The organism is Devosia geojensis (genome assembly GCF_000969415.1).
GTDB classification, from domain to species: Bacteria; Pseudomonadota; Alphaproteobacteria; order Rhizobiales; family Devosiaceae; genus Devosia; species Devosia geojensis.
The window spans coordinates 1-56803 of the sequence record NZ_JZEX01000185.1 but is presented as its reverse complement, the minus strand read 5'-3'; the positions used below and the strand labels follow the sequence as shown (position 1 = coordinate 56803).

Genomic DNA, 56803 nt, shown 5'->3' with positions numbered 1-56803 from the left:
GCGCCCGATCCGACCAACATCTTCACCCTCTTCGGACTGATTCCCTGGGATCCGACGCTCGTTCCCATCTTCGGGGCATTCCTGCACCTGGGCGTGTGGCCGATCATCATGGGCATCACCATGTGGGTGCAGATGAAGCTCAACCCGCCGCCGACCGACCCGACGCAGGCGATGATCTTCGGGCTGATGCCGATCATCTTCACCTTCATGCTCGGCACGTTCCCGGCCGGCCTCGTCATCTACTGGGCCTGGAACAACTTCCTGTCGATCGTCCAGCAATGGTACATCATGAAGCGGCACGGGGTGGAGGTCGACCTTTTCGGCAACATCCTGGCCAGCTTCCGCCGCAAGCCCAAGGAAGTCGAGCCGCCAAAGGCTTGAGGAAGGGTGTGTCGGTAGCCCTCATGGGTGACGCGCTCGGCGCAGCCGAGCCTCGAACCGCGAGGGCCGTGCCGCCGGTGCCACGGCCTCGTCCGTCGAGGCTCGCTTCGCCCGCACCTCAGGATGAGGCCTACTGGGAAATCGAGCCATGAGTGAGCCGACCTACAGCCCCGAGACCCTGGAAGCCGGCCGGCTGCTGTTTGCGCGCCCGTTCGTCTTCGTCAAAGGGTGCGTCGCGATATCCGACCTGCCGCCGGCCGACCGGGTGGAGATCGCCTTTGCCGGGCGCTCCAACGTCGGCAAATCGTCGCTGATCAACGCACTCTGCGGCACATCCGGGCTGGCGCGCACCTCCAACACGCCGGGGCGCACGCAGGAACTCAACATCTTCGAGAGCCAGTCGGCGCCGCTCCGCATCGTTGATATGCCCGGCTACGGCTTCGCCCAGGCCCCCGAGGACAAGGTGAAGGCATGGACGCGGCTGATCCACAAATACCTGACCGGCCGCCCGACCCTGCGGCGCGTCTACGTGCTCGTCGATGCGCGCCACGGCATCAAGGCCAACGACCAGTCGGTGATGAACGAGCTCGACCGGGCGGCCGTCAGCTACCAGGTGGTGTTGACCAAGGCCGACAAGCCTTCGGCCGGAGAGCTGCAGAAGGTCGTGGCGGCGACACAGGCCGGCATCGCCAAGCGCCCGGCCGCGCACCCGACCGCAATGCTGACCTCGAGCGAAAAGGGCTCGGGGATCGCGGAGCTGCGCGCCGAGATCGCAATGCTGCTCGAGGGCTAGGAAGCTGTTGATTCCAGCAGAAGCACGAGCCCAAGGCTCCCCTCCCCCTTGAGGGAGGGGTCGGGGGTCCATCGGCGGATCACTGAACCACCCCCACCCTCATTCCCTCCCCTCAAGTGGGAGGGAGGCGCAGGAACCGCCGATTCCAATCACGCCTGAAACGTCTAACCTCTGAAGAACCGCCCGATATAGCCGGCGACAGCCTGGCTGTCGGAGGGCGTCGCGACCGAGGCGACGGCCGCGTCGACGACGTCGTCAGGCGCCTTGCCGCGGCGCAGTTCGGCAAGGGCGACGGTGTAGTCGTCAAGGAACTCGGGATGCGGCTGGAAGCTCAGCGCCGCGCCGTTCTTGTAGGCGAGCCCGGCATTGGGGGTGAAGTCGGAGGAAAGGATCACCTCGGCCTCGCCGGGCGGCACGATCACCTGGTCCTGGTGCGAGCAGGCGACGGCGAGCGCTGCGGGAGCGGCCCGCATGAAGGCCGGGCGGTCCTTGACGGAATAGGTGTGGCGCCCGAGCCCCCAGCCCTTCTCGGATTTCCGCACGTCCCCGCCCAGCGCATCGGCCATGATCTGGTGGCCGAAGCAGACGCCCAGCATTGGGGTCCTCGCCCCGTAAGCCGAGCGGATGAAGGCGCGCAGCGGCTTCAGCCACGCATGGTCCTCATAGACACCCGCCGCCGAGCCGGTGATGACGATGCCCTCGAGCGTCTCGGCCTGCGGGAACGGCTCGCCCTCGGCGATCTTCACCGTCCGGTAGGAAAAGCCGTTGCCGGTCGCATCGAACATGCGCTCGAACATCGTTGCGTAGGGGCCGTACTTGCCGCGCAGCGGTTCGGGCACGTCGCCGGTCTGGATGATTGTCAGTTTCATGGGGGACTGCAGAAAAAACCTGTCCCCTCGCATATCGGTATTCGGCCTCGCCTTTCAACGGCAAACCTTGGAAGGGCCGCCATGCGCGTCCGGCGCGCCGCTTACGCCGCCGGCTCCGGCACGAACTTCAACGAGACGCCGTTGATGCAGTAGCGCAGGCCCGTGGGCGCGGGGCCGTCTTCGAAGACGTGTCCCTGGTGCCCGCCGCAGCGGGCGCAATGCACTTCGGTACGCACCATGAAGAGCGAAGTATCCTCGGAGGTGCCGATAGCGCCGGGCAGGTGGTCATAGAAGCTCGGCCAGCCGGTGCCGCTGTCGTACTTCGTCTGCGAGGCAAAGAGCGGCAGGTCGCACCCGGCGCAGGCGAACGTGCCGGCGCGCTTCTCGTCGTTGAGCGGCGAGGTGAAGGGGCGCTCCGTTCCTTCGTGGCGCAGCACATCATAGGCCTCGGGCGATAGCCGCGCCTGCCACTCGGCATCGGTCAGAGTGAACTCGAAGCTGCCTTCGGCGGCCGCGGCGGGTGGCGACATCGGGCGCATGGCGGCGGCAATCGCGGCAAGGCCGGCAGCGGCGCTGCCGCCCAAAAGCAGGAACCTTCGCGAAATGGTCATGGTGTCCTCCCGGGCTTTGCGCCCACGCGCCGACTCTAGCGCGCAGGCGACGGGGCGGCATCTCAATCCTGGGTGAAAAGGGGGGACGGAGCGCATGGCACCCCGCCCCCAATGCCGGTCAATCGGCTCATCACATGGCGGTGGCCCTGGGGGTCAGCACCGCGTCGATGACGTGGATGACACCGTTCGACTGGCGCACGTCCGCGATGGTGACGTTGGCGGTCGCGCCGTTCTCGTCGGTCACCGTCACCATGCCGTCAGCGGCCTTGAGGGTGAGCATGCAGCCGCCGACCGTTTCGACCACGTGCTCGCCCCCGTCGTCCTCGACCATGGATGCGATGTCGGTGGACAGGGCGAGCGTCGGGATGACGTGGCAGCCGAGAACCGTCTGCAGCATCGCCTTGTTCTCGGGCTTGAGGAGCGTTTCGACCGTGCCGGCGGGAAGCGCCTCGAACGCGGCGTTGACCGGAGCGAGCACGGTGAACGGGCCCTCGCCCGAGAGCGTGTCGACGAGGTCGGCGGCCTGGACGGCGGCAACGAGGGTCGTGTGGTCGGCCGAGTTGACGGCGTTCTCGACGATGGTCTTGTCGGCGAACATCGCCGCGCCGCCGACCATGGGATTATCCTGGGCGAAGGCTGCGCCCGCGAGGACGAGGACGGTCGAGAGGGCGAGCGCGTGGAGCATGGCTTTCATGAGACTGGTTCCTTCCTTGGTGTCGTGCCGCCCGCAATCGGGGGACGCGCCTAGCTACGGAACCTCGCGCAGAAAGTTTCAGCTTTCAGAATTCACGTCAGATGGGGGTTGCGACGCCGCGCGCCATAAGCGGCCCCGTCGGCTGGCCGGTCGGCGAACCGCCCTCGGGCTCGAGCGTGATGGCGAGCACCGAGCCCTCGCCCCACTCGGCGCTCGCGGCGGGGGGCATGCGGACCATGTTGTGGCTGCCCGCCTCGACGATGCCGAGCGAGACGGGCTGGCCGTCCTCCTCGATCGCCCAGAGCTCGAAATCCTCGTCGGTCCCCGGCGTGCCGGAAAGGCCGGTCAAGCGCAGCATGCCATCCTCCGGGTCGTAGAGCGCCAGGAACCGCACGTCGCTGCCTTCCTCCTCGAGGGCGGCAACGAGCGCGACAGCGAGCTCGGTGGGCGTGCTTGGCGTCATGCGGGTGAGGCTGATGCCGGCCGCGACGACCGCGACGGCCAGCGCCCCCGCGGCGAGCCCGCGCCAGAGCGGCAGGCTGTTCCACAGGGTCGGCCAGAAGCCCGCCGGACGATCCTCGCCGAAGAGGCGTGCCTCGACGCCCGAGCCGACATGGGCGGGCGGCGTCTCTTCGGCAAACTCATTGTCGAGGGCGGAAAAACGGGCGCGCCAGAACGCCTCCTCGCGCTGCAGGCGCGGATCGTCCTCGATCGCACGGCGCACCCGCTCGTTGGTCGGCGTGTCGAGAAGGCCGAGCACGTACTCGGCCACCAGCGTCCTGCCGCCCGGTTCCTCGCCGATGTCCTCGTCGCTCGTCATCGCGTCAGGCACTCTCTCAGTCTCAAAAGGCTGCGCCGCAGCCAGGTGCGCATGGTATTCAACGGCACGCCGTGCCGGTTGGCCAGTTCTTCGTAGCTGAAGCCGTCGAGATAGGCGCCGCGCACGGCTTCCGCCCGCGCGGCGTCGAGCTCGGCAAGGCACGCCTCGATCCGGGCGCGCTCACCGCCGGCCAGCGCGCTGGCCTCCGGATCGGGCGCGGCGTCGGGGATCTCGAGGGCGACGTCGATGTCGTCGGCGACCGGCCGGCGGGCGCGCAGGATATCGAGACAATGGTTGCGCGCCACGGCCACCAGCCAGCTGATCGGGCTCGTCGTGCCCGGCACATAGCGGTCGGCGCGGCGCCACACCTTGACGTAGATCTCCTGCAGCGCCTCTTCGGCTTCCGCCCGGTTCTTGAGGATACGCAGCGTCACGCCAAAGAGTTTCGCGCTCGTGCGCTCGTAGAGCACGCGGAAAGCCGCGCGTTCGCCGAGCGCGATGCGCCCGATGAGATCGGCGATATCCCCGCTCGGCGTCTCCACTCGTCCTCCCGGCGTATGGCAAGAGTGAGCCTATAGATCGCGCCGGCCCGCGCAAGCCGGCCGACGGGGGATGGGCGAGATTTTATCGTTCCTGCCGATTTCGCTTCGCGCAAGAATCCATTAGATCGTCTCAACGACCTGCCCGCTCCGGAGGGACTGCACCGTCATGACCGACAAGCCTGCCGCCACCGCCGACCGGTTCTCCCACGACGCGGGCATCCTCGCCCAGGCGCTGCCCTACATGCAGCGCTACGAGGGCAAGACCGTCGTCGTCAAATATGGCGGCCACGCCATGGGCGATCCCTCGCTCGGCCAGGCCTTCGCCCGCGACATCGCGCTATTGAAGCAGTCCAAGGTCAACCCGATCGTCGTGCATGGCGGCGGCCCGCAGATCGGCAGGATGCTCGACAGCATGGGCATCGAGAGCAAGTTCGAAGGGGGCCTGCGCGTCACCGACCAGCGCACCGTCGAGATCGTCGAAATGGTGCTGGCCGGTTCGATCAACAAGGAGATCGTCGCGCTCATCAACGCCGAGGGCGAATGGGCGATCGGGCTTTGCGGCAAGGACGGCAACATGGTCTTCGCCAAGAAGGCCGAGAAGAAGTACAAGGACCCGACCTCCAATATCGAGCGGGTGCTCGACCTCGGGTTCGTCGGCGAGCCGGTCGAGGTCGACCGCACGCTCCTCGACCTGCTCGCCCGCTCGGAGATGATCCCGGTCATCGCCCCCGTTGCGCCGGGCCGGGACGGGGCGACCTACAACATCAATGCCGACACCTTCGCGGGCGCCATCGCCGGCTCGCTCGGTGCCAAGCGCCTCCTGTTCCTCACCGACGTGCCCGGCGTCCTCGACAAGAACGGCAAGCTCATCCCCGAGCTTTCGGTGCGCGACGCCAGGGACCTCATCGCCGACGGCACCATCTCGGGCGGCATGATCCCCAAGGTCGAGACCTGCTTCGAGGCGCTCGACGCGGGCGTCGAAGGCGTCGTCATCCTCAACGGCAAGATGCCGCACGTGGTGCTGGTCGAGCTCTTCACCGAACACGGCGCCGGCACGCTGATCGTGCGCTAGAGCCGTTCACCGTTTCCCTGAAACGCCGAACGTCCCTCTAACTCTTTGTTTTGCGCGTTACCGAACCGGAAAAGTGGCTGGATACGCTTTAGTCGTTGAGCCAGGTCGTCTCGACACTCCAGAAGATGGCGTCGACCCCGAGATAGTCGGTGGCGAATGCGATGAACTCCTCGCGCGTGAACGGCTTGCCGGTTTCCTCGTTGGTGTAGGTCAGGGTCGGCTCCTGCACGGCCATGCCGACGAAGGAGAGCTCTCCCTTGTACTGGTTGAAGAACGGATAGGCGTTCTTCATCTGCCCGCGCCGCCATGGCACGATATCGGGGCCACCGAGACCGATCCCCCGCTCTTGGGCGAGCGCGAAGAGGCGGCCCATGTAGTTGTGGTCGTTGGCCCATTCGCAGGGCCAGAAATTGACGTACTGGACGACATGCGCCTCTTCGAACGCTTCGCGCGCGAAGGCGAGGTTTTCGAGCTCGGCTTCGAAATAGGCCTCGCACGTGAAGCCCGTACCCTCGGCCTCCATGTCGATGTCGATGGCGGTTTCGGGCAGGTTGAGCCCGAAGATGCGCCCATCGAAGCGCTCGGCGAGGGCTGCAAGCAGGGCCTGGTAGCGCTGGCGCAGCGGCGCGTTCCACTGCATGGCGGCCCAGCCATAGCCGACTGCATCGGTCTCGCCCGGCTTGTCGACCTGCGGCACGAGGCCCCCGCCATACTGCGGATCGGTCAGGAGATACTCGGGAATGTTGCGCGCCTGGCGAGAAAAGAACCGGTCCTGCACCTGGATGAAGAGCTTCTTGCCCAGCCGCTCGGCGAGGGCGAGGTCCGCCTCGATGGCCGAGAAGTCGTAGCTGCCCTCGCCCGGCTCCAGCATCCGCCAGTTGTAGACGACCTGCGCGCCGGCGATGTCCGGGCGCGCGAGGATCGCCTCGTGCGAGGGCAGCTCGCCTGCGCTGGTGTAGAGGAAGTGGTGGGGATCCCCGGCGAGGGCCGGGGCGGCCGCCGGTACCGTCAGGACCATCGCGGCGAGGAAGATCGCAAGCTTCATGGAAAATGCCTTTCGTCGATGCCGCGCACATGGATGGGCACGACTGCGACGCCGGTGTGGCATTTGATGCAAATTGCATCGATTGGTTAGCCGATTGCTAGCGTTGCGGCCGGACTTGCCACATATGTGTCGCGCTGGCCTGATAGCGGCCGGGGCAGGATTCGAGACTGGAGGCACTCATGCGCATGATCGGCATCGGCACGACCCTCGCGGCGTTCCTCGTGGCGGCGCCGGCCGCGGCGGTGGAGCCGGAGGCGTTTCTCGAACGGGTGCAGGCGGCCTATGGCCTGATGGGCTACGATTTCACCTTCGGGCCGGCGCGCGCGGAAGGCGATGCAATCGTCGTCGACGGCATGAGCGCTTCCATCGTGCAGGCCGAAGGGATGCTGGGGCCCGTCGACCTCGACGTCGAACTGCGCTTTACCGGCGTCAGCGAAACCGAGGACGGGACCTATAGGGCCGAAGCCCTGACCATCGACCGGCTGGTGTTCGAGGCGGATGCGGGTGCCCAGCCCCTCGCCGTGACGGTCGAGGGCCTGCGCATGACCGATTTCTATCTGCCGCCGCAGGTCGGCGCCGAAGTCACCGTGATGCTGTTCTCCGACCTCGAGACGGGCCCGCTGAGCTTTACCCATGACGGGGTGGAGGTGCTGTCCGTCGCCGCGATCAGGGCGGACTCGACGTTCAACCCGCCGCCGGGGGAGGGCGAGCTCGTCGACGTCACCTCGCATCTCCTCTTCGAGGGCATGACCATCCGCACCGGCCCGGGCAAGTCGGACGCCAAGGCCGGCTACGCGATCTTGGGCGCCTCGGACGTCACCGGCGCCGTCGAGGCGACGATCGACTGGTCGATGGAGAACGGGCGCGTTTCCCTCGCGCCCTTGCGCATCGCCTTCGACGGGCAGGGGGCGCTCGAGCTGGCCTTCGCCTTCGACGGCATGACGCCCGAAGTCCTGCAGATGATCTACGAGACCGACCGGCAGATGGCCGAGTTCGCAAGCAAGGGCAAGTCGCAGAGCGCCGCCGAGCTGCAGATGCGGGTCGGGTTCGAGCTTCTCGAGAAGCTGCATCTCGTTTCGGCGCATGTGCGTTATGACGATGCGGGGCTCGCGCCCCGGTTCTTCGCCTATGCCGCCCAGCACGAGGGCCAGGAGCCAAATGCCTATGTCGAGGGCCTTATCGAGCGTATCGAGTTGAATCTCGCCAATGCGCGGGCGCCCGCGCTGGCGCAGAGCATCGTCGGGCAGGTGCGTCGGTTCCTCGCCGATCCGCAAAGCCTCGAGGTCGCCGTCGCGCCCGCCTCGCCGCTCAAGCTCATCACCGCCGTTTCGGCGGCGGTCAACCCGGCAGGACTTGCCAACATGCTCAAGCTCTCGGTCACCGCGGAGGGAGAGGATGGGGATGATAATAACGAATCCGGCACCTAGATGAAGCGTTCACCGATTTCTGCCAGAATGGCAAAATGAACGACCTGTCTCCAACTGCTGCCGCGTCTCTCGCCCGCTCGTTCGGCCATGTCGTCGACTGGGTGTTCGACCTCGACAACACGCTCTACCCGCGCACCTGCAACCTCTTCGCCCAGATCGACCTCAACATGACGCACTACGTCATGGAGTTGACCGCGCTGAGCTTCGAGGACGCGCGCGTGCTGCAGAAAGCCTACTACCGGGACTACGGCACGACTCTCAACGGCCTGATGACCTGCCACAAGATCGACCCGGATCATTTCCTGTCGACGGTGCACGCCATCGACTATTCCTCGGTCGACCCGCACCCGGAGCTGATCGCCGCGATCGCCGCTCTGCCCGGCCGCAAGTTCATCCTGACCAATGGCGATCTCGGCCACGCCCGCGCCGTGCTGGCGCGGATCGGGGGCGACCATCTCTTCGAGCACGTCTTCGACATCCGCGACATGGAGTTCGTGCCCAAGCCCCACCGGCGGGCCTATGACGGGTTCCTCACCCGCCACGGCATCGATCCGGGCAAGGCCGCCATGTTCGACGATCTGGAAAAGAACCTGCTCGTACCCCACGAGGTCGGGATGGTCACGGTGCAGGTGACGGCGGGCGAGGACTTCGTCCACGAGCAGGTCGACGCCTGGGAACTCGGCCGCGCCAGCGGGCCGCACGTCCATCACGTGACCGAGAACCTGGCGGGATTCCTCAGGGCATTGCCGTAAGGCGCCTACATGCTGTTGAGATGCAAGATATTGCCGTCCGGGTCCTTGAACCAGACGAGCTTGGCCTCGCCCGCCATGTGGACGTCGCCGTCGCGCTGCATCCATTCGTCGTCCGGATAGTGCTCGAAGGTCACGCCTTTGGCCTTCAGGTCGGCAACGATCGCGTCGATGTCCTCGCCCACGCCCCACACGACCGCATTGGCGCGGTTGGTGCCGGCAAAGCGAGAGGGGTAGACGATGAGCTCGCTGTCGCCCGTGCGGAAGGACATGACACCGCCCATGCCCTCGCCATTGAGCTCGAGGCCGAGAATGTTCTGGTAGAAATTGCGCGCCCGTTCGACGTCTGTGACGGCGACGATGGCCGAGGACGTCTTGGTGTTGAGCATGGCGAACCTCCCTTGCTGCCCTGCCGCTCACAACGCGGCACGGCGGGCAAGGTTCAGTTCGCCAGGCTCGGGTTTTACGCGTCAGGCCGCGTTGAGCGCGCTCACTTCCGGCGGCAGGCGGCGCGCGAAGCGCAGGTCCGCCTGGTAGAGGGCGCGGATGTCCGCGCCGTCGAGCAGCTTGCCGTCGGCGCGCAGCATCGCCCCGCGCAGGCTGACCGGCGCCGCCTGCTCCATGGCAAAGCGGATCGCCGAGAAGGCGTGGCGGAAATGCCGGTGGCCCTGGGCCCGGGCGGTGATGTGGTCGCTGCCGAGATAGAGGTCGGCAGGGGTCGTCAGATCGATAGTCTTCTTCATGTTGTCGTCTTCTTCATTGGGCGCGCAAGGGCGCCCGATGCAGCCCGCCCGGCCGGGGTCGCGGGTTCCGATACGGAACGGCCGGCGACACGCCAGGGCGGCAGGCTTGCAAAATTACGGAATGGTCCGGCCTCTGAAAGGCCATGGTGACCAACTGAAGCGGCGTCATCTGCCTCGCAATGATCGTGGCTCCGCTTGCCGGAGCAAATCACCATCAGGGTAGGGAGGGTTCGTGACAGCCGCGCAACGGAGGGAGCAAACACCCTCGACGTCGCTGTGATCTATCTGGTGTTCGATTGCGTTGATTTCAAGGCGCGGGTTCGGCGATCCCGGCTGCGCGAGGGCTTGGCGGGACGCGGGCGTCTGTCTAACATCGCCGATGTGCGATGCTTCGCACGCGACGAGCGCACGCCGCCCTGGCCCGCGCCTCGCCCCCAAACCACCGGATGCATGGGACCCGCCGGCTCCTTCAACGCATCCGCCCAATCGCAGCGCCGCGGCACCCGCCCCGCAGCCGCCGGAGGCAGCCGCTTCCGGTCCGCACGTCACGCCGCGCAAGGCAAAAGGAACGACAGATGGAATACCGTCGCCTCGGAAAATCGGGCCTCAAGGTCAGCGAATTCTCGCTCGGCTCCTGGGTCACCTTCGGCAAACAGGTCGATGAGAAGGACGCCATGGACATCATGGCGCTGGCCTATGACGAGGGCATCAATTTCTTCGACAACGCCGAAGGCTACGAGGCAGGCGTTTCGGAAGCGCTGATGGGCGAGGCCTTAAAGAAGCTCGCCTGGGGGCGCGACACCTATTCGGTCTCCTCCAAGGTCTTCTGGGGCGGTCAAAAGCCGACGCAGAAGGGCCTGTCGCGCAAGCACGTGACCGACGCCTGCCACGCGGCCCTGAAGCGCCTGCAGGTCGACTACCTCGACCTCTATTTCTGCCACCGGCCGGACGTCGACACCCCGATCGAGGAGACGGTCTGGGCGATGCACAACCTCGTCACGCAGGGCAAGGTCCTCTACTGGGGCACCTCCGAATGGAACGCGCAGCAGCTGACCGAAGCCTATGCGGTCGCCCGTTCTCTGGGCATCAGCCCGCCGGTGATGGAGCAGCCGCAATACAACCTCTTCGTGCGCCAGAAAGTCGAGGCGGACTACCTGCCGCTCTACGACCTCATGGGGCTCGGCACCACCATCTGGTCGCCGCTGGCCTCGGGCATCCTCACCGGCAAGTACAATGACGGCATCCCCGCCGACAGCCGCCTCAACCTGCCCGGCTACGAGTGGCTGAAGCAGCGCTGGGAGAGCGAGGAGGGCAAGCAGCAGCTGGAAAAGATCAAGCAGCTCGCCGGCCTCGGCAAGGAGATCGGCCTGCCGATCCACCACCTGGCGCTGCTCTGGTGCCTCGCCAACCCGCACGTCTCGACCGTCATCCTCGGCGCCTCGAAGAAGAGCCAGCTCGAGGACAACCTCTCGGCGCTGAAGGCCAAGGAGAAGCTGACGCCGGACGTGCTGGCGCGGATCGACGAGATCGTCGCGAACAAGCCCGAGGGTCCGCAGCGGTTCTGATTGGTCTTGCACCCATCAGCGGGAGTGGGGACATCAGTGCCCCCTCCCTGAAGGGGGAGGGATGCGGATCGTGCTCGTGGCACCGTTCATCCACACCCACCGGCTGTCATCCCGGCGGAAGCCGGGACCCAGTACGCACCAGGCAAGCGGCGTGCGCACTGGTAGTACAACGAGCAATATGACAATGGTGAGAGGGATGGGCCGGTGACCAAGGGCGCTGGTCATGCCTGGCGTGACGAAGTTTCCGCCTCGCTGTAGTTTGGCCCGATGACCCCGCCCGATCCTTCCCTCCGCAGCCCCGACTCTCCCGCTCCCCTCGCCGAGCGGCTGAAGACGCTGCGGCACCTCGGGCGGCTCTTTGCGCAGATCTGGCGGACCAGCAAGTTCCTCACTCTCGCCAGCATCGGGCTGCGGCTCGTGCGCGCCCTGCAGCCGGTCGCCATGCTCTACGTCGGCAAGCTCATCATAGACGAGGTGGTGCGCCTGACCGGTGGCGCGGTGCCGGCGGGCGACTTCCGGACATGGTGGGAAAGCGGGGCGCTCACCTATGTGGCGACGCTCCTCGCCATCGAGTTCGCCCTCGTCGTCGTTTCCGATTACCTGACCCGCGCCGTCTCGCTCGTCGACCAGATCCTTGGCGAGCTGCACTCCAACACGGTCAGCATCGAACTGATGCAGCACGCGGCGGCGCTTGATCTCATCCATTTCGAATCGGCCGACTACCAGGACCGGCTGGAGCGCGCGCGACGGCAGGCGGGCAGCCGCTCGACGGTGCTTTCCCAGCTCTTCGGGCAGGCGCAGGACATCATCACCGTTGCAACCCTCGCCATCGGCCTCTTCGTCTACGCGCCGTGGCTGATCCTGCTGCTTTTCCTGTCGCTCATCCCCGCGGTCTGGGGCGAGCAGCGGTTCAACACCATGGGCTACTACATGAGCCGGGGCCGCACGCCCGAGCGGCGCCAGCTCGAATACCTGCGCCGGATCGGGGCGACGCCGGAGACGGCCAAGGAGGTCAAGCTCTTTGACCTCGGCGATTTCCTCGTCGAGCGGTTCCGCAGCCTTGCCACCACCATCTTCCTCGACAACCGCAAGCTCGCCATCGACCGGGCGGTATGGGGCGGGCTGCTGGCCGCCATCTCGACGCTGACCTATTACGGCGCTTACGCCTATATCGTCTGGCGCACGATCGCCGGCGATTTCACCATCGGCGACCTCACCTTCCTGTCGGGCTCGTTCCTGCGGTTGAACGGGCTCTTCCAGAAGATCCTCCTCGGCTTCACCCAGGTCGCCGGGCAGACGCTCTATCTCGACGACCTTTTCTCGTTCTTCGAGATCAAGCCGACCATCGTGCAGCCGATAAACCCGAAGCCCTTCCCGGAGCCCATCCGGCAGGGCATCCGCTTCGAGAACGTCGGCTTCCGCTATCCCGAAGCCGAGACCTGGGCGATCCGCAACCTGTCGTTCGAGATCCACGCCGGCGAGACCATGGCGCTGGTGGGCGAGAACGGGGCGGGCAAGTCCACCATCGTCAAGCTGATGACCCGGCTCTACGATCCGGACGAGGGGCGGATCAGCATCGACGGGATCGATTTGAAGGACATCGACATCGCGGACCTGCGCCGGCACGTCGGCGTCATCTTCCAGGATTTCATCCGCTATTCGTTCACGGCGGCCGAGAACATCGCCGTCGGCAGCCTCGATGAGGCGCCGAGCCGCGAGCGGATCGAAGAGGCCGCCGAGAGGAGCCTTGCCGCCGACGTGATCGAGAAGCTTCCGCTCAAATACGACCAGCCGCTGGGGCGCCTCTTCAACAAGGGGCGGGATCTTTCCGGGGGCGAATGGCAGAAGATCGCCATCGCGCGCGCCTATATGCGCGACGCGCAGATGATGATCCTCGACGAGCCGACCGCCGCGCTCGACGCCAAGGCGGAGGCCGAGGTGTTCGCCCGCTTCATCGGCCTTGCGCAAGGCAAGACGACGCTCCTCATCTCGCACCGTTTCTCGACGGTGCGGATGGCCGACCGCATCCTGGTGCTCGAGGGCGGGCGCATCATCGAGGACGGCAGCCATGCCGAGCTCGTCGCCAAGGGCGGCGTCTATGCAGACCTCTTCGAGCTGCAGGCGGCGGGATACAGGTAGGGTTGCCGTCTTGCGGTCTGTTGCGGAGCTTCCTGCCCACCGGGTCATCCGCGCGAAAGCGGGGACCTCCGTTGCGATACCGGGTGAAGGGAACAGAGTTTCCCGCTTTCGCGGGAATGACCCGGTGGGCAGGTGGAGGGGTGCCGAGCCTGTGGAAGGCTTGTCGTGGATTTATTCGGCCATTGGAACCTAACCAGCCCCTCGCGAATTATCAGCCAGCAGTCTCCGGGACCTCCAAAGGCTGCGGGCGACCCAAGGTCTGAGCCCCCAAACCTGCCTTGGGTCGCTCCCCCCTAGAGTCGTCCACCGTTTCCTTGAAACGCTGAACGACCTCTAACTCTTTGTTTTATCGCGTTTCCGAACCGGAAAAGTGGTGTCCACTTTTCCTGGAAACGCTCTATTGCGGGAGCGGGAAGCGCTCCACCTCCTCCAGCAGTTCCAGCATGCCCCTGACCTGGCTCTCGGCGAGGAGCCGACCCTTTTCGGCGGTCGCCAGCGAGGCGTTGCCGGCGGCGCCCGCCGGGTTCACGTCGGAGGCGACCCAGGCGTAGGCGTGGTTGGAGCCGGTGGGCCGCAAATATTTGTACTCGGCCTCGTCGCGCGCATGGACGGCGACGAAATCGACGGCGCGCTCCATCTCGACGAGGTCGGGGCGGAAGTGCAGCATCAGCGAGGTTTCCGCGTCCCCGCCATGGATGCCGTGGCGCCGCTCGGTGTCGGAGAGCAATCCCTCCGGCTGCGGGAAGCGCCAGCCGGAGCGCACCACCAGCATGCCGGCGCGCACCCGCAATTCGCGCGCGACGATGCTCATCACGTCCTCGTTGCCGCCATGCGAATTGACGATGACGAGCTTCTTGAGCCCCGCGCGCGCCACCTCCAACCCGATCTGCGTCCAGGCGTCGATGAGGTTGGTGGCGACGTGGCTGATGGTGCCCCGCGCCCAGATGTGCTCGTTGGATTTTCCCACCGCCTGCACCGGCAGAATGCGTACGTCCATCGCCTCGGGGATGCGGGGGACGAGCATCTCCAGCATTCCCTGGTTGATGTAGGTGTCGACCCCGACCGGCAGGTGCGGCCCGTGCTGCTCGACTGCGGCGATCGGCAGGATGGCGATGGCCTTCATCGGATCGATCCTGTCGAACTCGCGCGCGGCGAACTCCATCCACCAGATCTTGCGGGTCATGGTCGCACCTCTCAATGTTCGGAATTTGGGCTCGATATCAAGTCCACCACCGATGTCATTCCGGCGAAAGCCGGAACCCAGTACACGCTGAAGATTGCGTCCGCCCCCGACGGTTCGACCTTCTCAGCAAACCCGTAACTGCGTTGTTTACTGGGCCCCGGCTTTCGCCGGGGTGACAGGCGGAGGAAATCACGTCCCGGCCGCCACCGCCTCGATCTCCACCACGAATTCCGGCCGGGCGAAGCCCGAGACGATCATCAGCGTCGAGGCGGGATAAGGCTGCGCAAACAGTGCGTTGCGGACGGCCATGTAGTCGGGCAGGTGCTCGCGCCCGGTCACGTAGGCGTTGATGCGCACGACGTCGGCCAGCGTCATTCCCGCCTCGGCGAGGATCGCGGCGATATTGGCAAAACAAAGCCGCGTCTGCCCGGCGCAATCGGGCGGGATCGTACCGTCCGCGCCTATGCCGAGCTGGCCCGAGCAGAAGACGATCCGCTGCCCCTCGGGCACGACCATGCCGTGGCTGTAGGGCGCGAAGGGCGGGTGGATCGAGGCGGGAACGAGCGGCTGGGCCATGGCGTCCATGGTGAGGCGGGAAATCCGGAGCGGGGATGCTAGCGGCGGGTAAAGCGCTTGCCTAGCCCATTTTCGCATTTTTGCACGCATGGCAGGCATTTTATGGCTGTGACGTATTTTTGATCTTCACAAGCGCGACGGATGGGGCAAAGAATTGTGCATGCCGTAAAGGCGCACAAGATTTGGACATGCGTGGAGCCCCTCCATGCCCCGGTTCGGAGAGATCGATCAATGAGAGACGTCATCAGACTTGCCGCATCGACGACGCTTGCCCTCGCCGCGCTTTCCGGCGCCGCCGGCGCCCAGGAGCTGGACGAGGTGACCTTCGCCACCAACTGGCTGGCCCAGGCCGAGCACGGCGGCTACTACCAGGCCATCGCCGACGGCACCTATGCCGAATACGGGCTCGACGTCACCATCCGCCCCGGCGGGCCGCAATCGCCCGGCCAGCAGCTGCTCGCCACCGGCCAGGTCGATTTCTACATGGGCGGCATGGGCACGATCAACAGCGTCAAGGAGGGCATCCCGACCATGGCGGTCGCGGCGATCTTCCAGAAGGACCCGCAGATCCTCATCGCCCACCCGGACTCGCCTTTCGAGACACTCGCCGACATGACGCAGGCGAGCAAGCTGATCCTCGGCCAGGCGACGTTCTTCGGCGGCTTCTACCTCTGGATGAAGGCCAACTATGACGGGTTCCGCGACGAGCAGTACGAGCCTTATACCTTCAACCCGGCCCCCTTCATCGCCGACCCGATGTCGGTGCAGCAGGGGTACCTCACCTCCGAGCCCTACGAGATCGAGCGCCAGACCGGCTGGGCGCCCAAGGTCTTCCTCCTCGCCGACTACGGCTATCAGCCCTATTCGACGACCATCGAGGCGCAGACCGCCATGGTCGAGGAGAACCCCGACCTAGTGCAGCGCTTCGTCGATGCCTCGATCATCGGCTGGTACAACTACCTCTACGGCGACAACACCGCGGCCAACGAGCTGATCAAGGCCGACAATCCCGAGATGACCGACGGCCAGCTCGCCTATTCGCTCGAGAAGATGAAGGAATACGAGATCCTGCTCTCGGGCGAAGCGATCGACCAGGGGATCGGCTGCATGATCGACGCGCGCTGGACGGGCTTTTACGACAGCATGGTGGAGGCGGGCATGTACGAGCCCGGCATCGACATCTCCAAGGCCTACACCACCCAGTTCGTCTGCAAGGGCGTCGGCACCGACCTCGCCGTCGCTGCGGCCGAATAGGTTTCGCGTACTCCGCTCTCTCGGCGCGGGCAATCCCGTCCGCGCCGTTCTCACCCTAACCCGGGTATGAAGAGAACAGTGGCCAAGCTTTCCGTCGTCCCCGCCTATTCCGCCCCATCGGCTGCCGAATACCGCCGGCCGGTTGTGGCGATGCAGAACGTCACCAAGGTCTTTTCCAACGGCACGCTGGCCCTGAAAGACATGTCGCTGGAGGTCAAGTCCGGCGAGTTCCTCTCTCTGCTCGGCCCCTCCGGCTGCGGCAAGTCGACGGCGCTGCGGATCATCGCCGGCCTCGGCGGTCCGTCCTCGGGCTCCATCGACTGGCCCTCCTCCAAGATCAACAGCAAGGGCCTGCCCGAGGGCGATGTCGGCTTCGTCTTCCAGGAGCCGACGCTGATGCCGTGGTCGACCGTCTTCGGCAATGTCTACCTGCCCTTGAAGCTGCGCGGCGTCTCCAAGTCCGCCGCGCGCGACAAGGTGATGGAGGTGCTCGCGAGCGTCGGCCTTGCCGATTTCGCCGATGCCTATCCGCGCGAGCTCTCCGGCGGCATGAAGATGCGCGTCTCGATCGCGCGGGCCATCGTCACGCGCCCGAAACTCCTCTTGATGGACGAGCCCTTCGCCGCCCTCGACGAGATCACCCGGCAAAAGCTCAACGACGACGTCCTAAAGCTCTGGGAGCAGTCCGGGCTGACGGTGATCTTCGTCACCCACTCGGTGTTCGAGGCCTCGTACCTCTCCAACCGCATCGTCGTCATGCGGGCCCGGCCGGGGCAGGTCTTCACCGATCTTGCCATCGAGCAGCCGGACATCCGCGACGGCGCCTACCGCACCTCGGAAGCCTACCGCGCCATCTGCCAGACCGTCTCGGACGCGCTGCAGGGCGCGATCCAGGCCGCAGCCAGCTGAGGACCGGACATGAGCGAAGCCACCGCCAATCCCACCGGCAATTCCGCAGACAAGGGCACCGACGCCGCCGTCGCGGTGCTGCGCCCGCGCGTCGCCGTCAGCGAGCGCATGCTGCGCATCCTCGTACCGGTGATCGCGCTCGCCACCGGCATCATGATCTGGCACTGGGCGGTCGTCGCCAACGAGGTGCCGCGCTACATCCTGCCGAGCCCGTTCGATGCCGTGACCGCGCTTATCACCGATTGGGGCACGCTCTGGCCGGCGCTGACGGTGACACTGCGCATCACCTTCATGGCCCTGTTCCTCGCGCTCGTCGGCGGAGTGGCGCTCGCCATCATCCTCGTGCAGTCGCGCTGGATCGAGTTGGCGCTCTATCCCTTCGCCGTCATCCTGCAGGTCACCCCGATGATCGCGGTCGCCCCGCTCCTCCTCATCTACTCGCCCGACACGCAGACGGCGCTGCTCATCTGCTCGTTCATCGTGGCGTTCTTCCCCATCCTCTCCAACATGACGCAGGGGCTCAAAAGCGTCGACCACAACCTCCTCAACCTCTTCGAGCTCTATGGCGCCAGGTCCTGGCAGACGCTCCTGTTCCTCAAGATTCCGGCCTCCATGCCCTATTTCATGGCGGGCCTGCGTATCGGCGGGGGGCTGGCGCTCATCGCCGCCGTCGTCGCCGAGTTCGCGGCGGGTTCGGCCGGGCAGGGCTCGGGGCTCGCCTTCCGCCTGCTCGAGAGCCAGTTCCGCCTCAACCTGCCACGGCTCTTTGCCGCCCTCATCCTCCTCTGCTGCACGGGCATCGCCATCTTCGCCTTGACCTCGTTCGTCTCCTGGCTGACGCTGCACCGCTGGCACGAGAGCGCGCTCAAGCGGGAGAACTGAGGTGGCGGCATCGGTCCTTTCGGCGGCGAGCTATGTCCTCGCCGATGCCGGCGTGCCGCGCGCGCTGATGGATACGCCCGCTTGCCCAGAGGTCGGCCGCTTCGACGTGACCGTCACCGACGGCGTCATCGCCGCCATCGGCCCGGCGGGCTCGGGCGAGCGCACGCTGCCGCGCCACGACTGCGACGGCGGGCTCGTCCTGGCGTGCTTTGCCGACCTCCACACCCATCTCGACAAGGGCCATATCTGGCCGCGCCGGCAGAACCCGGACGGCACCTGGATGGGGGCGCTGCTTGCCGTCAAGGCCGACCGGGAGGCGCACTGGGCGGCCGCAGACGTCGCCCGGCGCATGGATTTTGCCCTGCGCTGCGCCTACGCCCACGGCACCGCCGCCATCCGCACCCATCTCGACAGCGCTCCGCCCCAGCACGAGATCACCTGGGACATCTTCGAGGAGGCGCGCGGCAACTGGGCCGGCCGCATCGAGCTGCAGGGCGTGGCCCTGATGGGGCCGGACATCGTCCTCGACAAGCCGGCGCTGCGGGCCGTCGCCGAGCGGGTGAAGGCCGCCGGCGGCATCCTCGGCGGCTCAAGCGCCGTCCATCCGGACAACCGGGCGATCATGCGCAACCTCGTCGAGGTCGCCGGCGAATTCGGGCTCGACCTCGACCTCCACACCGACGAGACCGGCGATCCGTCCGCCGATGCGTTGAGAAGCTTTGCCGAGGCGATCCTTGAAACAGGTTTCGCCGGCAGAGCCGTCGCCGGCCATTGCTGCGCGCTCGCCCGGCAGGACGAGGCGACGGCGCGGACCACCATCGATCGCGTCGCCGAGGCGGGCATCGCCGTCGTCTCGCTGCCCATGTGCAACATGTACCTGCAGGACCGCGATGCGGGCGGGGCCTATACGCCGCTCTGGCGCGGCGTGACGCTCGTCAAGGAGCTGAAGGCCGCCGGCGTTGCCGTCGCCATCGCTTCCGACAACACCCGTGATCCCTTCTACGCCTATGGCGACCTCGACGGGATGGAGGTGCTGCGCGAGGGCGCGCGCATCCTCCACTTCGATCATCCGCAGAATGCCGCCTGGCCGTGGGCGCGCTCGATCGGCGCCGATCCGGCCGCGATCGCCGGCTTTGCCCATACCGGGACCATATCGGTGGGCCGGCCGGCGGACTTCATCCTCACGCGCGCCCGCACCTGGACCGAGCTGATGGCGCGCCCGCAGGCGGATCGCTTGGTGGTGCGCGCGGGGCAAGCCATCGACACCACCCTGCCCGATTACCGCGAACTCGACGACCTGATGGGAGTTGCCATTTCATGACCATTGCCGCCTTCCGCGCCGATCTCGGCGACATCCCAGTCGAGGACCACCCCCGCATCGTCCAGCAGAGGAGCCGCGACCACTACTGGTATTCGCCGGTGCTCAAGGCCAAGCTCGATCACGTGACCGCCGAGGTCGTCGTTTCGCCCCGGACGCAGGAGGAGGTGAAGACCGTTCTCGCCGCGGCCTATCGGCACAAGGTCGCCGTTACCCCACGCGGGGCCGGCACCGGCAATTACGGGCAGGCCTTGCCGCTTGCCGGCGGCGCGATGCTCAACCTCATGAACCTCGACCGCGTCATCGACATCAAGCCGGACCGGGTGCGCGCCGAAGCGGGGATCGTCCTCGAAAAGCTCGACCAGCAGACGCGGCCGGCCGTCGGCGGGGAACTGCGCTTCCATCCCTCGACCTACCGCATGGCGAGCCTTGGCGGGTTCATCGCCGGCGGCTCGGGCGGGGTCGGCTCCATCCGCTGGGGCGGCCTCAGGAATCTCGGCAGCATCCTTTCGGTCAAGATCATCACCTGCGAGGAGAGCCCGCGCGAAATGGAGCTGACCGGCGAGGACGTCCTCAAGGTCGCCCACGCCTACGGCACCAACGGCGTCATCGTCGAAGCCGAGATGCCGCTGGCGCCCGCCTGCGACTGGGTCGACATCATGGTCGGGTTCGACGATTTCCTGGCCGCCTGCCGCTTTTCCGAGGCGATCACCGCCCAGGACTCGCTGCTCTTGAAGGAGGTCGCGCCGTGCGCGGCGCCCATCGGGCAGGACTATTTCAACCGCCATAAGCCCTATATCCGCGACGGGCAGTCGGTGGTGCTGATCATGGCCGCGCCCGTGGCGGTCGAGCCGGTGCTGATCCATCTCGCCTATCACGGCGGTGAGGTGCTCTACCGCTCCGACAAGGCGAGCGAGGAGGAGCTGCGCCGCCTGCCGCCGATCTACGAGCTCGCCTGGAACCACACGACGCTGCGCGCCTTGAAGGTCGACCCGTCCATCACCTACCTGCAGACGCGCTACCCGACCCTCAAGCATGTGGAAAAGATCGTCTCGATCCTCGGCGACGAATTGCCCATGCATATCGAGATGACCCGGCAGGACGGCGCGGTGACCTTCGCCGGCCTGCCGCTGGTGCGCTATACGAGCGAGGCGCGGCTGGAGGAGATCATCGCCATCCACGAGGACAATGGCTGCGCCGTGTTCAACCCGCACCGCTACACCCTCGAGGAAGGCGGCATGAAGCGCACCGACGCGGCCCAGCTCGCCTTCAAGCGGCAGGCGGACCCGGCCGGCATGCTCAACCCCGGCAAGATGATCGCCTGGGACGATCCCGGGTTCGACCTCAATTCCGGGCGCGCCTGGCTGTTCCAGGGCCTCGCCGCCACGGCCGGGGCCGCCTGATGCGGGTGCACGTCGTCCACGCTCATCCCGTCGAGACGAGCTACAACCGTTCGCTGTTCCATGCCGTGGTCGACGGGCTGAAGGCGGGCGGGCACGAGGTCGATGCCCTGAACCTCTACGACGAGGATTTCCCGGCAACGCTCAGCCGCGAGGAGCGGCTCAACTACCACGAGGTGCCCGGGAACATCACGCCGGCCGTCGCGCCCTATGTCGAGCGGCTGAAGGCGGCCGAGGCGCTGGTCTTCGTCCATCCGGTGTGGAACTACGGCTACCCGGCGATCCTCAAGGGCTATTTCGACCGCATCTTCCTGCCCGGCGTCAGCTTCACCCTCGAGGGCGGCAGGGACAACCAGAGCGGCACGCTGGTGCCGGGCCTCAGGAACATCCGCAAGGCCGCGTTCGTCACCACCTATGGCGGCAACCGCTGGCGCTCGTTCCTCATGGGCGACCCGCCCCGCCGCCTCGCCAACCGCTGGGGCTGGGTCACCTTCGGCTCGCGCCCGAAATATCTGGCGCTCTACGACATGAACAACAATGGCGAGGACGAGCTCAAGGGCTTCATCGCGAAGGTGCGCGCGGAGATGGCGCGGTTCTAGATCGTTTCGCGATTGGTCGGAAACACGAGCCGGTCGGCTCCCCTCCCCCTTGAGGGGAGGGGCTGGGGGTGGGGGGAAGCATCGGCGGCTCACCGATCCCCCCCACCCTCGATCCCTCCCCTCAAGGGGGAGGGAGGCGATAGAGCCGCTGATTCTATCAATCCATGAACGGCTCTAGCCGCGCCGGCTCAGGTCTGCGAGCCGTTCTCCACCGCCGCTTCGAGCTGCGCGTCGGGGATGTCGTCGAAGGACGCGTAGTTGAGGTTGTAGAGCTTGGAGTAGAGCCCGCCCTGCGCCATCAGCTCGTCGTGGTTGCCGCTCTCGATGAGCTGGCCGTTCTGCAGCACGATGATGCGGTCGGCCCCGCGGATGGTGGCGAGGCGGTGGGCGATGACGAGGCCGGTGCGCCCCTCCAGGAGCTTGATCAGCGCCTTCTGGATCAGCATCTCGGTGTAGCTGTCGATATTGGCCGTCGCCTCGTCGAGCACCAGGATCTTGGCGTCGGCGACGAGCGCGCGCGCGAAGCTGACGAGCTGGCGCTGGCCGAGCGAGAGGTTGCCGCCGCGCTCCTCGAGCCGCGTCTCGTAGCCGTCGGCCAAGCTCATGATGAAGTCGTGCGCGCCGACGGCCTTGGCCGCTTCCACCACGTCCTCGAAAGACGCGTCGGCCTTGTGGTAGCGGATGTTCTCGAAGACCGACCCGGTGAAGAGGAACGGCTCCTGCAGCACCATCGCCACCTGCCGGCCAAGGGATTCCTGCGTCAGGTCCCGCACGTCATGGCCGCCCACCCGAACTTCACCCTGCTGCACGTCGTAGAAGCGGTGGACGAGGGCCATGGCGCTCGACTTGCCCGAGCCCGTGGGGCCGACGAGCGCCACCGTCTCGCCCGGATTGACGCGGAAGGAGACGTTCTTCAGCACCGGGTGCTTGGGGTTGTAGCCGAAGGTGACGTTGCGGAACTCGACCGAGCCGTCCATCTCGCCCGAGAGCACCGTGGCGTCCGGCTTGTCCTTGACGTCGATCCGCACGTCCAGCACTTCGGTCAGGCGCTGGCCCGAGGCCATGGCGCGCTGCATGACCGAATACTGCATGGTGAGCGAGCGGATCGGGTCGAAGAAGCGCTGGATGTAGAAGAGGAACGCCACCATCACGCCGACGTCGAGGGTGGTGTTGACCACCATCGAGCCGCCGACGACGATGACCACGGCCATGGCAAGGCCCGTCAGCGAATCGACGATCGGCACCATCACCTGGGCGTATTTCGAGGCGGTGAGGTGGGTCTTGAGATTGGCGTGCGCCTTGTCGTCGTAGAGCGTGAAGTTGACCTGCTGGCGGTCCATCGACTGCACGGCGCGCACGCCGTGGATCGCTTCGGCGAGCGCGCCGTTGGTCACCGAATTGGTCTCGTGCGCGGCCATGAAGGCCTTGCGGGCCCGCGGCAGCCAGAAGATGCGCACGATGAACAGGACCGGCAGCACCGAAAGCGTCAGCAGCCCCAGGCGGAAATCGAGCCAGAGCATCACCCCGACGATGCCGAAGAGCAGCACGATATCGCCGACCGAGAGGACCGAGGTCTCGAGGAACTCCTGCATGGAGTTGACGTCGCCCTGCAGCCGGCTCATCAGGCGCCCGACCTCGGTCTTGTCCATGAAGGAGAGCGACACCCGCTGCAGGTGCTCGAACATGGCGCGGCGGATGTCGAAGAGCACGTTCTCGGCGACCTTGCCGACCACCGTCTCCTGCACGTAGCTGGCACCGAAGTTGATGAGGATGGTGACCGCGAACGCGGCGACCGCCCAGCCGAGCGCCGCGGCGTTCGGGTTGCCCACCGCCATGCCGTTGTCGATGGCGTAGCGGATGATGAGCGGGATGACGAGCTGGGTGCCGGTGAAGACGAGCACGGCGGCGACCGATATGGCGACCTGCGTCCTGTAGGGCGAGACGAACGCCCAGATGCGGCTGACGATGCGCCCGTCGAACGCCTTGCCGAACATCTCCTCTTCGATGCGGTGCGAGCCGACGACCGCCCGCGGCGGGCGCCGCCCGTCCTCGCGCACGTCGTTGCGTTCGGTTTCGAGCTCCTCGCTCATTGCGCGGCCCCCTGCACTTCGTTCAGCACGTCGTCGCCCGGGCGCACCTGCAGGTCGTAGAGCGCCTTGTAGCGCCCGCCCAGGGCCAGGAGCTCCTCATGCGTGCCGCGCTCGACGATCTCGCCGTTCTCGATGAAGAGGATCTGGTCGGCATGCATCAGCGACGAGAGGCGGTGGGCGATGATGATGGTCAGCCGGTCCTCGGCGTATTTCCTCATGGCGGCGCGGATGCGCTGTTCGGTCGCCGCGTCGATGGCCGCCGTCGAATCGTCGAAGACCATGACGGCCGGCTGCAGCATCAGCGCCCGCGCGATCGAGAGGCGCTGGCGCTGGCCGCCCGAGAGCGATACGCCCCGCTCGCCGACGACGGTGCCGTAGGCCGAGGGCAGGCCGAGCACGTAATTGTGGAGCTGGGCCGACTCGGCGGCCCGCTCGATGCGCCGTTCCTTGGCCCAGGGGTCGCCATAGGCGATGTTGTTCTCGATGGTGGTGGTGAAGAGGAACGAGTCCTGCTGCACCACGGCCACGGCCTTCCTCAGCGTCGCGAGCGTCGCCTTGCGGATGTCCTGCCCGTCGAGGGTGATGCGCCCGCCGGTGACGTCGTAGAAGCGCGGGATGAGGTGGGCGATGGTCGATTTGCCGCTGCCCGGCGGACCGACGATGCCGATGGTCTCGCCGCGCCGGCCCGTAAAGGAGACGCCCTTCAGCACCGGACGCGCCTCCTGGGCGGGATAGGCGAAATCGACGTTCTCGAAGCGCAGCGTGCCTTCGGTCACGACCAGCGGCTTGGCGTCCGGCGCGTCCTTGACGGCGATGTCGAGGTCAAGCAGGCCGAAGAGGCGCGAGCCGCAGGTCGAGGCGCGGGCGAACGAGTTGACCATGAGGCCGAGCTGGCGCACCGGCATCTGCAGGATGGTCATGAAGGTGAGGAACGAGGCCAGCGTGCCGACGCTGATCTCGCCCGCCATCACCTTGATGCCGCCGAACCAGAGCACCAGGCCCATGGACAGGAAGAACGAGAAGGTCATGGCGCTGGTGTTGCGCACGCGGATGCCCACGCGCTCGTGGGCGAGGCTCAACGCGCTCTTCGAGGCCTTGTCGAACTTGCCCATCTCGTGCAGCTGGGCGGCGAAGGCGCGCACCACGCGGATGCCGCCGAGGTTCTCCTCCATCACCCGCGTCAGCACCGAAAGGCGCTCCTGCAGGTCGAGCCAGGTGGAGCGCAGGCGCAGCTGCGTGACCGACGAGCGCCAGGCGACGAACGGCACGAAGCTCAGCGCCACCAGCCCCAGCAGCAGATCGGTCGAGAGCAGCAGATAGGCGCCCACCCCGATGAGGATGGAGAGCAGCACCACGCGCACCAGCGCCGTCGAGAAGAACATGCGCACGCCCTCCAGGTCGAGCATGCCGATGGTGATGAGGTCGCCCGAATGCACCTGGTCGTGGAAGGAGAACGAGAGGCGCTGGATCTTCTCGTAGCAGGCGAGCCGCAATTCGTAGCCGATATGGTGGCCGACCGATTCCGAATAGTAGTTCTGCGACATGGTGAAGAGCCCGCGCAGGATGCTGACGATGAGCAGCACCAGCGCCGTCATCCACAACGCCTCCTCGGCCGCCGCTCCCGCCGCGCCGCCGGTGAAGGCGGCCTGCGTCTCGTCGACCGCGCGCCCGAGCAGCAGCGGGATCATCAGCTGCAGCCCGGCGGCGACGATGGTCGAGCCGATGGCGATGCTCACCTGCCAGGGGTGCCTGAGGGTCATGCGGGTGATCCGCAGGAGAGTACCGAGGCCCCGGCCCCAACCGGCCGCCTCCACATGCGCGAGCGGATTCCCCCGCCGTCGCGCGCTACCTATCGCATCGCTGCTCAAAATGTGTTCCAGACTGCAATTTGCCCGGACGGGCGCCGGCCGAGTCTGGCGACTCGCCGGTGAAATCAACCACTCGCCGGATAATAAAGGCCCATTCGCAAGCCCCGCGCAAGCCTCCTGGCGCCCTTGTATGGCAGATTTTTGACGCAAGCCGCCGACGTGTGGCCCGGGCGCCGCCGAAGAGCGGCTTTCCGGGCCGATGCCCCGCCTATTTCGACTTGTAGCGCAGCATGATCGTGCTCACCGTCTTGAAGAGGATCAAGAGGTCGAGGTCGAAGGAGATGTTCTTGACGTAGTAAAGGTCGTATTCGAGCTTCGTCCTCTCCTCGTCGAGATTGCTCGCATAGCCGTGCGAGACCTGCGCCCAGCCGGTGAGGCCCGGCAGCACCAGCTGCCGGTTGATGTATTGCGGCACCGAGCGCTCGAGCTTGCGCGCGATGTCGACCGAGACCGGGCGCGGCCCGATCCAGCTCATGTCTCCACGCGCGATGTTGATGAGCTGCGGCAGCTCGTCGAGGCGCAGCTGCCGCAGGATCCGGCAGCCGGGCAGGATGCGCGCGTCGTCGGTCTGGGTGGCCGCCTCGCCCGCGCCCTTGCGCATGGTGCGGAACTTGTAGAGGCGGAAGACCGAGCCGCCATAGCCTCTGCGCAACTGCACGAAGAACACCGGGCCGCCGTCGATCAGCCGGATATAGATCCAGATCAGCGCGCCGACGACGACGGCGACCGGCGCGAGCACCAGCACGGCGGCGAGGTCGATGGCGCGCTTGATCTTGGAATAGTAGATCTGGGTCGGCGTATAGGCGACATGGGCGAGGTCGAAATCCTCGATGGCGACGCGCCCGAGGAAGCCCTCGGCATATTTGGGCCAGGCGGCGATCTCGATGCCGAGCATGTAGAACCGCGCCATCACCTGCGCCCATTCCGGATTGTGGTGCGCTTCCGGGTCGATGAGGACGCAGTCGTAGTCGAAGGCGTCGGGCGAGTCCGGGGTGATCACCGGCACGGCCGGCCCCAGCACCTTGCGGGCCTCGCCGACGCCCGGATGGTCGAGCAGCGCGACGCGCCCGCGCTTCATGCGTTGAAGGCGCAGATTGGCATAGGCCATGCCGATGAGGGCGACGGGGAAGGTCCAGGCGAAGCCTGTGTAGCTGACGGGTATGCGCAGCGCCGAGAGCACGGCGACGACGAAGACGAAGACGACGCTCGCCGCTATGGCGCCGGAGGTGGCCGGCAGCTGGTTCTGGCGCATGGTGACCAAGAGGAACCCGGCCGCCACCGGCACCAGGGCGAGGCCCGCGCAGGTGCGCGCGATGTTCCACCAGTCGCTGCGTGCGGCCAGCAGCATGACCAGCACATAGACGCCGCACTGGACGAGCGCGACGGCCAGGACCACCAGCGAGATGGACCGCCAGTCCGAAAAATGCCGATGCCGCCGCACCAGCGCCCCGCGCTTCACGATCTCGAGGAGGTCCGGCACCCCACCGGATTTGCCGCGATTGTGAGTTTTCATCCGTCGCCGTCACTGAGCCTGTCGCAGAGACGGTCTAGCCCGAACCCGCCAACAGCGCCATAGCATCCGCGCCGGCACGTGTTGCGCCGGCCGGTCGGCCATGCAATAAGCCGCCTATGGACCGGTTCGCGGGCTCACACGACCCGCGCTGCCGGGGCGCCGCTGCAACAGGGACGTTCCCTCGACCGCTTCGGCCATACTCTCGCCGCAACTGGGGGAAACTTGGCAGCTGCAATCCGGCTCATGGACAAATCGTCGTCGAGCCCTGCATTTCCAAGACCCCGGAGTATCCAATTGTCGCGCAACGAAGATACGAGAAAGCGGTTGCGAATCAACGACAGTTCCCAAGCCTCGCGTGGCCGGCCATGACAGCAGACAGCCGCAAGCGCATGCCGTACATGCCGGGAAGCCTCGTCGCCATGTTGCTCAGCCCATGGCGGGATGGCCCGCTGCTTTGGGAACTGGTCAAGCGCGATTTTCTCGGCCGCTACAAGGGATCGTTCGCCGGGGTCGCCTGGTCGCTCGTCAATCCGCTCCTGATGCTGGCCATCTATACCTTCGTCTTCAGTGTCGCCTTCCGGGCGCGCTGGGGCGTGGCGGAGGAAAGCCAGGTCGACTTCGCGATCATCCTGTTCTCGGGGCTGATCGTGCACTCGCTCTTCGCCGAGTGCCTCAACCGGGCGCCAAGCCTGATCACCAGCCATCCGAACTACGTCAAGAAGGTCGTCTTTCCCCTCGAGATCCTGCCATGGATGGCGCTGGGTTCCGCCCTCGGCCATTTCCTCATCAGCTTCTGCGTCCTCGTTCTCTTCTGCCTCGTGACGGGTACGACCATACACGCGGGTGCATTGCTGCTGCCTGTGGTGCTTCTGCCGCTTCTGCTCATGATCCTGGGGCTCAGCTGGCTGTTGGCCTCGCTTGGCGTTTTCCTCAGGGATATCGCCCAGGTGATCGGCATGGTGACCATGATCGCCCTTTTCCTCGCGCCGATCTTCTATCCGATCGATGCGCTGCCCGTTCCCTATCAGGCGCTGCTGGCCTGGAATCCCGTGACTCTGCCGGTCATGAACCTGCGCGCGGTCATGCTGTGGGGCCAGCCCGTCGACTGGCTGGCCTGGTCGGCAAGCCTCGTCATCGGCGCGGCTATCTTCGGCCTTGGCCTTGCATGGTTCCAGAAGACCAGGAAGGGCTTTGCCGATGTCCTTTGACGATCCGGTCATCGATGTGAAGGGGCTCGGCAAGCGCTACGAGATCTACGATCATCCGCGCGACCGCCTCAAACAGATGGTGGTTCCCAAGCTCCACAATCTCGTCGGCCGTACCGGCCTGGGGCGAAATGGCGAGGCGCCCCGTTATTTCCGGGAGTTCTGGGCGCTGCGCGATGTGTCGTTCCAGGTCCGACCCGGAGAATCCCTCGGCATCATCGGGCGCAACGGCAGCGGCAAGAGCACGCTCCTGCAGATTCTGGCGGGCACCATGTCTCCGACATCGGGCGAAGTGAGCGTCGAGGGCCGCATCGCCGCCCTCCTTGAGCTGGGAAGCGGCTTCAATCCTGAGTTCACCGGCCGCGAGAATGTGCTCCTCAATGCGCGCATCCTCGGACTCTCCCAGCAGGAGGTGGAGGAGCGCTACGATCGGATCGTGGGTTTTGCCGATATCGGCGAATTCATCGAGCAGCCGGTCAAAACCTATTCGAGCGGCATGTTCGTGCGCCTCGCCTTCGCGGTGCAGGCTCATATCGATGCCTCGATCGTCATCATCGACGAGGCGCTGGCGGTCGGCGACGTGTTCTTTCGCCAGAAGTGTTATGCTCGGCTCGAAGCTCTGCGCAGCTCAGGAGCCGCGATCATCCTCGTCTCCCACTCGATGCCGGACATCGAGCAGTATTGCGAGCGCGCGATTGTGCTCGATCACGGCGAGATGCACTATGCCGGCCCGTCGGCGGAGGCGTCGAAGCGGTACTACCTGCTGAACCAGGCAGTGCAGCCGCCTGCGCCTGCCTCGGTCGAAACGCCGCCGCTGAGCGCTGAACGTTCCGGAGCCGAGGTGGCCCAGCCCAATCATGAGGCTTTCTTCGACGTCACGGGTCTGTCGCAGGTCAGCAACGGCAAGTCGCGTTGCACTCGCTCGGCGATCTGCAACGAGCAGGGCGAGGCCCGTACTCATTTCCGCCAGGGCGATGTGGTGGTTTTTTATTCCGAGTTCGCGGTCGATGAAGATATCGAGGTTCCCATCTACGGAACCGTCATTCGCAATGACCGTGGCATCATCGTTCACGGCAAGAACAGCTGGCAGGTCGAGATCGAAGCGCCCTCATTCGTCCCAGCTGGATCCACCGTCGCCTGCCGGCAGGAGGTCAAACTCGATATCGCTCCTGGAGAATATACCTTCGAGATTGGTCTTGCTGCGATCCCCGCCAAAATGTGGCAACGGCGCGAGAGCACGTCGCATGAGGAGTTCGATGCGAGCTTCCGTTCACTTTGCCATATTGCCCAAGCGGGATACTTCTCGGTCGGCGTCGCCTTGAGACATGGCGTCTCCACCCTGACCCATCATGGTGTAGCCGATCTGCCGGGCACGATAAGGATAGGCGCCAGGACCCATGCTAGAGCGCGGGAAGATGTCTTACATGTCGGTTGAAGTGCTGGTTCGCAGGAATAAAACGGCGAGATGAAAGTTCAGATATTGTCTAGTGAAGAGGTATTGAGTGGGTATGACGCCGTCAGCGCGCTCTATCCCCACATACCTTCCCTCAGCCATTGGCGCGCGTGGGAGTACGCCTCCTATCGTCATCACCGCATCGATGGCCGCATCCTTGACGTCGGATGCGGGGATGGACGCTATTTCAAGCTGATCTGGCCGAACGCGGACAACGTCGTGGGCGTCGACATGGATCCCGAGACGGCGGAGCACGGTCGTGCAAGCGGCGTCTACCGGGCTGTCCATACCGTCCCCGCCCACGAGATTCCCGAACCGGATGACGGTTTCGACCATGCCTTTGCCAATTGCTCGCTCGAGCACATGGATCATCTCGACGGCGTGCTCGCAGAAATTCAGCGTTGCCTAAAGCCCGGCGGGACGCTCTCGTGCAGTGTGGTGACCAACAGGTTCATCGACTGGGCGCTGATGCCGATGCTCGTGGCCGAGGCCGGTTACGAGCAGGCGGCGCGCGCGCTGGAGAAGGATTTCCTCGATTTCCACCACCTCGCCAACCCGCTGACTGTCGCTGGCTGGACCGCCGCCTTCGAGCGGGCCGGTTTCACCGTGGAGCTCCACACCCCAATCCTGCCGCTGCACAACAGTGGCATTTGGGGACTGATGGACAGCCTGTGGCACGTAAAGCGCCGGGCAGGCGGCGAAATGGGGAGCCTGATCCAGCCGTTCCTTTCGGCAAATCCCAAGTTTCCGTCCGCTTATCGGACGGTCATCTCCGGCCTCCTCGAAATGGAGACGGACTGGAATGATTGCAGCGGCGCAGTCTTCAGCGTCAGGAAGGTCAAATGATGGTTTCGCGCAATTGCTGGTGCGGCAGCTCGCAGCTGCTCGAGTTCAGTTCTGAGTACGGCAGATGCGCCAACTGCGGCACGCTGGTGTCGCTGGTTGGGCTGTCGACCGAAGAGCTGCAGGTCAAAAACGACGAAGCCGATTTCTACGGCAAGCAGTACTGGTTCGATCATCAGAGCAAGGACCTGGGCTTCCCGGACATCCACGCACGGGCACGGCACGACCTGACCGATCGCAACCTGCACTGGCTGAGAACGCTGCTGCGGTATCGGGTGCCGCCCGCCAAAGTGCTGGAGCTCGGCTGCTCGCACGGCAGCTTCGTCGGACTGTTACAACAGGCCGGTTATGATGCCTCGGGCCTCGAAATGAGTCCGTGGGTCGTGAACTTCGCAAAAGAGACTTTTCAGATACCGGTGTCGGTCGGACCGGTCGAGACCCTCGATATCGCTCCCGGCAGTCTCGATGTCATCGCACTTATGGACGTCCTCGAGCATCTGCCCGACCCCGTGGGCACGATGAGGCATTGCCTCGACCTGTTGGCGCCGGGCGGATTCCTGCTGATCCAGACGCCACAGTTCCGCGAGGAGATGACCTATAAGGGATTGGTCGAGACCCAGGGACCTTTCCTCGAGCAGTTCAAGTCGAACGAGCACCTCTATCTCTTCACCAAGGACTCCGCTGCCCGCATGTTCGCGCAATTGGGCGCCGAACACATCGTCTTCGAGACCGCGATCTTCGGGCAATACGACATGTTCTTCCTTGTGAGCCGGCAGCCCTTGAGAGAAGTTGCAGTAGAAGAAAGCGAGCGCGCGCTGCAGGCGAGCCCGCAAGCGAGGTATGTACAGGCCTTAGTCGATCTGGCAAAACGAATTGATGTCATAGAAGAAGATCGCGCCGACCGCCTGGAGCAGATACATACACTGACGGCCATGGTTCACAACCTAAACAAGGCCAAGCAAGGATAACCTGGCCAACCATGCCATCCAAACGCCGCACCCCCAAAATTTCGATTGTAACGCCTTCGTTGAATCAGGGACAGTTTTTACAAGAGTGCCTAGACTCTGTGAGAGCTCAAGCCTGGCCCGATTACGAGCATTTCGTTGTCGATGGCGGATCGACTGATGGTACGGTAGAGCTTCTCAAGCGTAATCAGGATCATCTAACAGATTTTCTGATCGAAGGCGATGAAGGGGCTGCTGATGCGATCAACAAAGGCCTGTTAAAGTGCACAGGTGACATCGTTGCTTGGCTCAACGCTGATGATTACTACCTGCCGGGTGCTTTCGAAAAGGTCGCAGAAGCCTGGCGTGCGAACCCCGACGCGGGCTTCTGGTTCGGAAATGGACTTCGAGTGACCGAGGACGGCACGGTCAAGGCGGTCTTCAATCCCAACCGGGTTGTTTATAACCACCGGGCCCTCGTAGAGGGCCTGGATTATATTCTGCAGCCATCCACTTTTATGAATGGTGCGGCTCTCAGAGAAGTCGGTTACCTAGACTCCAGCCTGCGTTGGTCTTTCGACTGGGATCTTTGGGTGCGCCTAGCCCTCCATTCGCCTCCTGAAGCGATCGAAGCCCATCTGGCCGCGTCCAGAGAATGGGGGGAAACTCTAACTGCCAATGGCGGCTTCCAGCGTGCGGAAGAACTGCGCAGTATGATCGAGAGGCACAGTAATAAATCGATCACCTACGGAGCAGCCTGCTATTGGCTCAATACAGTCACAGCTGTACTGGACGACAGAAAAAATGATTTCGGAGAACAGGTCCAGAAAGCTGCTCGCGATTTCTGGTTCGTTTTGCAGAAGGAAATGCAGCAGGAAATCGGCGTGGACTCGCTCGGGATGCCCACTAAACCGGGAGAGGCGATCGATCCCCTGATCGTTGCAGTCGATTTATACCCGCTTATAGCAGGCGTTTCCGGAGGCATTGTTCCTTGGATAGAAGGCGTGCTGCGCGAGATGGTTCGACTTTATCCCATGGACCAAGTTGTCATGTTCCATCGCCCCGGCCCGCCCCCGGTCCGGATCGTTGGTGACAACGTCACATATGTACCACTTCACGAGCACCCGATCCTCTTTTATGAGGAGATGACACGGCATTGCGAGAATGCGAATGCTCAGGCGATCATCCGGACGTATCCGCAAGAGCTTCATCCCGCGCTCCCCTTCGAGCATCAGATTTTCATAATACCTGACATCCAGCACGAGCATTTTCGGGAGTTCTTCTCGCGCCACGTGCTGGCGACGCGCCGGCGTGCCTTCGCATATGCGCTCTCCTGCGGCGGGGCCGTGGCCACCATGACCGATCATTCCCGCTCGACGGTGGTGAACAACCCCTGGACCATGAGCGACGACGTTTTCCTCATGCCGGCGGCATTGCCGGAAGAATTGCGGGACAGTTCGGCAGAAACCAAACTGGCCGAACAGGTTGGGGTCTTCGAGCGATTTTTCTACATGCCGGCCAATCTCTGGCCGCACAAGAACCATCGCCGTCTGTTCGAGGCGTTCAAGCGCGCGCTGCCGGATCTGCCTGCGGGCACCGGGCTCGTTCTCTCCGGCAACCCGGAAGGGTTGGCCGACGTGATGGAGGGTTATGCCGACCTGCCGATCCTCCATCTCGGATTCGTGCCGCACGAGCAGGTTTCGGCGCTTTTCCGCAATGCGGATGCCCTGGTCTACTTCTCGTTGTTCGAGGGTTTCGGCATGCCGGTGCTGGAGGCGTTCCATCATGGAACGCCGGTGCTATGCAGCAACACGACGTCATTGCCGGAGGTCGGGGGGGACGCGGTGCTTGCATGCGATCCGACCGACATCGATGCAATGGCAGGGCTGATGGGTCGTATCCTCAACGAGGAAGGTCTCAAGGAAAAGCTGATCGCCAAGGCGCCCGCGCGGCTGGCGGCGTACGATTGGGCGACACCGGCCCGCGCGCTGCGCGCTGCGCTCAAGCGCCGCGCCCATGCCAAACCCAGGCAAAAGGCGAAGCCGCTCGTCAGCATTGTCATGCCGACGCGCAACCATGGGCACTTCATTCGCGAATCCATCGACAGCGTGCTGAGCCAGAGCTATCCCAATGTAGAGCTCATCGTCATGGACGGAGCCTCGACCGACGACACGGTCGAGATCCTCAAAAGCTATGGTGAGAGAATCCGCTGGGTTTCCGAGCCCGATAACGGCCAGGCCGATGCGATCAACAAGGGCATGGGCGAGGTCAGCGGCGACATTCTCGCTTACCTCAATTCCGACGACATCCTGCTGCCGGGAGCGCTCGAGAAAGTCGTCGACTACTTCAACGAGCATCCAGAGTGCGACATGGTCTATGGGGATGCCGATTACATCGACAAGGATGGGTACGTCACCGGCCAGTATGTGACGGCCGAGTTCTCCTTCGATCGACTCATGCACGATTGCTGCGTCTGCCAGCCTGCTGCATTCTGGCGCCGGCGCGCCGCCGAGCGGACCGGCGCGTTCAATGCCGACCTACAGACCGCGATGGACTACGAGTACTGGCTGCGTCTGGCCGCGGACGGCTCGATCATCCACTACACCCGACAGAAGCTGGCTCAGTCGCGGCTTCACGAAGACGCCAAAACGTTGGCGATGCGCGGCAAGATCTATGAGGAAGTCTTCAGGATCTGCAGGGAACAGGGCGGCTACGTGAGTTACAGCTACTACAACGGCCTCTGGTCTTATAAGCTCTACGAGAGCTGGCGGGGCGGGCCGAGGCTGCAGCGCATGGCACCGCGAATTTACCGCGTACCGGCTCTCGTGCACTTTGCCTCACAGGTCTTCCGTCTGCGTAAAGACAGGACCTCGCGCGTGCACGTAGCTCGAACGGTTTTCCATACGCTGGACCAGCGCTTCCCCTGGTTCGGTGTACTGATGCGCAAGGCCTGGAACCGCTCGGCCACCCTGCGCCGCAGCTTCAGCTGAAGGCTGATCAGTGTCGAAACGGGCGCTCATCACCGGCATTACGGGGCAGGACGGCTCCTATCTCGCCGAGCTTCTGCTCGAAAAGGGCTATCATGTTTTCGGGCTGGCGAGGCAGGAGAGCTGGTACCGGCCGAACTGTGCCAGCCACCTGGCCGGACGGGTCGATATCCTTTTCGGCGACGTGACCGAAGGCGTCGACATCGTACGCGCGGTCCAGGATGCCGAGCCGGACGAGATCTACAATCTTGCCTCGCAATCGCGGCCGGGCGAATCATGGTCGCGCGCGTCGGAGACGCTGCTGGTCAATGGCCTCGCAGCCGTACGGCTCTTCGAAGCGGTCCGCCACAACAGGCCTCAGGCGCGCATCTATCACGCTTCCTCCTCGGAAATGTTCGGCCAGACCGGGCTGGAACAGCAGAGCGAGACAACGTCCTTCAATCCGGTCAATCCCTACGCCGCCGCCAAAGTCTACGCGCATCACATGGCAGGCATTTACCGGGAGAGTTACGGGCTGCACATTTCCGCGGGGATATTGTTCAATCATGAGAGTGAACGCCGCCCGCTGCATTTCCTGTCGCAAAAAATCGCCTACGGCGCGGCCTGCGCGTGTCTTGGAATTCTCGATTCACCCGATCGGAACGAACGCGGCCGCCCCATGGTCGAAAACGGCAAGCTTGCCCTCGGCAATCTGGACGTGGCGCGCGACTGGGGCTATGCACCCGATTTCGTGCGGGCGATGTGGATGATCTCCCAACAGCCCAGATCACAGGATTTCGTCATTGGCACAGGCCAGCTCCATACGCTACGGGACCTCTGCGCAGTGGCATACAGAAGCGTCGGCCGGGATTGGCAGGACAGCGTCTACAGTGATCCGGCGCTGGTCAGGCCCCTGGAGCCGGGAACGACCAGGGCCGACCCTACTAAGGCTCACAAGGCGCTCGGATGGTATCCGAGTGTCAGCTTCGAGGAAATGATCGGGCGAATGGTCGCTGCCCAGGTTAAACGACTGCAACAACATTCCTAGAGAGACAAGCGTGGCGAAAAAAGCCCTCATCACCGGTGTCACCGGCCAGGACGGAGCCTATCTGGCGGAACTGCTGCTCGCGAAGGATTACGAGGTCCACGGCATCAAGCGGCGGTCTTCGCTGTTCAATACGGACCGCATCGATCATCTCTATCAGGATCAGCATGAATCCAACGTGCGCTTCATCCTGCATCACGGAGATCTGACGGACAGCTCCAGCCTCATCCGCATCATCCAGCAGGTCAAGCCCGACGAGATCTACAATCTCGCCGCCCAGAGCCACGTGGCCGTCTCGTTCGAGGAGCCCGAATACACCGCCAATTCGGATGCGCTGGGGGCGCTGCGCATCCTCGAGGCCATCCGCATCCTCGGGCTCGAGAAGAAAACCCGCTTCTACCAGGCCTCGACCTCCGAGCTCTATGGCTTGGTGCAGGAGATTCCGCAAAAGGAGACGACGCCCTTCTATCCGCGCTCGCCCTATGCGGTGGCCAAGCTCTATGCCTACTGGATCACGGTCAACTACCGCGAGGCCTACGGCATCTACGCCTGCAACGGCATCCTCTTCAACCACGAGAGCCCGCGCCGCGGCGAGACGTTCGTCACGCGCAAGATCACGCGCGCGCTCGCCCGCATCAAGCTGGGCCTGCAGGAATGCGTCTATCTCGGCAATCTCGACGCCAAGCGCGACTGGGGGCATGCGCGCGACTATGTCGAGATGCAGTGGCTGATGCTGCAGCAGGAAAAACCCGAGGACTTCGTCATCGCCACGGGTGTCCAGTACAGCGTGCGCGACTTCGTTGCCGCCGCCGCCGCCGAGGTCGGCCTCACCGTGCGCTGGGAAGGCTCGGGCAGCAGCGAGAAGGGCTACGACGCCAGCGGCCGCTGCATCGTGCGCGTCGATCCGCGCTATTATCGTCCGACCGAAGTGGAAACGCTGCTCGGCGATCCGACCAAGGCGCGCGAGGTGCTCGGCTGGCAGCCGCGCACGTCCTTCCAGGAGCTCGTCTCCGAGATGATGCGCGAGGACTTGAAGGCCGCCGAGCGCGACGACCTGATCTCCCGCCACGGCTATTCGGCCTACAACTACAACGAGTAGAAGATGGACAAGAGCGCCAAGATATATGTTGCCGGCCATCGCGGCATGGTCGGATCCGCGCTCGTCCGGCGGCTGGCCGCGGGTGGCTATTCCAACATCGTGACCCGCACCCATGCCGAGCTGGATCTCGCCGACCAGGCGGCGGTCAACGCGTTCTTTGCCGCCGAAAAGCCCGACTACGTGTTCCTGGCGGCCGCCCGTGTCGGCGGCATCCAGGCCAACAACACCTATCGCGGCGAGTTCCTCTATACCAACCTGATGATCGAGGCGAACACCATCCACGCCGCGATGCAGGCCGGCGTCGAGCGCCTGCAGTTCCTCGGGTCGAGCTGCATCTATCCGCGCGACAGCCGCCAGCCGATCTCCGAGGACTATCTCCTCACCGGCCCCCTCGAGGTCACCAACGAGCCCTATGCGATCGCCAAGATCGCCGGGCTCAAGATGTGCGACGCCTACAACAGCCAGTACGGCACCAAATATCTGTCGGCCATGCCCACCAACCTCTTTGGGCCCAACGACAATTACGACCTCGCCAACAGCCACGTCCTGCCCGCGCTCCTGCGCAAGGCGCACGAGGCCAAGGTCGCCGGGGCCGAGGAGCTCGTCGTCTGGGGGTCGGGCCGGCCGCTGCGCGAGTTCCTCTACGTCGACGACATGGCCGACGCCTCGGTCTTCCTGATGGAAGAAGGGGTCGAGGCGGGGCTCTTCAACATCGGCACGGGCAAGGACATCTCCATCCGCGACCTCGCCGAGCTCATCATGGAGATCGTCGGCTTTAAGGGACGCATCGTCTTCGATGCCGGCAAGCCCGACGGAACCCCGCGCAAGCTTCTCGATGTCGGCAAGCTCGAGGCGCTCGGCTGGTCGGCCTCGGTTTCCCTGCGCGACGGCATCGCCCTTGCCTACAAGGACTTCCTTGAAAGGTACGTGCGCTAGCCATGCAGGCCAGCGTCACTATCGCCGTGCCCTCGCTCAACCAGGCCCCGTACCTGGACGCGGCGCTGCGCTCGATATTCGACCAGGAGGTCGCCTGCGAGGTCTATGTGATGGACGGCGGCTCGACCGACGGGACGCTCGATGTCATCAGGTCGTGGGAAGGCCGCCTTGCCGGCTGGCACTCGGGACCTGACGGCGGCCAGTCGGACGCCATCAATCGCGGCATCGCCTCAGGCACGGCGCCCTACGTCACCTGGCTCAACAGCGACGACCTGCTGCTCGAAGGCGCGCTGCCGCGCCTGCTCGACGCGCTCGCGCGACAGCCGGAGGCGCCCGCCTGCTACGGCCGCACCTACGACCTCGACGAGGCGACGGGCGAGCGAAAGGCCACCTGGGTCGAGCCGTTCGCCGAGGATCGCCTGGCGCTGCGCTGCATCATTTCCCAGCCCGGCACGCTGATCCGCCGCCCGGTGTGGGAAGCCGTGGGCGGGCTCGATCCGGCGCTCCACATGGCTATGGACTACGACCTCTGGTGGCGGATCTACCGGCGGTTCGGCGCGCCGCAATTCGTCGACGCGTTCGTCGCGGTCAACCGCGTGCATGGGCAGACAAAGACCAGCACGCGGCGACGCGCGCACTATCGCGAGGCGATGGCGGTCGTGCGCCGGCACTACGGGCGCGTGCCGATAAAATGGTGGCTCGCGCAGCCCTATCAGATATGGTTCCGCAGCGGTTTCAGGGAGCTGTGACGAATGCCGCGAACCGCAGACCGCATTGGGAGAGAACACTGACTATGCAGGAAACGGAAACCAGGATCGTCCCGGTGATACTGGCGGGCGGGCAGGGCACGCGGCTGTGGCCGCTGTCGCGCTCGGCCAGGCCCAAACAGTTCCTCAACCTCAATGGCGACGTCAGCCTTTTCCAGCAGACCCTGCTGCGCGTTTCGGACGAGCGCTATGCCGCGCCCATCGTCATCACCAACAGCGACTACAGGTTCCTGGTCGCCGAGCAGGCCCAGGAGCTGGGCATCGCGCTCGCCGCGATCGTGCTGGAGCCGGTGGCGCGCAACACCGCCCCGGCGATCGCCGCCGCCAGCGTCCTGGCCGAGAGCCGCTTCGGCGACGCGATCCTCCATATTCTCGCCTCCGATCATGCGATCGACGTGGACGGCGACTACTGGCGTACCCTCGACGCCGCGCGTCAGGCGGCGGGCGCGGGAATGCTGGTCACCTTCGGCATCGTGCCGACGTCCCCCGAAACGGGGTACGGCTATATCGAGGCCGGCGGGAGCGTGGCCGAGGGCGCGCAGCGCGTCGCCCGGTTCATCGAGAAGCCGGACATCAAGCGGGCCGAGGAAATGGTCGCGGCCGGCGGTTATCTCTGGAATTCGGGGATGTTCATGTTCTCGGCCGGAACGTTCCTTGCCGAGGCGCAGGCGCTGGCCCCCGACGTCGTCGAGCAGGCGCGCCTCTCGGTCGAGAACGGCGTCTCCGACCTCGATTTCTTCCGTCTCGAGGAGAAGAGCTTTTCGCTGGCGCCCAACATCTCGATCGACTACGCGGTCTTCGAGAAATCCGGCAAGGTCGCCGTGGTCGCCGTCAGCTATGCCTGGTCGGACCTGGGCAGCTGGGACGCGGTCTGGAAGATCGGGGCCAAGGACGAGGCCGGGAACGTTGCGCTGCGCAACGTGTCGCTCGCCAACACGCAGCGCTCTCTCGTCCTTTCCGACCATGCCCATGTCGTCGTCGACGGCCTCGAGGACGTGGCGGTGATCGCCAGCGAAGACGCCGTCTATGTCGGCAGGCTCTCCAGCGCGCAGAATGTCGGGGCGATCGTCAAGCGGCTGCGCACCGATCCGGCAACGGCCGGCCTCACCGAAATCCACCAGACCGCCTATCGGCCATGGGGCGGGTACTCGTCGATCCTGATGGGCGGCCGCTTCCAGGTGAAGCGCCTCTTCGTCAAGCCCGGCAAGAAGCTCTCGCTGCAAAAGCACCACCACCGGGCCGAGCACTGGGTGGTCGTTTCGGGCACGGCCGAGGTGACTGTCGACGGGGAAACGAAGGTTCTGACCGAGAACCAGTCGATCTACCTGCCCTTGGGGTGCGTGCACCGGCTCGCCAATCCCGGCAAGATCCTGCTCGAATTGATCGAGGTGCAGACAGGCTCGTATCTGGGCGAGGACGACATCGTGCGCATCGACGACGATTTCGGCCGCGCTTGAACCGTCGATACCCCCCTGAATCATGAAGGGCCCGCCGGCATGCCGGCGGGCCCTTTCGTTTTGTCCGGGGTCTCACCCCTCCTCGACGAAAACCTCCTCGCGCTTGCGGCGGATGTTGGGGAGGACCGCGATGAGGATCGCTGCCAGCGCCAGCGCCAGGAGCGTCGCCGAGATCGGGCGGGTGACGAAGATCGTCGGGTCTCCGCGCGAGATGATCATGGCGCGCCGCAGGTGCTCTTCGAGCAGGGGCCCGAGGACGAACCCAAGCAGCAATGGGGCCGGTTCGCAGCCGAAGCGGATCAGCAGGTACCCGACGATGCCGAAGAAGGCGATGGCGTAGATGTCGAAGATGTTCTGGTTGATCGAGAACGTGCCGATGCAGGCAAAGACGACGATGGCCGGGAACAGCACCCGATAGGGAATGGTCAGCATCTTCACCCAAAGCCCGATGAGCGGCAGGTTGAGGATGACCAGCATCAGATTGCCGATCCACATGGAGGCGATGACGCCCCAGAACAGCGCCGGCTGCTCGTTGATGACGTTGGGGCCGGGCGTGATGCCCTGGAGGATGAAGGCGCCGACCATCAGCGCCATGACCGGATGGGCCGGGATGCCGAGGGTCAGGAGCGGGATGAACGAGGTCTGCGCCGCCGCGTTGTTGGCCGATTCCGGCCCGGCGACGCCTTCGATCGCGCCCTTGCCGAACTCGCGCGGGTTCTTCGAGACGCGCTTTTCCGTCGAGTAGGAGGCAAAGGACGAAAGGATGTGCCCGCCGCCCGGCAGCACGCCGAGGATGGAGCCGAGGCCCGTGCCGCGCAGCACAGGCCCGACGATGCGGCGGAAATCCTCGCGCGTCAGCCAGAGGTTGGTGACGCGTTTGACGCCCACCTCGCGCTCGGTCTCATCCTCGAGATTGCGCAGGATCTCGGCGATGCCGAAGACGCCGACCGCGACGGCGACGAAATTGAGGCCGCCGAAGAGCTCGCGCACCCCGAAGGTGAAGCGCGGCGTGCCGGTATAGATGTCCTGCCCGACCATGCCGAGCAGCAGCCCGAGGACGATCATCGCCAGCGCCTTGAGGATCGAGCCGTGGGCCAGCGCGATCGAGACCAGGAGCCCGAGGACGATGAGCGAAAAATATTCGGGCGCCCCGAAATTGAGCGCGGCGCGCGCCAGCGGCGGGGCGAAGGCGGCAAGCAAGAACGTTGCGACCGAGCCGGCAAAGAACGAGCCGAGGGCGGCCGCCGCCAGCGCCGGGCCGGCGCGCCCGTTGCGCGCCATCTGGTAGCCGTCGATGGCGGTGACCGCCGCCGAGGATTCGCCCGGCAGGTTGATGAGGATGGCGGTGGTCGAGCCGCCATATTGCGCGCCGTAGTAGATGCCGGCGAGCATGATGAGCGCGGTCTCGGCCGGCAGCGTGAAGGTGATCGGCAGCAGCATGGCGATGGTCGCCGTCGGGCCGATGCCCGGCAGCACGCCGACGAGGGTGCCGAGCAGCACGCCGAGGAAGCAGTAGAGGATGTTGACCGGGTCGAAGGCGACCGAGAAGCCGAGGCCGAGGGAGGCGATGAGATCCATGGCGTTCTCCCCTCTAGAACCGCAGCCACGGGCCGACGAGCGGCACGAGGAGCCCGAGCCCGACGACGAAAACGACGAGGCAGAGGACGCAGAGCCCGACCGCGATGATGACCGCCGACAACCAGTTGTTGTTGCGGCTGGCGAGCGCCGTGACGAACGCCGAGATGGCGACGACGGGCACGAAGCCGAGTCCGCGTATGGTGGCGGCAAAGAAGACGACGGTGCCCAGGACCAGCGCGATGCCCCGCCAGGGAACGGGCGGCGGGGCCTCCTCGTCCGGCTTGCGGAAACCCTTCAAGACAATGGCGATCCCCAGCGCGACGAGCACGCTGCCGAGCACCACGGGCATGAAGCCGGGCCCCATGCGCAAGGGCGTGCCGAACTCGTAGCGGAGCGCCTCGAGCGCGAAATAGGCGCCCAAGGCGACGAAGATGCCGCCCGAGGCGAGGTCGTTGCGCGATGCGTTGATGGCCATCTCTTTTTCCTGTCGGTGGCCGGCTCCCGGCGGACCGGGAGCCGGTTCAGGCCTTATTGCGCCGAGACGCCGGCGGCGGCGATGACCTCGGCCCAGAGCTCGGTCTGGGCGGCGAGGGTCTGGGCCAGCGCGTCGGGCGTCGCCTGGTCGGCCGGCACCGGATAGGTGCCGAGGTCGGCAAAGCTCTGCGCCACCGTCTCATTGGCGAGCGCCGCCTGCAGCGAGGTCGTCAGCCGCTCGACGATCGCGGGATCCGTGCCGGCCGGGGCATAGAGGCCGTGCCAGATGGCCAGCTCGAAGTTCTCGAGCCCGCCCTCGGCGGCCGTCGGAACGTCGGGAAGCGCCGCGACCCGCTCGGGGGTGGTCACGGCGTAGGCCTTGATCTCGCCGGCAAGGATCTGCGAGGTGGTGTTGGTGGTTTGGTCGCACATCATGTCGATCTGGCCGCCGAGCAGGTCCGTCATCGCCGGGCCGGTGCCCTGGTAGGGCACTTCAGTCATCCGCGTATCGAGCGCATCCATCAGCAGGAGGCCGCAGAGCTGGCTCGCCGCCCCGATGCCGGCATTGGCGTAGGTGATGTTCTCGCCGTTCTCCTGGATGTGAGTGATGAGATCGGCCATCGTCTCGGGCTCGAAATCGCGGCGCGCGACGATCGTCATCGGCACGTTGGTGACGAGCCCGATGGGGGCGAAGTCGGTCTGCGGGTCGAACGGCAGGCTCTGGTAGAGCGCCGGCGCCGTCGACATGCCGATGTGGTGGAGGAGGAGCGTGTAGCCGTCATTGGCCGCCGCGGCGACCTGGCCGGCCCCGAGCGTGCCGCCGGCCCCGCCGACGTTCTGCACCACGACCTGCTGGCCGAGGTCCTCGCTCATCGCCTGGGCGACGAGGCGGGTCACGGTATCGGTCGGGCCGCCGGCCGAGAACGGCACGACGATGGTGATCGGCTGGGCGGGATAGTCCTGGGCGGCGACGCAGGTCGCGGCGAGGGCCGTGCCGGCCGCGAGGGCGGCAGCGAACAGCGTGGAGACAGTCTTCTTCATGAGGTTTCCTCCCGGAGTTGCCTTCGCCCCGGCGCGGCCGGCGGCGAACTGAACGCCAATCACGTTGCAACAAGCGTGCCACGCGCCGGACGCAAGGCTGATATGCAGTCGTGCTGGAGACATGCTAAGCTCCCTGGCAAGAAATTGCGCATCGAACCGGTTCGGGTCGGCAACTTCTTGCCGAAAGGCACGCAACGCGTCGGGATGGGACGTGAAACGACAACTGGGCCTCACATCGCTCCTGCGCCGCGAGCACCTGACGGTGGCCGCCATCGGGTTCGCCCTGGTGGTGGCGGTCGGCTGGATCGCCTTCGAGCTTTCCTATGCCTCGGGGATCGCTTCGGCCAACGAGCAGGCGCAGCGGCGCCTCATGCTCTTCGATCGCACGCTCGAGGCGATGATCGAGCGGTTCCGCTATCTGCCCGAGGCCGTCTCCCAGGCCGAGGAATCGCAGCAGGCGCTGGAAAACCCCGGCGATCCGGCGGCGGTCGAGGCGGCGAACGGGATTCTCAGCCAGCTCAATGACACCGCCGGCTCCAGCGAGATCTTCATCATGGACGCCGATGGCGGCGTGCTCGCCGCCAGCAACTGGTGGACGCTGACCAGCCTCGTCGGCACCAATTACGCCTTCCGGCCCTATTTCGCCGACGCCATGAAGCGCGGCACCGCCGAATACTATGCCTTCGGCATCTCGACGCGGGTGCCCGGCTATTTCCTCTCCCGCCGCATCGAGGGACCCGACGGGCCGCTGGGTGTGGCCGTGGTCAAGGTCAACCTCGGCGAGATCGAAGCGACCTGGTGGCGCTCGGGCGAGCTCATCGGCATCATCGACGTCAACGACGTCGTCATCCTCTCGACCCGGCCCGACTGGCGCTACCGGCCGCTGACGACCATCGAGCCGTCGCAGGCGCGGCTCGTCGCCTCCGAGCAGCTTTACGGCGAGCGCGGCATCGACAACACCGGCGTCATCACCGCCCGCTGGCCCTCGCGCGGCGGCGAGTTCGCCTATATCGACGCGGGCGATCCGCAGGCCTCGGGGTATTTCGTCGTCGAGGAGCTGCGCCTGCCCAAGCATGGCTGGCGGATCATGTCGTTCATCCCGGCCGGGCCGATCGCGGCGGGCGCGCAGATCATGGCGGCGGCGGCGTCCTTGGGCGCGGTGGCGCTGCTCCTGGTCGTCGCCCTTCTCGTCCAGCGCCAGCGGGTCATCGCCGCGCGGCTGGCCGAGCACGACCGGCTCGAGCACCGCGTCGCCCAGCGCACCGCCGCGCTCCATGCCGCCAACCAGCAGCTGCGCGCCGAGATCACCGAGCGCGCCCGGGCCGACCGCGAGCGGCGCGACGCGCAGGAGGGGCTGGTGCAGGCGGCAAAGCTGGCAAGCCTCGGCGAGGCCCTCGCCGGCGTCGCCCACGAGATCAGCCAGCCCGTCGCCGCCCTTTCCACCCACCTGGCGAGCGCCAAGCTCCTCGCCACCCGCAAGGGCGACGCGGACACCGGCGCGATCCTCTCGGCCATGGACAAGGTGATCGGCCGGCTGACGGCGCTGACCGGCCACCTCAAGACCTTCGCGAGGAAGGAAAGCGACATCTGCGTCGTCAGCGACCTCTCCGAGGCGGTCGGCAACGCCCTCGAGCTTTCCGCCCACAAGCTCAAGGCCTTCGACGTCGCGGTCGACCTCGACATGCCCCAAGGTCCCTTGCCGGTGCGCGGCAACCCCGTGCGGCTGGAGCAGGTATTGATCAACCTCTTCAGCAACGCCGCCGACGCCATGGAGCATGCCGAAACGCGGCGGCTGGCGGTGACGGTCGTCCGCCACGCCGGCATGGTCGCCATCCGCGTCGCCGATACCGGCGAGGGCATCGCCGAGGGTGATCTACCCAACCTCTTCGATCCGTTCTTCACCACCAAGGAGGCGGGGCGGGGCCTCGGCCTCGGCCTTTCCATCTCCTATGGGCTGGTGCGCGACATGGGCGGATCGCTCCGGGCCGAGAGCACGCCGGGCAACGGCGCCACATTCACCCTCACCCTGCCGCTCGTTTGGGCGGATGCAACAAAGATCATGGAGGATGCGTGAACGAGCATCGGATCGTCATCGTCGAGGACGAGGAAATGGTGCGCACCGCGCTCGAGCAGTGGCTGCGCCTCTCGGGTTTCGCGGTCGCGGCGGCAAGCGGCCCGCGCGAGGGGCTGGCGCTCGTCGACGACATCAGGCCCGAGGCGGTGCTGACCGATATCCGCATGCCCGGCGGCACCGGGCTCGACGTGCTGCGGGCCGTGCGCGCGCGCTCGGCGACGACCGAGGTCATCATGATCACCGGCCACGGCGACGTACCGATGGCGGTCGAAGCCATGCGCGAAGGCGCGTTCGACTTCATCCAGAAGCCCTATGTGCCCGACGAGCTGGTCAAGGTGTTGCGCCGCGCTGCCGAGCAGAGCCGCCTCAAACGCGAGATCGCGGACCTCAAGCGCCGGCTCGACGGCGGCGAGACGGAGCTCGCGACCCGCCTCGTCGGCAGCTCGCGCGGCATGGAGGATCTGCGCCGGGCGGTGATGGAGCTCGCCGCGGTCGACGCCGACGTCATCGTCTTCGGCGAGACGGGGACGGGCAAGGAGGTGGTGGCGCGGTGCCTGCATGATTTCTCGCCGCGCGCCAAGGGGCCGTTCGTCGCCGTCAACTGCGCGGCGATCCCCGAGGACCTCATCGAAAGCGAGCTCTTCGGGCACGAGCAGGGCGCCTTCACCGGCGCCAGGGGCACGCGCATCGGCAAGTTCGAGTTCGCCAATGGCGGCACGCTCCTTTTGGACGAGATCGAGAGCATGCCGATGATGGCGCAGGCCAAGGTGCTGCGCGTCATCCAGGAGCGGCAGGTCGAGCGGATCGGCTCCAACCGGCAGATCCCCCTCGACGTGCGGATCGTCGCCGCCTCCAAAGCCGACCTTGCCGCCGAGAGCGAGGCCGGACGCTTCCGCGCCGACCTCTTCTATCGGCTCAACATGGCGACGCTGACGCTTCCCCCCTTGCGCGAGCGCGGTGAGGACGTGGTGTTGCTCTTCCACTATTTCCTCGCCGCCGCCGCCAAGCGCTTCGGCAAGCCCGCGCCCACGCTCCATCCGGCCGACATCAACGCGCTGATGACGCATGGCTGGCCGGGCAACGTGCGCGAGCTGAAAGGCGCCGCCGACCGCTTCGCGCTGGGGCTCGATTCCACCGGCCGCTCGCTCGAGACCATCCTGACGCCGCGGGCCCGCACGTTGCCGGCGTCGGCCAGCCTTGCCGAGCGCGTCGCCGCCTATGAGCGGCACGTGATCGAGACCGAGCTTGCCCGGCACGACCATTCGATCGCGGCGGTCGTCGATGCGCTGCAGGTGCCGCGCCGCACCCTCAACGAGAAGATGGCGCGCCTGGGCGTGCGGCGTTGAGCCGTCGCCCGCTCAGAGGTTGAACACGCGCTTCGGCTTGAACTGGCCGCGCTCGACGCTGCCGGTCGCCACCACTTCGCCGGCAAAGCTCGCCCAGGCCGCTTCGAGGGCGATGGGGGCGCCGGCGCCGGTCAGCAGCACCGGGTTGCCGTTGCGGATCGTTGCCGCCTGCTCGGCGCGCAGCCGCACTTCCGGCAGGGCGGTGAAGGCGGCGGAAACCGGCTTCAGCGCCGCATCGCGCGCGGCGGGGTCCATCGCCTCGAGATCCTCGATGCGCACCGCGTCGGCATCGGAAAAGCCGCCGACGGCGGCGCGGTGCAGGCTCGCCACGTGTCCGCAGGTGCCGAGCCGCCGGGCAAGGTCGCGGGCGAGCGCGCGCACATAGGTGCCCTTGCCGCAAGTGACCTCGAAGGTCGAAATGTCGGTTCCGTGGGCGAGGAGCGTGAGGCTGTCGATCGCGACGGTGCGCGGCGCGAGCTCGACCGCCTCGCCGGCCCGGGCTAGGTCGTAGGCCCGCTCGCCGTCGATCTTGAGGGCCGAGAACGCCGGCGGCACCTGCTCGACGAGCCCGGTGAACTCGGCGAGCACACCGGCGACGTCGGCCTCGTCCGGCCGGTTCTCGCTCGTTGCCACCACCTCGCCCTCGGCGTCGTCGGTCGAGGTCGCCGCCCCCCAGCGCAAACCGAACCGGTAGACCTTGCGGCCGTCCTGGACGTAGGGCACGGCCTTCGTCGCTTCGCCCAGCGCAATGGGCAGGATGCCCGTCGCCAGCGGATCGAGGGTGCCTGCGTGTCCGGCCTTGGCGGCCGAAAACAGCCAGCGCACCTTGCCGACGGCCTGCGTCGAGGTCATGTCGTAGGGCTTGTCGAGCACCAGCCAGCCGGAAACGGCCCGCTTGACGCGCTTCTTCTGGGTGTCCAAGGCCTTACGCGTCCCCGTCGTCTTCGTCGGTCTCGACGTCGCGCCGCACCCGGTCGGTGCGCAGCAGCGCGTCGATCCGGCTGGCTTCCTCGAAGGTCTCGTCGACGAAGAAGCGGATGTCGGGCGCGAACTTGAGGTCGAGCTGCGGCGCGATGCGGCCGCGGATGAACCGCCGGTGGCGGTTGAGGGCCTCGACCACCTCGGGCGCGTGCTGGCCGCCGAGCGGCATCACATAGGCGTTGGCGAGCTTGAGGTCCGGGGTCATGCGCACCTCCGGCACGGTCACCACCACGCCGCGCAGCGTCTCGTCCTCGACTTCCCCGCGCGCGAACATCGCCGCCAGTGCATGGCGCACGAGTTCCCCGACGCGCAGCATGCGCTGGCTCGGGCCCTTGGGCTTGTTGTCCTTGCTCATTGGCTGGACTTAGGCGAGAGCGCCGCGCGCGTCAATTGCCGCTGGCGAGGAGCTGCGCTTCCTGCTGCAGCTCGCGCGCCCGCGTCTCGACCACCTGCGTCGGCACCGGCCAGCTCGACGGGTCCGTCGGATCGAACGGCTCCCCGCGCCACTCCTGATAGACGGAGGCGATTCCCTCGGGCGTGCGCTTGAACGACATGATGACGACCTCGCCGGTGCCGGCGAGGTTCTCCAGCCGGTCGAGGAAGGCGCCGCAGACGAACCCGGTCGGGGCGAGCGTCTCGCCCTCGTCCGGGCCGAGCTGGAAGAAGCCGGTCAGTTCCGGCTGGCAGATCTGCGCGTAGCCCATCATGGTCGAGCGCCGGTAGTCGAGCAGCGGCCGCTCGGGCTCGAGCGTGATGCGGGCCGCATAGAGGGTGCGCCAGTTCTGCGCGTTCTCGCCCTTGGGCCGGATGCGCAGCACAGCCTGGCGCTCGTTGGTGGTGAACTCGGTCTCGATCAGCGGCAATGCCTCGCCGGCCCGCTCGCTGTCGCTGAACCAGTCGGGCAGCGGCATCACCAGCCGGTGCGCGTGGCTGTCGAGCACCAGCGTCCGGCCCTCCTGCGTCAGGGGCGCGGCCGCGCTCTCCTGCGCGCCGGCGTGAAGCGGCAGCACCAGCAGGCCCGCGAGCGGCAGGCAGAAGCGCAGGACAGTGCTGAGCGTCGATCTCTTCAAGGCGGTCTCCGGCCCGGCGTCGCGTGTGATCGGCGTCCTCCGCCGCCCGGCCCACACCGGGAGAACGCCGACGCCGTCCGAGGACATAGGGGCCGGGATCGGCGCGGGCAAGCGGACTCGCGGCTCCCGGCGCCGATTCCCCGCGCAACTGGGTTTTCCCCGCAACACTGGAGCGGTTCCAGGGAACCGCCGCTGGCTCTAGGCTCGCGCCCTGCGCACGATTCCGGCCCCGCCCTCGGGCAGCACCAGGTGCGGCGGCTGGTGGCCGTCCATGAAGGTGCGGATGTTGACGATCACCGCCTCGCCCATCTCGACGCGCGCCTCGAGGGTGGCCGAGGCCATGTGGGCGGTCATGATCACCCTGTTGGCGTCGGCCAGTGCCAGCAGCCGTGGATTGACGCCGTCGCGGTATTCGAAGACGTCGAGCGCCGCCCCCATGAGGCGCCCGCTCTCGATCTGCCCGACCAGGGCCGGCTCATCGATGAGCTCGGGCCGCGAGACGTTGACGAGGAAGCTCCCCGCCTTCATCCGCGCCAGCCGCTCGGCGCTGAGCAGGCGCTGTGTCTCGCGCGTCAGGGGCGTATGCAGGGAGACGATGTCGACCGCCTCGAGCATGGCGTCGAGCGACGGCCAGTAGGTGGCGCCGAGCGGCTCCTCCACCTGCGCCGAGCGCCGGCTGCGCGAGAAATAGTGGATGGAAAGCCCGAAGGCTTTGGCGCGCTGGGCGACGGCGGTGCCGATGCGCCCCATGCCGACGATCCCCAGCGCCTTGCCGCGCAGCCGCATGCCCAGCATCGAGGTGGGCGACCAGCCCGCCCAGTAGCCGCCGCCGCGCGCCAGCACCTGGCTGCCCTCGATCAGCCGGCGCGGCAGCGCCAGCATCAGGGCCATGGCCATGTCGGCGGTGTCTTCGGTGAGGACGCTCGGCGTGTTGGTCACCGTCAGCCCCGCGGCCCAGGCCGCCTCGATGTCGATGTTGTCGACGCCGTTGCCGAACTGGGCGATGAGGCGCACGGCTTTGGGCAGGCGCGCGATGAGCTCGGCGTCGATCCGGTCGGTGATCGAGGAGACGAGCACGTCCTTTTCGGCGAGCCCCTCGACGAGGTCGTCGCCCGTCAGCGGCACGTCGGCCTCGTTGACGTCGGTCTCGAAGAGGGTGGCCATGCGCGCCTCGATGGTGGCGGGCAGGCGCCGGGTGACGAGGATGCGCGGGCGCGGGCCGATCATGCCCGTTTCCGGCGCGATACGCGCACTTTGACGAGGGCGGACCGGGAGGGGAAGGAACGGGCCATGGACGCTCGGATGGATCAGGGGCGATTTTTGGGGAGAGCTTATCAGGTCGCCCGGCTGGGTCCAGCTTCTATGCTTTAGCGACCGTTAAGGATAGTGGGCTAGTGATAGGTCAAAAGCACCGCCACGCAAAGTCCATGTCCCTACGCAATGTCCCGGCGCCCGCCGGTCGCCTGGCGGCCGTGCTCACGCGCCTCCTCCTCGTCATGCTGCTGCTGGTCCCGCTCGGCCTCGAGCGCGCCATGGCGCAGGACAATCCGTCCGGCCTGCCGCTGCCGCGCTTCGCCACGACCCGCTCTACCCCGATCAACGTGCGCGTGGGCCCCGGCACGCGCTACGACATCTCCTGGGTCTACGTGAAGGCGGGCGTCCCGGTCGAGATCATCCAGGAGTTCGATACCTGGCGGCGCATCCGCGACGTCGACGGCTCCGAGGGCTGGGTCCACCAGAACCTGCTCTCGGGCGACAGGGCCGCCTATGTCGCCCCCTGGAACCGGGAGCTGCAGGTGCCGCTCCTGCCCTCGCGCAACGACGCGGGCGCCCCGCGCGCCGTCCTCGGCTCGGGCTTTCGCGTCGACGTCTCCGAGTGCGACGGGCAGTGGTGCGAGGTCAGCGCCACCCACCGGCCCGAGAACGGCCGCGCCTCGACCTATCACGGCTTCGTCCACCAGGATCAGCTCTGGGGCGTCTATCGCACGGAAGTGTTCGACTGACCGCTCAGCCGGCCATCAGCGCCTCGGTCTCGGCCCGCTGGTGCGCGATGCGCAGCGCATCCGGCTGCTTGGGGCAGGAGGCGCAGTAGACGCCGGGCGGGATGAGGTAGTCGAGGCAGCACCCCTTGCGCTTGATGATCAGCGCCTCGCGCCCGTCCTTGAGGCGCACGGCCTCGAGGTCGCCCTGCCCGGCGAGGTCCATGGCCTCGAGCCACCGCGCGCACCAGCCGCTGATGACCTTCGGATCGAGCTGCGGCCGTTTCCTCTGCACGAAGGTCATCAGCCCCAGCATGCGGTCGGCCAGCAGCCGCCGCGCCGGCAGCCGCTTCAATTTTTCGAGCGCGTTGACTTCGGCAAGGAGCTCCCCGGCCATTGCCTTCAATTGCGCGCCGGCCCGCGCGATCATTTCGTCCTCACCCAGCCCGGCGACTGGATCGGCGCCGAGCCGGTAGCCGTCGGCATGGATGCCCGCGCAGCGCTGGCTGACGGCGTGAAGGTCCGGCAGCACGCCGCCGAAATGCACGCCGATGACGGCGAGGTAGGCCGGCTGCCAAAGGAGGTTGGTGAAGAGCCGCACCGCCCAGAGCGGCGGCCCCGCCTCGGGATAGGTCCTGGCGAGTTCCGCGTGGAGCGCGCCGAGCACGGCGCTGTTGTCGCCGCCGACCCGATACCAGTCTGGGGGCGGCCCGCCGGGCTCGCCGTCGAGAAAATCGGTGACCTTGCGGGAAAGCGCGATCAGCTCTCCGGCGGTGGCCGGAGGCGAGGACATTGCGTCTGGAGGCGGGTGCGCGTTCACACACGATACATCCGGCTGGTCGCGAACCGGACAAGCTGATAGCGGCGCGTGGGCGGCAAATCAATCATGGCCGCCGCCGGACCGATGACCCGGCGGCGGAAGGCGGATCAGACCTTCAGCACCTTGAGGCGGAAGAGCAGGGCGCCAAGCGCCGCCCCGATCGCCGGCGCGACGATGAACAGCCAGAGCTGGGCGAGCGCGTTGCCGCCGGTCAGCAGCGCCGGCCCGAAGCTGCGCGCCGGATTGACCGACACGCCCGTCACCTGGATGCCGACCAGATGGATGGCCGCCAGCGTCAGCCCGATGGCGAGGCCCGCAAAGCCGGGCGAGGCGCCCTGGCCGGTCGCCCCGAGGATGACGATGACGAAGATCGCGGTGAAGACGATCTCGAAGATCAGCGCGGCAACGAGCGAGTATTCGCCCAGGTACCCCGGACCCCAGCCATTGGCGCCGAGGTTAGCGTTGCTGCCCGCGATCGCGAGCAGGATCAGCGCGCCGACCAGCGCTCCGGCGAACTGGGCGATCCAGTACTGCACCATCTCCCCAGCGCTCATCCGCCCGTCGAGGTAGACGGCAAGGCTGACCGCCGGATTGACGTGGCAGCCCGAGATCGGGCCGATGCCGTAGGCCATGGCGACGATGGCGAGGCCGAAGGCCAGCGCGATGCCGACCTGACCGATATTGTCGCCGCCAAGTACGGCCGCGCCGCACCCGATGAGCACAAGCACCGCCGTGCCGATGAATTCTGCTGCTAGTTTGTTCATGTCCCTCAAAGACCTCCAAGCAAGGCTTCCCGACCTGCCCTGAGAGAATCAGGGACAGGCGCAACTTCAAATATTCGTGGCTTTTTTCTTGCGCGCAAGCGGTTGTGCTGTTTTCGCTCGTGTCCGGAATTTATCGATGTTTCCGTTCGGCGCAGGAAAAATTTGCCAATGAAAATCCTGAGCGGAGAAGTGGAGAATTTCTGCCGCCTGTTCCGGCTCCATAAGTTCGATTCATATATTAAAGTAAATATCCAATTCGTCCGAAAACAAACGAATGAAATAGGTAAAAGTCGTGACGAAGGAATTCACGGTTCCGGAGGGAAATAGAGCGAAGTCTGGCGGTGGCCGAAATTTTTGGGGGACTCGCGATGCGCTCTGCTGCCAGAAGGGCGGCGTACGACCGGAGTGGGGCCGCCGCCGTCGAGTTCGCCATCCTCGCGCCGGTTTTCCTGCTGCTGATGTTCGGCATGATGGCGTACGGCATCTATTTCGGGGCCGCCCACTCGGTCCAGCAGATCGCCGCCGACGCCGCCCGCACCTCTATCGCCGGCCTCTCGGCCGATGAGCGCGAAGCCCTGGTCGAGGCCTTCATCGAGGCGAACGCCTCCGGGTACATGCTCATCGACGGCGACCGCGTCAGTTTCGACGTCGGCGACAATCCGGCCGATCCCAACCAGTACCGCGTCACCGTCTCCTACGACGCCTCGGGCCTGCCGATCTGGAACCTCTACCCACCCCTGCCTCTGCCGGGCGAAACCATCGTCTACACCTCGTCGATCCGCAAAGGCGGCATCTGATGTGGCGGCGGCTGCTGGCCGCGGAAGGCGGCAACATGGCGATTCTCTTCGCCGGCGCGCTCGCGCTCGCCTCGGTCGTCGCGGCTTTCGCGGTGGATGCCGGCTCGCTCTATCTCGAGCGGCGCATGCTGCAGACGGCGGTGGACCTGGCCGCGCTCGAGGCGGCGCGCGATCCGGCCAATGCCCGCGCCGTCGCCCGCGAGGTTCTGGTCGATGCCGGCGTGATCGGCGCCTCGGTGACCGTCGAGCAATTGGCCGATCCCGACAATCCCACCCGGCTCGAGGTCGAAACCGGCCAGTATGCGGCCGATTCCGGCATCGCCCCGCAAGACCGGTTCCAGGCTGGCGCCACCGCGATCAACGCCGTGCGCGTTGTCGCCACCAAGCCCGGCCGGCTCTATTTCGCCAACTCCTGGAGCCCCATTCCCGAGATGAGCGCGTCGGCCACCGCCTCGGTCACGCCGCTCGTCGCCTTTTCCATCGGCTCGCGCCTCGCCCGGCTGGAGGGCGGGCTGGTCAACGGCCTTCTCAACACCCTGCTCGGCACCACCGTCAAGCTGACCGCCGCCGACTACAACGGCCTCGTCGGCGCGAAGGTCGATGCCTTCGCCTATCTCGACGCGCTCGCCTTCGAACTCGGCCTGACCGTCGGCACCTATGACGACGTGCTGGCCGTCAGCGCCACGCAGAACCAGCTGGTCAAGGCCCTGGCGCGGGCGTTGTCGGGCACGGAGGCCGCTGCCGCCTCGCTCATCGCCGGCGTCATCGGCAACACCGGGCTCATCCCCGTCAACAAGCTGCTCTCGCTCGGCGATCTTGGCCGGATCGACATCGGCTCGGGGGGAGAGGATCTCTATGCCGACATCGCCGCCCTCGACATCCTGATGGCGACCGCCACCCTCGGCGGCGCCGGCAAGCAGGTTGGTCTCAATCTCAGCGTCGATCTCGGCAGCATCGCCGCCATCAAGGCCGACCTCGCCATCGGCGAGCCGCCCCAGTTCGCCTCCTGGTTCGCCATCGGCCCGACGGGAGCCGTGGCGCGCACCGCCCAGGTGCGCCTGCGCCTGCTGGTCTCGCTCCTCGGCGATGCGGGCCTCATCAAGGGCTCGCTCGTGCGCGTGCCCCTCTATGTCGAGGTCGCCCATGCCGAGGCGATCGTGGGTGCGGCAAGCTGCCCGGTCAATGGCGGCATGGGCTCGGCGACGATCCTCACCCGCCCCGGCGCCCTGCGCCTGATGGTCGGCGAGGTCAGCGACAGCTCGTTGCGCGACTTCAACACCCAACCGGCCCTGCGCGAGACGCGCCTCGTCGGACTTCTGATCGCCGACATCTATGCCAAGGCTCTGATCGAGGTCGCCCAGTCGTCGCCCATTCCGCTTTCCTTCTCAAGCCGGGAGATCGCCAGCGAGACGGTCAAGACCGCCACAACCCGCACCATCGTCGGCTCGCTCGTGGGTACGCTCCTGTCCCACCTCACGATACGCATCGACGTGTTCGGCGGCCTGATCAGCATCTCGCTGGCGCTCGTCACCCAGCTCCTCGCCGCGCTTCTCACGCCCGTGACCCCGGTGCTCGACGCCATCGTCAACCTGCTGCTCGACACCCTCGGGCTCGGTCTCGGCGAGGCGGATGTGCGCGTCTACGGCGTCACCTGCGGCCATCCCGTCCTGGTCGGCTGAACGACCTTCCCGCGCCGTAGAGAATGTCGCTTGACTCGCTGTTATAGTGTGTTAGGTATATAGCACACTATGCAGGCAATACACATGGACGACTTCCACTCAGGTCAGCCGATCTTCGTTCAGATCCGCCAGCGGCTGATCGAGATGATCCTGGCGAGCACCGTCGCCGAGGGCGAGGCCCTCCCGTCGGTGCGCCAGATCTCGGCCGACCTCTCGGTCAATCCGCTGACCGTCACCAAGGCCTTCGAGGCCCTGGTCGACATCGGCGTGGTCGAGAAGCGCCGGGGCCTGGGGATGTTCGTCAAGGAGGGCGCGCGCGCGCTGCTGATGGCGCACGAGCGCGAGAAGTTCCTGAACGAGGAGTGGCCGCGCATTGCCGCGCAGATCGCCGCCCTCGAGCTGGACGTCGAAAAGCTGTTGTCGAAGGCCGATGAGCCGGAGAGCAAGGGGTCCGAAAATGAATAACGCCGAAATCATCATCTCCGCCAAAGGCTTGCGAAAGAGCTTCGGCCGCAAGGAGATCCTGCACGGCCTCGATTTCGAGGTGCCTGCCGGACGCATCTACGGTCTGGTTGGTCACAACGGGGCCGGCAAGACCACGACGCTCAACGCCATCCTCGGCCTCACCAATTGCGAGGGCACCATCCGCGTCCTCGGCGAGGATCCCTTCGCCAGGCGCGCCAAGCTGATGGAGAACGTCGCCTTCATCTCGGATGTGGCGAGCCTGCCGCGCTTCATGCGGGTGCGCGAACTCTTCGCGCTCCTGACCAACATCCATCCGAACTTCTCCCAGGAGAAGGCCCGGTCCTTCCTCGAAGGCACCGACATCCGCATGGACGCCAAGATCAAGCACCTCTCCAAGGGCATGATCGCGCAGCTGCACCTGGCCGTCGTCATGGCGATCGACGCCAAGCTCCTCGTCCTCGACGAGCCGACGCTCGGCCTCGACATCTCCTACCGCAAGCGCTTCTACCGGCGCCTGCTCGAGGACTACATGACCGAGGAGAGGACGCTCCTCATCACCACCCACCAGGTCGACGAGATCGAGTTCATGCTCTCCGACATCATGTTCATGCGCGATGGCGACATCATCCTGCACATGCAGATGGAGTCGGTGAACGACAAGTTCAGCCAGCTCGTCGTCACCGATCCGGCCAAGGCCAAGGAGGCGCGCACCCATGAGCCGCTCTTCGAGGAAACCCGCTTCGGCCAGACCGTGATGATCTTCGACGGGGCCGACCGGCGCGAGCTCGAGCTTCTGGGGCAGGTGACGACCCCCAGCATCTCCGATCTCTTCGTCGCCCTCATGCAGCGTCCGACCGCCAATCCGAGTGCCGCGTGATGAAAGCCTTCTTCGCCCTCGTCCATCGCGAGCTTCTCGAACACCGCGGCGCGTTCCTCATCGCGCCGCTCGCCCTCATCGGCATCCTCTTTTCGATGCTGGTGCTGGCCTATGTCACCGGCCGGTTGAACTTCGAGCTGGCCGGCATGGCGCGCCCGCTGCCGATCCGCGTCTTCGAGATCGGCTTCCTCGGCTTCGCCGTCGCCTGGTGGCTCTATCTGCTCGGCGTCCTCTTCTTCTATTGCGCCGACGGCTTTGCCGCCGACAAGCGCAACAATTCCATGCTCTTCTGGAAGTCGATGCCGCAGTCGGATCTCAAGATCCTCCTCGCCAAGTTCGGCGCCGCCACCACGCTCTTTCCGGGGCTCGTCTATGCGGCCGCGCTCGCCTGCGGGGTGCTGGCCTATATCCTCACCCTCATCATGGTCTCGGCGACGGGCGGCAATCTCGGCGTCTTCATGTCGGGCGCGTTCATGTCCTACCTTTCGATCGCCGGGGGCATCCTCGTCGCGCTCGCCGCCTCGATCCTCTGGTTCGCCCCGTTCCTGGCCTGGGTCGGCGCGCTCTCGACGGCCGTGGGGCGCTGGAGCGTGCCGCTCGCGGTCCTGGTGCCGGCCCTCGCCGTCGCCATCGAGAACATGTATGTGCGCGGCCCCTCGCCCGAGGGCGGCTGGATCTGGAGCTATCTCACCTACCGGCTCGATTTTCCCGTCGACCGCGAGGGCTATCTGCAGGCCTGGTTCCTCAGCGGCGCCCGGTTCGACGCCTACCGCTTCAGCCTCGATCTCATCGACCGCATGGACTGGGTGCAGGTGCTCATCGGCCTCGCCTTCGCCTTCGCGGCGATCTTCGTTGCCAGCGAATACCGCCGCCGCACCATCGACAACTGAGGTCGGATAAAGCTTTCCCTCTCCCTTTTTGGGGGAGGGGACAGCCTTCCGCTGATGAAGCGGAAACCAGGGTGAGGGGGACGGCGATCCGGCGGCAGGCACCGGACCTCATGTCTGCCGCCGGAGCCGCGACCCCCTCATCCGCCCTTCTGGGGCACGTGCCCGTGACGAGCACGGCGTGCCCCTCCCCCTTGAGGGGAGGGGATAGGGG

General features: G+C 66.0%; 54 protein-coding genes (1 of these 54 cut by a window edge). 31 read left to right on the top strand and 23 right to left on the bottom strand.

What is annotated here, in order from left to right:
* Positions 1-381: the final stretch of a membrane protein insertase YidC gene (gene yidC, locus VE25_RS20215; RefSeq protein ID WP_046110478.1), read on the top strand. Its footprint begins 1452 nt before the window's first position; 381 of the gene's 1833 nt are visible here — the last part of the coding sequence; the start codon falls outside the window, past its left edge; its stop codon occupies positions 379-381.
* Positions 382-529: 148 nt separating this feature from the next.
* Positions 530-1174 carry a ribosome biogenesis GTP-binding protein YihA/YsxC gene (gene yihA / locus VE25_RS20210; protein ID WP_046110477.1) on the top strand — a complete coding sequence of 215 codons (645 nt, stop codon included), beginning with the start codon at positions 530-532 and terminating at the stop codon, positions 1172-1174.
* A gap of 164 nt (positions 1175-1338) precedes the next feature.
* Here the strand turns inward: yihA and VE25_RS20205 are convergent, their stop codons facing one another.
* The 5 genes from VE25_RS20205 to VE25_RS20185 all read right to left on the bottom strand — a co-directional run bounded on the left by VE25_RS20205 (position 1339) and on the right by VE25_RS20185 (position 4710).
* A complete protein-coding gene (locus VE25_RS20205; protein ID WP_046110476.1) occupies positions 1339-2043 on the bottom strand; it encodes a type 1 glutamine amidotransferase in 705 nt (234 codons plus the stop codon).
* A 101-nt stretch (positions 2044-2144) separates the two neighbouring features.
* The gene (msrB, locus tag VE25_RS20200) at positions 2145-2648 is read right to left on the bottom strand and encodes a peptide-methionine (R)-S-oxide reductase MsrB (protein ID WP_201776123.1); all 504 of its coding nucleotides are present in this window, start codon (positions 2646-2648) and stop codon (positions 2145-2147) included.
* Between the two features lie 136 nt (positions 2649-2784).
* The gene (locus tag VE25_RS20195; protein ID WP_046110474.1) at positions 2785-3348 is read right to left on the bottom strand and encodes a fasciclin domain-containing protein; all 564 of its coding nucleotides are present in this window, start codon (positions 3346-3348) and stop codon (positions 2785-2787) included.
* Between the two features lie 97 nt (positions 3349-3445).
* A complete protein-coding gene (locus VE25_RS20190) occupies positions 3446-4168 on the bottom strand; it encodes an anti-sigma factor (RefSeq protein WP_046110473.1) in 723 nt (240 codons plus the stop codon).
* The gene (locus VE25_RS20185) at positions 4165-4710 is read right to left on the bottom strand and encodes a sigma-70 family RNA polymerase sigma factor (RefSeq protein WP_046110472.1); all 546 of its coding nucleotides are present in this window, start codon (positions 4708-4710) and stop codon (positions 4165-4167) included. Before VE25_RS20185 ends, VE25_RS20190 begins: the two co-directional genes overlap by 4 nt.
* Before the next feature lie 166 nt (positions 4711-4876).
* Between VE25_RS20185 and argB the strand changes: the two genes are divergently transcribed.
* Entirely contained in the window at positions 4877-5782 is a 906-nt protein-coding gene (gene argB / locus VE25_RS20180) for an acetylglutamate kinase (protein ID WP_046110471.1), read from the top strand.
* 88 nt (positions 5783-5870) lie between these two features.
* Here the strand turns inward: argB and VE25_RS20175 are convergent, their stop codons facing one another.
* Positions 5871-6827 carry a hypothetical protein gene (locus VE25_RS20175; protein WP_046110470.1) on the bottom strand — a complete coding sequence of 319 codons (957 nt, stop codon included), beginning with the start codon at positions 6825-6827 and terminating at the stop codon, positions 5871-5873.
* Between the two features lie 179 nt (positions 6828-7006).
* On the opposite strand from VE25_RS20175, the gene VE25_RS20170 reads away from it, so the two are divergent.
* Both VE25_RS20170 and VE25_RS20165 read left to right on the top strand, forming a co-directional pair.
* Entirely contained in the window at positions 7007-8254 is a 1248-nt protein-coding gene (locus tag VE25_RS20170; RefSeq protein WP_046110469.1) for an aq_1923 C-terminal domain, read from the top strand.
* A gap of 35 nt (positions 8255-8289) precedes the next feature.
* On the top strand, positions 8290-9006 hold the full coding sequence (locus tag VE25_RS20165; protein WP_046110468.1) for a pyrimidine 5'-nucleotidase: 717 nt from the start codon (positions 8290-8292) through the stop codon (positions 9004-9006).
* A gap of 5 nt (positions 9007-9011) precedes the next feature.
* On the opposite strand, the gene VE25_RS20160 is transcribed toward VE25_RS20165, so the two are convergent.
* Together VE25_RS20160 and VE25_RS20155 are read right to left on the bottom strand one after the other, a co-directional pair.
* Positions 9012-9392 (bottom strand): VOC family protein, encoded by a 381-nt coding sequence (locus VE25_RS20160; protein WP_046110467.1) that lies wholly within the window; start codon positions 9390-9392, stop codon positions 9012-9014.
* A gap of 81 nt (positions 9393-9473) precedes the next feature.
* Complete coding sequence (locus VE25_RS20155; protein ID WP_046110466.1) at positions 9474-9746, bottom strand: hypothetical protein; 273 nt, start codon at positions 9744-9746, stop codon at positions 9474-9476.
* Between the two features lie 575 nt (positions 9747-10321).
* Between VE25_RS20155 and VE25_RS20150 the strand changes: the two genes are divergently transcribed.
* Together VE25_RS20150 and VE25_RS20145 are read left to right on the top strand one after the other, a co-directional pair.
* Complete coding sequence (locus tag VE25_RS20150; RefSeq protein WP_046110465.1) at positions 10322-11311, top strand: potassium channel beta subunit family protein; 990 nt, start codon at positions 10322-10324, stop codon at positions 11309-11311.
* 267 nt (positions 11312-11578) lie between these two features.
* On the top strand, positions 11579-13450 hold the full coding sequence (locus tag VE25_RS20145) for an ABC transporter ATP-binding protein (RefSeq protein WP_046110464.1): 1872 nt from the start codon (positions 11579-11581) through the stop codon (positions 13448-13450).
* A gap of 397 nt (positions 13451-13847) precedes the next feature.
* On the opposite strand, the gene VE25_RS20140 is transcribed toward VE25_RS20145, so the two are convergent.
* The gene (locus VE25_RS20140; protein ID WP_046110463.1) at positions 13848-14633 is read right to left on the bottom strand and encodes a creatininase family protein; all 786 of its coding nucleotides are present in this window, start codon (positions 14631-14633) and stop codon (positions 13848-13850) included.
* A gap of 189 nt (positions 14634-14822) precedes the next feature.
* Positions 14823-15209 carry a RidA family protein gene (locus tag VE25_RS20135; protein ID WP_046110519.1) on the bottom strand — a complete coding sequence of 129 codons (387 nt, stop codon included), beginning with the start codon at positions 15207-15209 and terminating at the stop codon, positions 14823-14825.
* A 231-nt stretch (positions 15210-15440) separates the two neighbouring features.
* On the opposite strand from VE25_RS20135, the gene VE25_RS20130 reads away from it, so the two are divergent.
* The 6 genes from VE25_RS20130 to VE25_RS20105 all read left to right on the top strand — a co-directional run bounded on the left by VE25_RS20130 (position 15441) and on the right by VE25_RS20105 (position 21571).
* Positions 15441-16463 (top strand): ABC transporter substrate-binding protein, encoded by a 1023-nt coding sequence (locus VE25_RS20130; protein ID WP_046110462.1) that lies wholly within the window; start codon positions 15441-15443, stop codon positions 16461-16463.
* Positions 16464-16613: 150 nt separating this feature from the next.
* A complete protein-coding gene (locus VE25_RS20125; RefSeq protein ID WP_244466993.1) occupies positions 16614-17372 on the top strand; it encodes an ABC transporter ATP-binding protein in 759 nt (252 codons plus the stop codon).
* 108 nt (positions 17373-17480) lie between these two features.
* On the top strand, positions 17481-18254 hold the full coding sequence (locus tag VE25_RS20120) for an ABC transporter permease (RefSeq protein ID WP_439328920.1): 774 nt from the start codon (positions 17481-17483) through the stop codon (positions 18252-18254).
* A 1-nt stretch (position 18255) separates the two neighbouring features.
* Complete coding sequence (locus tag VE25_RS20115) at positions 18256-19575, top strand: cytosine deaminase (RefSeq protein WP_046110459.1); 1320 nt, start codon at positions 18256-18258, stop codon at positions 19573-19575.
* Positions 19572-20975 carry an FAD-binding oxidoreductase gene (locus VE25_RS20110; protein WP_046110458.1) on the top strand — a complete coding sequence of 468 codons (1404 nt, stop codon included), beginning with the start codon at positions 19572-19574 and terminating at the stop codon, positions 20973-20975. The genes VE25_RS20115 and VE25_RS20110 overlap by 4 nt, the downstream gene beginning before the upstream one ends.
* On the top strand, positions 20975-21571 hold the full coding sequence (locus VE25_RS20105; RefSeq protein ID WP_046110457.1) for an NAD(P)H-dependent oxidoreductase: 597 nt from the start codon (positions 20975-20977) through the stop codon (positions 21569-21571). Before VE25_RS20110 ends, VE25_RS20105 begins: the two co-directional genes overlap by 1 nt.
* 188 nt (positions 21572-21759) lie before the next feature.
* On the opposite strand, the gene VE25_RS20100 is transcribed toward VE25_RS20105, so the two are convergent.
* From VE25_RS20100 to VE25_RS20090, 3 genes are all read right to left on the bottom strand, one after another.
* Complete coding sequence (locus VE25_RS20100; protein WP_046110456.1) at positions 21760-23661, bottom strand: ABC transporter ATP-binding protein; 1902 nt, start codon at positions 23659-23661, stop codon at positions 21760-21762.
* Positions 23658-25529 (bottom strand): ABC transporter ATP-binding protein, encoded by a 1872-nt coding sequence (locus tag VE25_RS20095; RefSeq protein ID WP_046110455.1) that lies wholly within the window; start codon positions 25527-25529, stop codon positions 23658-23660. Before VE25_RS20095 ends, VE25_RS20100 begins: the two co-directional genes overlap by 4 nt.
* 208 nt (positions 25530-25737) lie before the next feature.
* Positions 25738-27042, bottom strand: coding sequence for a sugar transferase (locus VE25_RS20090; protein WP_083989085.1), 1305 nt, complete (start codon positions 27040-27042; stop codon positions 25738-25740).
* A 365-nt stretch (positions 27043-27407) separates the two neighbouring features.
* On the opposite strand from VE25_RS20090, the gene VE25_RS20085 reads away from it, so the two are divergent.
* The 10 genes from VE25_RS20085 to VE25_RS20035 are packed head-to-tail and all read left to right on the top strand — an operon-like array spanning position 27408 to position 39757.
* A complete protein-coding gene (locus VE25_RS20085) occupies positions 27408-28250 on the top strand; it encodes an ABC transporter permease (RefSeq protein WP_244466992.1) in 843 nt (280 codons plus the stop codon).
* Complete coding sequence (locus VE25_RS20080) at positions 28240-29682, top strand: ABC transporter ATP-binding protein (RefSeq protein WP_046110454.1); 1443 nt, start codon at positions 28240-28242, stop codon at positions 29680-29682. Before VE25_RS20085 ends, VE25_RS20080 begins: the two co-directional genes overlap by 11 nt.
* 30 nt (positions 29683-29712) lie before the next feature.
* The gene (locus VE25_RS22085) at positions 29713-30546 is read left to right on the top strand and encodes a class I SAM-dependent methyltransferase (protein WP_052732112.1); all 834 of its coding nucleotides are present in this window, start codon (positions 29713-29715) and stop codon (positions 30544-30546) included.
* The gene (locus VE25_RS20070) at positions 30543-31511 is read left to right on the top strand and encodes a class I SAM-dependent methyltransferase (protein ID WP_046110453.1); all 969 of its coding nucleotides are present in this window, start codon (positions 30543-30545) and stop codon (positions 31509-31511) included. Before VE25_RS22085 ends, VE25_RS20070 begins: the two co-directional genes overlap by 4 nt.
* Positions 31512-31522: 11 nt before the next feature.
* On the top strand, positions 31523-34477 hold the full coding sequence (locus tag VE25_RS22540) for a glycosyltransferase (RefSeq protein ID WP_083989084.1): 2955 nt from the start codon (positions 31523-31525) through the stop codon (positions 34475-34477).
* A gap of 10 nt (positions 34478-34487) precedes the next feature.
* Complete coding sequence (locus VE25_RS20055) at positions 34488-35501, top strand: GDP-mannose 4,6-dehydratase (RefSeq protein ID WP_046110451.1); 1014 nt, start codon at positions 34488-34490, stop codon at positions 35499-35501.
* A gap of 10 nt (positions 35502-35511) precedes the next feature.
* Positions 35512-36597, top strand: a complete 1086-nt coding sequence (gene gmd / locus VE25_RS20050) for a GDP-mannose 4,6-dehydratase (RefSeq protein ID WP_046110450.1) — start codon at positions 35512-35514, stop codon at positions 36595-36597.
* 3 nt (positions 36598-36600) lie between these two features.
* Entirely contained in the window at positions 36601-37533 is a 933-nt protein-coding gene (locus VE25_RS20045; protein ID WP_046110449.1) for a GDP-L-fucose synthase family protein, read from the top strand.
* Positions 37534-37535: 2 nt separating this feature from the next.
* Positions 37536-38282 (top strand): glycosyltransferase family 2 protein, encoded by a 747-nt coding sequence (locus VE25_RS20040; RefSeq protein ID WP_046110448.1) that lies wholly within the window; start codon positions 37536-37538, stop codon positions 38280-38282.
* 44 nt (positions 38283-38326) lie between these two features.
* Positions 38327-39757, top strand: coding sequence for a mannose-1-phosphate guanylyltransferase/mannose-6-phosphate isomerase (locus VE25_RS20035; RefSeq protein ID WP_046110447.1), 1431 nt, complete (start codon positions 38327-38329; stop codon positions 39755-39757).
* Between the two features lie 72 nt (positions 39758-39829).
* On the opposite strand, the gene VE25_RS20030 is transcribed toward VE25_RS20035, so the two are convergent.
* From VE25_RS20030 to VE25_RS20020, 3 genes are read right to left on the bottom strand one after another with little or no spacing between them, the layout of a single operon-like run.
* Positions 39830-41335, bottom strand: a complete 1506-nt coding sequence (locus tag VE25_RS20030) for a tripartite tricarboxylate transporter permease (RefSeq protein WP_046110446.1) — start codon at positions 41333-41335, stop codon at positions 39830-39832.
* Between the two features lie 13 nt (positions 41336-41348).
* Positions 41349-41810, bottom strand: coding sequence for a tripartite tricarboxylate transporter TctB family protein (locus VE25_RS20025; RefSeq protein ID WP_046110445.1), 462 nt, complete (start codon positions 41808-41810; stop codon positions 41349-41351).
* A 53-nt stretch (positions 41811-41863) separates the two neighbouring features.
* Positions 41864-42850, bottom strand: coding sequence for a tripartite tricarboxylate transporter substrate-binding protein (locus VE25_RS20020; protein WP_052732110.1), 987 nt, complete (start codon positions 42848-42850; stop codon positions 41864-41866).
* A 211-nt stretch (positions 42851-43061) separates the two neighbouring features.
* Here VE25_RS20020 and VE25_RS20015 point away from each other — a divergent pair, with 211 nt between their 5' ends.
* Together VE25_RS20015 and VE25_RS20010 are read left to right on the top strand one after the other, a co-directional pair.
* Complete coding sequence (locus VE25_RS20015) at positions 43062-44924, top strand: sensor histidine kinase (protein WP_052732109.1); 1863 nt, start codon at positions 43062-43064, stop codon at positions 44922-44924.
* The gene (locus VE25_RS20010; RefSeq protein WP_201776121.1) at positions 44921-46270 is read left to right on the top strand and encodes a sigma-54-dependent transcriptional regulator; all 1350 of its coding nucleotides are present in this window, start codon (positions 44921-44923) and stop codon (positions 46268-46270) included. The genes VE25_RS20015 and VE25_RS20010 overlap by 4 nt, the downstream gene beginning before the upstream one ends.
* Before the next feature lie 12 nt (positions 46271-46282).
* On the opposite strand, the gene truB is transcribed toward VE25_RS20010, so the two are convergent.
* From truB to VE25_RS19990, 4 genes are all read right to left on the bottom strand, one after another.
* Positions 46283-47191 (bottom strand): tRNA pseudouridine(55) synthase TruB, encoded by a 909-nt coding sequence (gene truB, locus VE25_RS20005; RefSeq protein ID WP_046110444.1) that lies wholly within the window; start codon positions 47189-47191, stop codon positions 46283-46285.
* A 4-nt stretch (positions 47192-47195) separates the two neighbouring features.
* Positions 47196-47606 carry a 30S ribosome-binding factor RbfA gene (gene rbfA / locus VE25_RS20000; RefSeq protein WP_046110443.1) on the bottom strand — a complete coding sequence of 137 codons (411 nt, stop codon included), beginning with the start codon at positions 47604-47606 and terminating at the stop codon, positions 47196-47198.
* A gap of 31 nt (positions 47607-47637) precedes the next feature.
* Positions 47638-48321 (bottom strand): hypothetical protein, encoded by a 684-nt coding sequence (locus VE25_RS19995; protein WP_152664691.1) that lies wholly within the window; start codon positions 48319-48321, stop codon positions 47638-47640.
* A gap of 198 nt (positions 48322-48519) precedes the next feature.
* Entirely contained in the window at positions 48520-49548 is a 1029-nt protein-coding gene (locus tag VE25_RS19990; RefSeq protein WP_046110441.1) for a 2-hydroxyacid dehydrogenase, read from the bottom strand.
* Between the two features lie 200 nt (positions 49549-49748).
* Between VE25_RS19990 and VE25_RS19985 the strand changes: the two genes are divergently transcribed.
* Positions 49749-50324, top strand: a complete 576-nt coding sequence (locus VE25_RS19985) for an SH3 domain-containing protein (RefSeq protein WP_052732108.1) — start codon at positions 49749-49751, stop codon at positions 50322-50324.
* A 4-nt stretch (positions 50325-50328) separates the two neighbouring features.
* On the opposite strand, the gene VE25_RS19980 is transcribed toward VE25_RS19985, so the two are convergent.
* The 3 genes from VE25_RS19980 to VE25_RS23050 form a co-directional block, all read right to left on the bottom strand.
* On the bottom strand, positions 50329-51093 hold the full coding sequence (locus VE25_RS19980) for a siderophore ferric iron reductase (RefSeq protein WP_046110440.1): 765 nt from the start codon (positions 51091-51093) through the stop codon (positions 50329-50331).
* 134 nt (positions 51094-51227) lie between these two features.
* Entirely contained in the window at positions 51228-51893 is a 666-nt protein-coding gene (locus VE25_RS19975; protein ID WP_280136851.1) for an aquaporin, read from the bottom strand.
* Positions 51894-51950: 57 nt separating this feature from the next.
* On the bottom strand, positions 51951-52106 hold the full coding sequence (locus tag VE25_RS23050) for a hypothetical protein (RefSeq protein ID WP_160300010.1): 156 nt from the start codon (positions 52104-52106) through the stop codon (positions 51951-51953).
* Between the two features lie 146 nt (positions 52107-52252).
* On the opposite strand from VE25_RS23050, the gene VE25_RS19970 reads away from it, so the two are divergent.
* From VE25_RS19970 to VE25_RS19950, 5 genes are all read left to right on the top strand, one after another.
* Entirely contained in the window at positions 52253-52681 is a 429-nt protein-coding gene (locus VE25_RS19970; RefSeq protein ID WP_046110510.1) for a TadE/TadG family type IV pilus assembly protein, read from the top strand.
* A complete protein-coding gene (locus VE25_RS19965; RefSeq protein ID WP_046110438.1) occupies positions 52681-54360 on the top strand; it encodes a pilus assembly protein TadG-related protein in 1680 nt (559 codons plus the stop codon). Before VE25_RS19970 ends, VE25_RS19965 begins: the two co-directional genes overlap by 1 nt.
* A gap of 84 nt (positions 54361-54444) precedes the next feature.
* Positions 54445-54825 carry a GntR family transcriptional regulator gene (locus VE25_RS19960; protein ID WP_046110437.1) on the top strand — a complete coding sequence of 127 codons (381 nt, stop codon included), beginning with the start codon at positions 54445-54447 and terminating at the stop codon, positions 54823-54825.
* Complete coding sequence (locus VE25_RS19955) at positions 54818-55702, top strand: ABC transporter ATP-binding protein (RefSeq protein WP_046110436.1); 885 nt, start codon at positions 54818-54820, stop codon at positions 55700-55702. The genes VE25_RS19960 and VE25_RS19955 overlap by 8 nt, the downstream gene beginning before the upstream one ends.
* Positions 55702-56592, top strand: coding sequence for a hypothetical protein (locus VE25_RS19950; protein ID WP_046110435.1), 891 nt, complete (start codon positions 55702-55704; stop codon positions 56590-56592). Before VE25_RS19955 ends, VE25_RS19950 begins: the two co-directional genes overlap by 1 nt.
* The last annotated feature ends 211 nt before the right edge of the window (positions 56593-56803 follow it).

Coding starts and splice junctions, on each gene's coding strand:
- VE25_RS20150 (WP_046110465.1), top strand. CDS start 10,322: ATGGAATACCGTCGCCTCGGAAAATCGGGCCTCAAGGTCAGCGAATTC.
- VE25_RS20155 (WP_046110466.1), bottom strand. CDS start 9,746: ATGAAGAAGACTATCGATCTGACGACCCCTGCCGACCTCTATCTCGGC.
- VE25_RS20035 (WP_046110447.1), top strand. CDS start 38,327: ATGCAGGAAACGGAAACCAGGATCGTCCCGGTGATACTGGCGGGCGGG.
- VE25_RS20125 (WP_244466993.1), top strand. CDS start 16,614: ATGCAGAACGTCACCAAGGTCTTTTCCAACGGCACGCTGGCCCTGAAA.
- VE25_RS20160 (WP_046110467.1), bottom strand. CDS start 9,392: ATGCTCAACACCAAGACGTCCTCGGCCATCGTCGCCGTCACAGACGTC.
- VE25_RS20045 (WP_046110449.1), top strand. CDS start 36,601: ATGGACAAGAGCGCCAAGATATATGTTGCCGGCCATCGCGGCATGGTC.
- VE25_RS20085 (WP_244466992.1), top strand. CDS start 27,408: ATGACAGCAGACAGCCGCAAGCGCATGCCGTACATGCCGGGAAGCCTC.
- VE25_RS19950 (WP_046110435.1), top strand. CDS start 55,702: ATGAAAGCCTTCTTCGCCCTCGTCCATCGCGAGCTTCTCGAACACCGC.
- VE25_RS20080 (WP_046110454.1), top strand. CDS start 28,240: ATGTCCTTTGACGATCCGGTCATCGATGTGAAGGGGCTCGGCAAGCGC.
- VE25_RS20070 (WP_046110453.1), top strand. CDS start 30,543: ATGATGGTTTCGCGCAATTGCTGGTGCGGCAGCTCGCAGCTGCTCGAG.
- VE25_RS19970 (WP_046110510.1), top strand. CDS start 52,253: ATGCGCTCTGCTGCCAGAAGGGCGGCGTACGACCGGAGTGGGGCCGCC.
- yihA (WP_046110477.1), top strand. CDS start 530: ATGAGTGAGCCGACCTACAGCCCCGAGACCCTGGAAGCCGGCCGGCTG.
- VE25_RS20205 (WP_046110476.1), bottom strand. CDS start 2,043: ATGAAACTGACAATCATCCAGACCGGCGACGTGCCCGAACCGCTGCGC.
- VE25_RS20170 (WP_046110469.1), top strand. CDS start 7,007: ATGCGCATGATCGGCATCGGCACGACCCTCGCGGCGTTCCTCGTGGCG.
- VE25_RS20195 (WP_046110474.1), bottom strand. CDS start 3,348: ATGAAAGCCATGCTCCACGCGCTCGCCCTCTCGACCGTCCTCGTCCTC.
- VE25_RS20040 (WP_046110448.1), top strand. CDS start 37,536: ATGCAGGCCAGCGTCACTATCGCCGTGCCCTCGCTCAACCAGGCCCCG.
- VE25_RS20175 (WP_046110470.1), bottom strand. CDS start 6,827: ATGAAGCTTGCGATCTTCCTCGCCGCGATGGTCCTGACGGTACCGGCG.
- argB (WP_046110471.1), top strand. CDS start 4,877: ATGACCGACAAGCCTGCCGCCACCGCCGACCGGTTCTCCCACGACGCG.
- VE25_RS20130 (WP_046110462.1), top strand. CDS start 15,441: ATGAGAGACGTCATCAGACTTGCCGCATCGACGACGCTTGCCCTCGCC.
- VE25_RS20145 (WP_046110464.1), top strand. CDS start 11,579: ATGACCCCGCCCGATCCTTCCCTCCGCAGCCCCGACTCTCCCGCTCCC.
- VE25_RS19960 (WP_046110437.1), top strand. CDS start 54,445: ATGGACGACTTCCACTCAGGTCAGCCGATCTTCGTTCAGATCCGCCAG.
- VE25_RS20135 (WP_046110519.1), bottom strand. CDS start 15,209: ATGGCCCAGCCGCTCGTTCCCGCCTCGATCCACCCGCCCTTCGCGCCC.
- VE25_RS20030 (WP_046110446.1), bottom strand. CDS start 41,335: ATGGATCTCATCGCCTCCCTCGGCCTCGGCTTCTCGGTCGCCTTCGAC.
- VE25_RS20025 (WP_046110445.1), bottom strand. CDS start 41,810: ATGGCCATCAACGCATCGCGCAACGACCTCGCCTCGGGCGGCATCTTC.
- VE25_RS20120 (WP_439328920.1), top strand. CDS start 17,481: ATGCTGCGCATCCTCGTACCGGTGATCGCGCTCGCCACCGGCATCATG.
- VE25_RS19985 (WP_052732108.1), top strand. CDS start 49,749: ATGTCCCTACGCAATGTCCCGGCGCCCGCCGGTCGCCTGGCGGCCGTG.
- VE25_RS22085 (WP_052732112.1), top strand. CDS start 29,713: ATGAAAGTTCAGATATTGTCTAGTGAAGAGGTATTGAGTGGGTATGAC.
- VE25_RS23050 (WP_160300010.1), bottom strand. CDS start 52,106: ATGGAGCCGGAACAGGCGGCAGAAATTCTCCACTTCTCCGCTCAGGAT.
- VE25_RS19965 (WP_046110438.1), top strand. CDS start 52,681: ATGTGGCGGCGGCTGCTGGCCGCGGAAGGCGGCAACATGGCGATTCTC.
- VE25_RS19990 (WP_046110441.1), bottom strand. CDS start 49,548: ATGATCGGCCCGCGCCCGCGCATCCTCGTCACCCGGCGCCTGCCCGCC.
- VE25_RS20110 (WP_046110458.1), top strand. CDS start 19,572: ATGACCATTGCCGCCTTCCGCGCCGATCTCGGCGACATCCCAGTCGAG.
- VE25_RS20090 (WP_083989085.1), bottom strand. CDS start 27,042: ATGAAAACTCACAATCGCGGCAAATCCGGTGGGGTGCCGGACCTCCTC.
- VE25_RS19980 (WP_046110440.1), bottom strand. CDS start 51,093: ATGTCCTCGCCTCCGGCCACCGCCGGAGAGCTGATCGCGCTTTCCCGC.
- VE25_RS20140 (WP_046110463.1), bottom strand. CDS start 14,633: ATGACCCGCAAGATCTGGTGGATGGAGTTCGCCGCGCGCGAGTTCGAC.
- VE25_RS20190 (WP_046110473.1), bottom strand. CDS start 4,168: ATGACGAGCGACGAGGACATCGGCGAGGAACCGGGCGGCAGGACGCTG.
- rbfA (WP_046110443.1), bottom strand. CDS start 47,606: ATGAGCAAGGACAACAAGCCCAAGGGCCCGAGCCAGCGCATGCTGCGC.
- VE25_RS20165 (WP_046110468.1), top strand. CDS start 8,290: ATGAACGACCTGTCTCCAACTGCTGCCGCGTCTCTCGCCCGCTCGTTC.
- VE25_RS20100 (WP_046110456.1), bottom strand. CDS start 23,661: ATGAGCGAGGAGCTCGAAACCGAACGCAACGACGTGCGCGAGGACGGG.
- VE25_RS22540 (WP_083989084.1), top strand. CDS start 31,523: ATGCCATCCAAACGCCGCACCCCCAAAATTTCGATTGTAACGCCTTCG.
- VE25_RS20020 (WP_052732110.1), bottom strand. CDS start 42,850: ATGAAGAAGACTGTCTCCACGCTGTTCGCTGCCGCCCTCGCGGCCGGC.
- VE25_RS20105 (WP_046110457.1), top strand. CDS start 20,975: ATGCGGGTGCACGTCGTCCACGCTCATCCCGTCGAGACGAGCTACAAC.
- VE25_RS19955 (WP_046110436.1), top strand. CDS start 54,818: ATGAATAACGCCGAAATCATCATCTCCGCCAAAGGCTTGCGAAAGAGC.